This is a genomic window from Natranaerovirga pectinivora (assembly GCF_004342165.1).
Taxonomy (GTDB): domain Bacteria; phylum Bacillota; class Clostridia; order Lachnospirales; family DSM-24629; genus Natranaerovirga; species Natranaerovirga pectinivora.
Genome location: NZ_SMAL01000013.1, coordinates 1 through 57671, shown reverse-complemented (window position 1 = coordinate 57671; position 57671 = coordinate 1). Strand labels below are relative to the sequence as shown.

The 57671-nt window shown below is 32.0% G+C and carries 55 protein-coding genes, 6 tRNA genes and 1 rRNA gene (1 of these 62 running past the window's edge); 12 read left to right on the top strand and 50 right to left on the bottom strand.

Going from position 1 to position 57671, the window contains the following annotated elements; all coding sequences use genetic code 11:
• The 7 genes from EDC18_RS13430 to chrA all read right to left on the bottom strand — a co-directional run.
• On the bottom strand, positions 1-476 hold the 5' portion of the coding sequence (locus tag EDC18_RS13430; RefSeq protein WP_132253969.1) for a transposase. It extends 280 nt beyond the left edge of the window; only the first 476 of its 756 coding nucleotides appear in the window; its start codon is at positions 474-476; its stop codon lies beyond the left edge, outside the window.
• An 89-nt stretch (positions 477-565) separates the two neighbouring features.
• Positions 566-1120: a flavodoxin domain-containing protein gene (locus tag EDC18_RS13425; RefSeq protein ID WP_132253967.1), complete on the bottom strand. Its 555-nt coding sequence runs from the start codon at positions 1118-1120 to the stop codon at positions 566-568.
• A gap of 56 nt (positions 1121-1176) precedes the next feature.
• Positions 1177-1773, bottom strand: a complete 597-nt coding sequence (locus EDC18_RS13420) for a TetR/AcrR family transcriptional regulator (protein WP_165878594.1) — start codon at positions 1771-1773, stop codon at positions 1177-1179.
• Between the two features lie 152 nt (positions 1774-1925).
• Entirely contained in the window at positions 1926-2558 is a 633-nt protein-coding gene (locus EDC18_RS13415; RefSeq protein WP_132253965.1) for a Vat family streptogramin A O-acetyltransferase, read from the bottom strand.
• A gap of 72 nt (positions 2559-2630) precedes the next feature.
• Entirely contained in the window at positions 2631-3467 is an 837-nt protein-coding gene (locus EDC18_RS13410) for an ABC transporter permease (protein WP_132253964.1), read from the bottom strand.
• Between the two features lie 3 nt (positions 3468-3470).
• A complete protein-coding gene (locus EDC18_RS13405; RefSeq protein WP_132253962.1) occupies positions 3471-4391 on the bottom strand; it encodes an ABC transporter ATP-binding protein in 921 nt (306 codons plus the stop codon).
• A gap of 442 nt (positions 4392-4833) precedes the next feature.
• Positions 4834-6036: a chromate efflux transporter gene (gene chrA / locus EDC18_RS13400; RefSeq protein WP_132253960.1), complete on the bottom strand. Its 1203-nt coding sequence runs from the start codon at positions 6034-6036 to the stop codon at positions 4834-4836.
• A 155-nt stretch (positions 6037-6191) separates the two neighbouring features.
• Between chrA and EDC18_RS13395 the strand changes: the two genes are divergently transcribed.
• The 3 genes from EDC18_RS13395 to EDC18_RS13385 are packed head-to-tail and all read left to right on the top strand — an operon-like array spanning position 6192 to position 7961.
• Positions 6192-6500 (top strand): PadR family transcriptional regulator, encoded by a 309-nt coding sequence (locus EDC18_RS13395; protein WP_132253958.1) that lies wholly within the window; start codon positions 6192-6194, stop codon positions 6498-6500.
• Positions 6501-6520: 20 nt separating this feature from the next.
• Positions 6521-7159: an ABC transporter ATP-binding protein gene (locus EDC18_RS13390; RefSeq protein WP_132253956.1), complete on the top strand. Its 639-nt coding sequence runs from the start codon at positions 6521-6523 to the stop codon at positions 7157-7159.
• Between the two features lies 1 nt (position 7160).
• The gene (locus EDC18_RS13385; RefSeq protein WP_132253954.1) at positions 7161-7961 is read left to right on the top strand and encodes an ABC transporter permease; all 801 of its coding nucleotides are present in this window, start codon (positions 7161-7163) and stop codon (positions 7959-7961) included.
• Positions 7962-8099: 138 nt separating this feature from the next.
• Here the strand turns inward: EDC18_RS13385 and EDC18_RS13380 are convergent, their stop codons facing one another.
• The 15 genes from EDC18_RS13380 to EDC18_RS13320 all read right to left on the bottom strand — a co-directional run bounded on the left by EDC18_RS13380 (position 8100) and on the right by EDC18_RS13320 (position 23498).
• The gene (locus tag EDC18_RS13380) at positions 8100-9737 is read right to left on the bottom strand and encodes a sensor domain-containing diguanylate cyclase (RefSeq protein ID WP_132253952.1); all 1638 of its coding nucleotides are present in this window, start codon (positions 9735-9737) and stop codon (positions 8100-8102) included.
• Positions 9738-10178: 441 nt separating this feature from the next.
• The gene (locus EDC18_RS13375; RefSeq protein WP_132253950.1) at positions 10179-11390 is read right to left on the bottom strand and encodes an amidohydrolase; all 1212 of its coding nucleotides are present in this window, start codon (positions 11388-11390) and stop codon (positions 10179-10181) included.
• A 553-nt stretch (positions 11391-11943) separates the two neighbouring features.
• Positions 11944-13965 carry a methyl-accepting chemotaxis protein gene (locus tag EDC18_RS13370; RefSeq protein ID WP_132253948.1) on the bottom strand — a complete coding sequence of 674 codons (2022 nt, stop codon included), beginning with the start codon at positions 13963-13965 and terminating at the stop codon, positions 11944-11946.
• A 298-nt stretch (positions 13966-14263) separates the two neighbouring features.
• Complete coding sequence (locus EDC18_RS13365) at positions 14264-14971, bottom strand: FAD-dependent oxidoreductase (protein WP_132253947.1); 708 nt, start codon at positions 14969-14971, stop codon at positions 14264-14266.
• 41 nt (positions 14972-15012) lie between these two features.
• Positions 15013-15867: an SDR family oxidoreductase gene (locus EDC18_RS13360; protein WP_132253945.1), complete on the bottom strand. Its 855-nt coding sequence runs from the start codon at positions 15865-15867 to the stop codon at positions 15013-15015.
• Positions 15864-16292, bottom strand: coding sequence for a MarR family winged helix-turn-helix transcriptional regulator (locus tag EDC18_RS13355; protein WP_132253944.1), 429 nt, complete (start codon positions 16290-16292; stop codon positions 15864-15866). The genes EDC18_RS13360 and EDC18_RS13355 overlap by 4 nt, the downstream gene beginning before the upstream one ends.
• A gap of 180 nt (positions 16293-16472) precedes the next feature.
• Entirely contained in the window at positions 16473-17807 is a 1335-nt protein-coding gene (gene mgtE / locus EDC18_RS13350; protein WP_132253942.1) for a magnesium transporter, read from the bottom strand.
• Positions 17808-17937: 130 nt separating this feature from the next.
• Positions 17938-18081, bottom strand: a complete 144-nt coding sequence (locus EDC18_RS14625; protein WP_165878593.1) for a hypothetical protein — start codon at positions 18079-18081, stop codon at positions 17938-17940.
• Positions 18082-18389: 308 nt separating this feature from the next.
• Complete coding sequence (gene msrB / locus EDC18_RS13345) at positions 18390-18881, bottom strand: peptide-methionine (R)-S-oxide reductase MsrB (RefSeq protein ID WP_132253941.1); 492 nt, start codon at positions 18879-18881, stop codon at positions 18390-18392.
• A 354-nt stretch (positions 18882-19235) separates the two neighbouring features.
• Complete coding sequence (locus EDC18_RS14620; protein WP_165878592.1) at positions 19236-19379, bottom strand: hypothetical protein; 144 nt, start codon at positions 19377-19379, stop codon at positions 19236-19238.
• Positions 19380-19458: 79 nt separating this feature from the next.
• Positions 19459-20340 (bottom strand): hypothetical protein, encoded by an 882-nt coding sequence (locus tag EDC18_RS13340; protein ID WP_132253939.1) that lies wholly within the window; start codon positions 20338-20340, stop codon positions 19459-19461.
• 379 nt (positions 20341-20719) lie between these two features.
• Entirely contained in the window at positions 20720-21466 is a 747-nt protein-coding gene (locus EDC18_RS13335) for a GNAT family N-acetyltransferase (protein ID WP_132253937.1), read from the bottom strand.
• A 61-nt stretch (positions 21467-21527) separates the two neighbouring features.
• Positions 21528-21794, bottom strand: coding sequence for a zinc ribbon domain-containing protein (locus tag EDC18_RS13330; protein ID WP_132253935.1), 267 nt, complete (start codon positions 21792-21794; stop codon positions 21528-21530).
• A gap of 66 nt (positions 21795-21860) precedes the next feature.
• Positions 21861-22757, bottom strand: coding sequence for a helix-turn-helix transcriptional regulator (locus EDC18_RS13325; RefSeq protein ID WP_341472734.1), 897 nt, complete (start codon positions 22755-22757; stop codon positions 21861-21863).
• Between the two features lie 360 nt (positions 22758-23117).
• Positions 23118-23498, bottom strand: coding sequence for a winged helix-turn-helix transcriptional regulator (locus EDC18_RS13320; RefSeq protein WP_132253932.1), 381 nt, complete (start codon positions 23496-23498; stop codon positions 23118-23120).
• Positions 23499-23638: 140 nt separating this feature from the next.
• Here EDC18_RS13320 and EDC18_RS13315 point away from each other — a divergent pair, with 140 nt between their 5' ends.
• Complete coding sequence (locus tag EDC18_RS13315) at positions 23639-24292, top strand: flavodoxin family protein (RefSeq protein WP_132253930.1); 654 nt, start codon at positions 23639-23641, stop codon at positions 24290-24292.
• A 166-nt stretch (positions 24293-24458) separates the two neighbouring features.
• On the opposite strand, the gene EDC18_RS13310 is transcribed toward EDC18_RS13315, so the two are convergent.
• Together EDC18_RS13310 and EDC18_RS13305 are read right to left on the bottom strand one after the other, a co-directional pair.
• Complete coding sequence (locus tag EDC18_RS13310) at positions 24459-25463, bottom strand: alpha/beta hydrolase (RefSeq protein WP_132253928.1); 1005 nt, start codon at positions 25461-25463, stop codon at positions 24459-24461.
• A gap of 487 nt (positions 25464-25950) precedes the next feature.
• A complete protein-coding gene (locus tag EDC18_RS13305; protein WP_132253926.1) occupies positions 25951-26952 on the bottom strand; it encodes a virulence RhuM family protein in 1002 nt (333 codons plus the stop codon).
• A 583-nt stretch (positions 26953-27535) separates the two neighbouring features.
• Here EDC18_RS13305 and EDC18_RS13300 point away from each other — a divergent pair.
• Positions 27536-27718: a hypothetical protein gene (locus EDC18_RS13300; protein WP_132253924.1), complete on the top strand. Its 183-nt coding sequence runs from the start codon at positions 27536-27538 to the stop codon at positions 27716-27718.
• 278 nt (positions 27719-27996) lie between these two features.
• Here EDC18_RS13300 and rlmD read toward each other — a convergent pair whose 3' ends face one another.
• From rlmD to EDC18_RS13275, 5 genes are all read right to left on the bottom strand, one after another.
• Complete coding sequence (gene rlmD, locus EDC18_RS13295; RefSeq protein ID WP_132253990.1) at positions 27997-29358, bottom strand: 23S rRNA (uracil(1939)-C(5))-methyltransferase RlmD; 1362 nt, start codon at positions 29356-29358, stop codon at positions 27997-27999.
• Between the two features lie 88 nt (positions 29359-29446).
• On the bottom strand, positions 29447-30388 hold the full coding sequence (locus EDC18_RS13290; protein WP_132253922.1) for a 3'-5' exoribonuclease YhaM family protein: 942 nt from the start codon (positions 30386-30388) through the stop codon (positions 29447-29449).
• A 151-nt stretch (positions 30389-30539) separates the two neighbouring features.
• Complete coding sequence (locus tag EDC18_RS13285) at positions 30540-31973, bottom strand: S1C family serine protease (protein ID WP_132253920.1); 1434 nt, start codon at positions 31971-31973, stop codon at positions 30540-30542.
• Between the two features lie 192 nt (positions 31974-32165).
• Positions 32166-32564: a bactofilin family protein gene (locus EDC18_RS13280; protein ID WP_132253919.1), complete on the bottom strand. Its 399-nt coding sequence runs from the start codon at positions 32562-32564 to the stop codon at positions 32166-32168.
• 3 nt (positions 32565-32567) lie between these two features.
• Positions 32568-33605: a M23 family metallopeptidase gene (locus EDC18_RS13275; protein ID WP_132253917.1), complete on the bottom strand. Its 1038-nt coding sequence runs from the start codon at positions 33603-33605 to the stop codon at positions 32568-32570.
• A gap of 299 nt (positions 33606-33904) precedes the next feature.
• Between EDC18_RS13275 and EDC18_RS13270 the strand changes: the two genes are divergently transcribed.
• From EDC18_RS13270 to EDC18_RS13255, 4 genes are read left to right on the top strand one after another with little or no spacing between them, the layout of a single operon-like run.
• A complete protein-coding gene (locus EDC18_RS13270) occupies positions 33905-34387 on the top strand; it encodes a GNAT family N-acetyltransferase (RefSeq protein WP_132253915.1) in 483 nt (160 codons plus the stop codon).
• Complete coding sequence (locus tag EDC18_RS13265; RefSeq protein ID WP_132253913.1) at positions 34380-36764, top strand: endonuclease MutS2; 2385 nt, start codon at positions 34380-34382, stop codon at positions 36762-36764. The genes EDC18_RS13270 and EDC18_RS13265 overlap by 8 nt, the downstream gene beginning before the upstream one ends.
• A 14-nt stretch (positions 36765-36778) precedes the next feature.
• Entirely contained in the window at positions 36779-37468 is a 690-nt protein-coding gene (locus EDC18_RS13260; RefSeq protein ID WP_132253911.1) for a response regulator, read from the top strand.
• Positions 37468-38877: a sensor histidine kinase gene (locus EDC18_RS13255; protein WP_132253910.1), complete on the top strand. Its 1410-nt coding sequence runs from the start codon at positions 37468-37470 to the stop codon at positions 38875-38877. The genes EDC18_RS13260 and EDC18_RS13255 overlap by 1 nt, the downstream gene beginning before the upstream one ends.
• Positions 38878-38910: 33 nt before the next feature.
• Here EDC18_RS13255 and EDC18_RS13250 read toward each other — a convergent pair whose 3' ends face one another.
• Both EDC18_RS13250 and EDC18_RS13245 read right to left on the bottom strand, forming a co-directional pair.
• Positions 38911-39399 (bottom strand): tRNA (cytidine(34)-2'-O)-methyltransferase, encoded by a 489-nt coding sequence (locus tag EDC18_RS13250; RefSeq protein ID WP_132253908.1) that lies wholly within the window; start codon positions 39397-39399, stop codon positions 38911-38913.
• A complete protein-coding gene (locus EDC18_RS13245; RefSeq protein WP_132253907.1) occupies positions 39399-39863 on the bottom strand; it encodes a chemotaxis protein CheX in 465 nt (154 codons plus the stop codon). Before EDC18_RS13245 ends, EDC18_RS13250 begins: the two co-directional genes overlap by 1 nt.
• 152 nt (positions 39864-40015) lie before the next feature.
• Between EDC18_RS13245 and perR the strand changes: the two genes are divergently transcribed.
• Positions 40016-40429, top strand: a complete 414-nt coding sequence (perR, locus tag EDC18_RS13240; RefSeq protein ID WP_132253905.1) for a transcriptional regulator PerR — start codon at positions 40016-40018, stop codon at positions 40427-40429.
• A 178-nt stretch (positions 40430-40607) separates the two neighbouring features.
• Here the strand turns inward: perR and EDC18_RS13235 are convergent, their stop codons facing one another.
• The 5 genes from EDC18_RS13235 to aroF all read right to left on the bottom strand — a co-directional run bounded on the left by EDC18_RS13235 (position 40608) and on the right by aroF (position 46124).
• A complete protein-coding gene (locus tag EDC18_RS13235) occupies positions 40608-41768 on the bottom strand; it encodes an aminotransferase class I/II-fold pyridoxal phosphate-dependent enzyme (RefSeq protein ID WP_132253904.1) in 1161 nt (386 codons plus the stop codon).
• Positions 41765-42247: an Lrp/AsnC family transcriptional regulator gene (locus EDC18_RS13230; protein WP_132253902.1), complete on the bottom strand. Its 483-nt coding sequence runs from the start codon at positions 42245-42247 to the stop codon at positions 41765-41767. The genes EDC18_RS13235 and EDC18_RS13230 overlap by 4 nt, the downstream gene beginning before the upstream one ends.
• Positions 42248-42290: 43 nt before the next feature.
• Positions 42291-43277, bottom strand: coding sequence for an AIR synthase family protein (locus EDC18_RS13225; protein WP_207669220.1), 987 nt, complete (start codon positions 43275-43277; stop codon positions 42291-42293).
• 59 nt (positions 43278-43336) lie between these two features.
• Complete coding sequence (locus tag EDC18_RS13220) at positions 43337-44917, bottom strand: VanW family protein (RefSeq protein ID WP_132253900.1); 1581 nt, start codon at positions 44915-44917, stop codon at positions 43337-43339.
• Positions 44918-45128: 211 nt separating this feature from the next.
• Positions 45129-46124, bottom strand: coding sequence for a 3-deoxy-7-phosphoheptulonate synthase (gene aroF / locus EDC18_RS13215; protein WP_132253898.1), 996 nt, complete (start codon positions 46122-46124; stop codon positions 45129-45131).
• Between the two features lie 611 nt (positions 46125-46735).
• Between aroF and pheA the strand changes: the two genes are divergently transcribed.
• Both pheA and EDC18_RS13205 read left to right on the top strand, forming a co-directional pair.
• Positions 46736-47557 (top strand): prephenate dehydratase, encoded by an 822-nt coding sequence (gene pheA / locus EDC18_RS13210; RefSeq protein ID WP_165878591.1) that lies wholly within the window; start codon positions 46736-46738, stop codon positions 47555-47557.
• A gap of 150 nt (positions 47558-47707) precedes the next feature.
• Positions 47708-48310 (top strand): hypothetical protein, encoded by a 603-nt coding sequence (locus tag EDC18_RS13205; protein ID WP_132253894.1) that lies wholly within the window; start codon positions 47708-47710, stop codon positions 48308-48310.
• Positions 48311-48321: 11 nt separating this feature from the next.
• Here the strand turns inward: EDC18_RS13205 and truA are convergent, their stop codons facing one another.
• From truA to EDC18_RS13135, 14 genes are all read right to left on the bottom strand, one after another.
• Positions 48322-49065 (bottom strand): tRNA pseudouridine(38-40) synthase TruA, encoded by a 744-nt coding sequence (gene truA, locus EDC18_RS13200; RefSeq protein ID WP_132253893.1) that lies wholly within the window; start codon positions 49063-49065, stop codon positions 48322-48324.
• A 1-nt stretch (position 49066) separates the two neighbouring features.
• On the bottom strand, positions 49067-49780 hold the full coding sequence (locus EDC18_RS13195) for a 3'-5' exonuclease (RefSeq protein WP_132253891.1): 714 nt from the start codon (positions 49778-49780) through the stop codon (positions 49067-49069).
• Positions 49781-49791: 11 nt separating this feature from the next.
• A complete protein-coding gene (locus tag EDC18_RS13190; protein WP_132253889.1) occupies positions 49792-50457 on the bottom strand; it encodes an NUDIX hydrolase in 666 nt (221 codons plus the stop codon).
• A 19-nt stretch (positions 50458-50476) separates the two neighbouring features.
• On the bottom strand, positions 50477-51145 hold the full coding sequence (nth, locus tag EDC18_RS13185; protein WP_132253888.1) for an endonuclease III: 669 nt from the start codon (positions 51143-51145) through the stop codon (positions 50477-50479).
• An 11-nt stretch (positions 51146-51156) separates the two neighbouring features.
• Positions 51157-52902: a B12-binding domain-containing radical SAM protein gene (locus tag EDC18_RS13180; RefSeq protein WP_132253886.1), complete on the bottom strand. Its 1746-nt coding sequence runs from the start codon at positions 52900-52902 to the stop codon at positions 51157-51159.
• 250 nt (positions 52903-53152) lie between these two features.
• Positions 53153-55741: a DUF5050 domain-containing protein gene (locus EDC18_RS13175; protein WP_132253884.1), complete on the bottom strand. Its 2589-nt coding sequence runs from the start codon at positions 55739-55741 to the stop codon at positions 53153-53155.
• A gap of 104 nt (positions 55742-55845) precedes the next feature.
• On the bottom strand, positions 55846-56649 hold the full coding sequence (locus EDC18_RS13170; protein ID WP_132253883.1) for a L,D-transpeptidase: 804 nt from the start codon (positions 56647-56649) through the stop codon (positions 55846-55848).
• 181 nt (positions 56650-56830) lie between these two features.
• A tRNA-Gln gene (locus tag EDC18_RS13165) sits at positions 56831-56902 on the bottom strand.
• A 28-nt stretch (positions 56903-56930) separates the two neighbouring features.
• A tRNA-Gly gene (locus EDC18_RS13160) sits at positions 56931-57002 on the bottom strand.
• Between the two features lie 8 nt (positions 57003-57010).
• Positions 57011-57081 (bottom strand) — tRNA-Gly (locus EDC18_RS13155).
• A 14-nt stretch (positions 57082-57095) separates the two neighbouring features.
• Positions 57096-57171: transfer RNA gene (locus tag EDC18_RS13150), tRNA-Phe, on the bottom strand.
• A gap of 66 nt (positions 57172-57237) precedes the next feature.
• Positions 57238-57323, bottom strand: a tRNA-Leu gene (locus EDC18_RS13145).
• A gap of 4 nt (positions 57324-57327) precedes the next feature.
• A tRNA-Tyr gene (locus tag EDC18_RS13140) sits at positions 57328-57409 on the bottom strand.
• A gap of 174 nt (positions 57410-57583) precedes the next feature.
• Positions 57584-57671 (bottom strand): 16S ribosomal RNA (locus EDC18_RS13135); the annotation flags it as partial.

Genomic DNA, 57671 nt, shown 5'->3' with positions numbered 1-57671 from the left:
ACTACTCTATCATTTATGAATGTTTCTTTTTGTTGGTAAACCAATTCATATTCTTTATAGCTACTCCATATATACTGCTCCGCTTTATCTACCATTCTTGCCTTTACAGGATTTTGATGAATGTATCTTAAAACTGTAAGTAAATAGGACTCCGATTCAACTACTTCGCTGTTATATCTATTTTGAAATAAGTGCCCTGTTCTTCCATATTTATTATTATGCCATGTCACATACCCAACGGTTATTCTTTTAATACTAGTTCCAATATCTTCACTTTCCATTATCAGTAAATGAATATGATTGTCCATTAGGCAATAAGCATAAATTTCGAAGTTTGCTTTTTCTTTTGCCTTTTTTATTTTCTCTATGAATATATTTCTGTCCTCATCATCAAGAAATATATTTCTTTTATCGATACCTCTTAGCATGATATGATAAATTCCTGTCCCACTTCGTTTTCTTGCTTGCCTTGGCATATTTTATCACCTCTAGTGTAGTATACCATTGATTATTAGAGAAGACAACAGAAACGTCCCCTTGTCTTTTTTAACTACTCTAACCATATCTAAACCTTTTCAGTTATAATATTATTAATAAGTTCATTTAAGTATTCAACCATAGGCTTAATATATTCTTTGCTAGAATAATCATATGATTCTAAAATAGCTTTACTCGCTCCTTCTTCTATATCTGACTTGTTATTTTTAAATTTTAACACTGTGCTATAAATTTTCATTATGCTTTTATCACCAAATCCCATTTTTTCGTAGTTTAATCCACTTTGAAAATAGAAAATCTTTATTTTACCTAATTCATCTGCTGAAAAGTTGTTCTTTTTTACTTCTGAGACAATTTCTTCTTCACAAGGTGATGCCCCTGTTATAAAAACAACTATTTTTTTATTTTCTAAATCCATTACTTTATCTTTAAATTTCTTGATTCCTTGTATTCGGCTAGCATGCATACCTGCACCATAAATAATAATGTCATAATTATTAATATCTACACTTTCTATTTGTTCCAATGATATTGTCTCACAAGTAATGGATTCAGTAATCCAATCCACATATTTTTTTGTAAACCCTGTTTTTGATTTGTATATGAGTAGTATTGATGCCATAATAATCTCTCCTTTTCATATTAATAAACACTTTACCTTTACTTTTATATTCTTTTTTATCCTCTATCCATTAGCAAACTATATAATTCCTTAAGATTAGACAACCACTTTTCTTTAGTTTCTTGTGGGTTATTTGTAAAACTACGATTATTAATCCATTTACATAGTTCTCCGTGAATATAAGTGTATAATATGTCTTCAATTATTATGGCCCTCTCCTCGGTAAGTTTGTTACCACTTGCTTTCATTAGTGCACCCTTTAACCCCTCACCAGGCATAGATAGTATTTGTATTACTTCATTAGGTGGTTCTCCATCTATTTCTTCCAGCCACATTAATCTAAACCAACCGGGATGATCCATCGAAAAGTCTATTACCGAAGCAAAAAGCATAAATATCTTTTCATCGTCTTCTATTTCAGAACCTACATTAGTTTCCACATATGCAATCATTTTTAAAATAACACGACCCAATGCCTCCCAAATAATTTCATTAAAGCTTTGAAAATAATTATATAGATTGGTATGAGCACATCCAATTGCTTTAGCAATGCCCCTTAAATTAACATCCTTTAATCCTTCATTTTTTTCTATTAAAGCCAACGTAGTCTCTATTATTAAATCTTTATCTATTTGTTTTTTTCTTGTCTTCACATTTTCAACCTCACTTTAATTACCATTGGTAATATAATACTATAATATTATTTTATTGTCAATATAATTAGATTGTCACTACAATGGATAGAAAGGCCCTCAAACCTTAGTCTGAGGGCCTTTCTATCTTTATCTAATAGGATCGCAAATTTTTAACTCATTAATTGTTCCAGCCCATCCCCTGATACTAATAGTTCAAGGTTATCAAAAATTCTACTTTCATCCCAATCCCACCATTGTATCTTTAACAAAAATGCTATCTTTTCATCATCAAAACGCTTTTTGATAAATTTAGCTGGGTTTCCTCCATAAATACTATAGGGCTCAATATTTTTTACTACAGTTGAATTGGCTGCAATAATGGCACCATCCCCTACTTTAATCCCTGGCATGATAGTAACATTTTGGCCTATCCATACATCATTACCAATTACTGTATCACCCTTAAATGGTAAATCTTCTACTGTTGGAGTAACCTTTTCCCAACCACCACCAAAGATATTAAAAGGGTAGGTTGTAATACCATCCATTTTGTGGTTGGCTCCATTCATAACAAACTTTATTCCCTCAGCAATAGCGCAGAATTTTCCTATTATCAACTTATCTCCTAAGAATTCATAATGATGCTCTATGTTTTCGTAAAATCTCTCGGGAGATTTTTTATTATCACTATAATAGGTGTAATCTCCAATTTCAACATTAGGTCTTTTAGGTAAATTACTTATAAAGCAAACTGTCCTTATATTTTCATTTGGATATAATTTTTTCTTATCTGGCCCAGGCATAGAGTTATTCTCCTTTCTAATTCTTAAAAAGGAAGGTGGTTCATTTAACCATCTTCCTTTTAACTTTTAATGTTATCCCCATAAGCTATTGGCATCTGTATCACTTCTGCTAACTCTAGAAAAATCTGTTTTGGTAAAAGAGATCGTTGATAGGGTTAAAAAAATTAGTCCAATACAAACAATAATAACAAATGTCAAAAAGGGTGTTACAACAAAACCATTTATTTGTACAACCAATTCTTCTCTTACCAATTCTTCTATTGATAAATGGGTTTTTTCTAATACAATCATACGAAAAAATGCAGTGGCATAGGTCATTGGATTTAGATATGCAACATATCTAAGGGTACCTGGCAACATGGATAAAGGAATATAGGCCCCTGAAAGAAATGTAAGTGGCATTGTCACTGCAGCCTTAATAATTTGGAACGTTTGACCATTTCGAACTTTTGTGGCCATATATAGCCCAACACCAGAAAAAACGATTCCAATGCAAATCATTGATAAAAGAACATATAATGGGGTTATCCAAGAAGTAAACTCAATGCCAATAAATAAACCTACAATCAATATCATAATCCCTTGTACTGTTGATACAGTTGCCGCTGAAAGCAATTGTCCCATTGCAACAGCAATTCTTTTTGTAGGTGAAACCAACACTTCTTTCATAAATCCACTAACCATATCATCCACTGTTCCTGATGCTAAACTAAGAGCACTTTCAAATACCGTTACTATAATGACCCCTGATAGCATATAGGCTATAGGATTCTCAATAAAGTCTGTCTTAAAAATTGCTCCAAATACATACACAAAGAAAAATGGAAATACCAATGAAAAAATCAATCCTGTTTTATTTCTTACAAAGGCTTTTAAGCCTCTAATCCATAATGCAATTACTGTATTCAAGATTTAAGCCTCCTCTCGTATGGTCTTACCTGTTATCTCTAAAAAGACATCATTAAAAGTGCCTTTTTTTATTTCTATATTGGTAATATGTTCTTTATGTTGGCTGAGTACTTCTAACAAAGGTTCTAAATATTCTACTTCCACTCTGTAATACCCTTCTTTTTTAATATAACTTAAAGAATACTGGCTTAATACATTTTCAAGGGCCATTGGCTCTTTTGTTGTGATATAAGCTTTATCTTTAGTATGCTTTTTTTTCAAAGCATAAGGCGTATCATATGCTACAATAACACCACCATCAATGATTGCTACCTTATGGCATATTTCTGCTTCTTCCATATAGTGGGTTGTAAGAAAGATTGTAATGTTTCTTTCTTTCTGAAGTTTTAATATGTATTCCCATATGTGCGCTCTTGTTTGGGGATCAAGTCCTGTTGTTGGCTCATCTAAGAACAACACCTTGGGGTAATGAATTAATCCCCTGGCAATCTCCACACGTCTTTTCATGCCGCCAGACAAAGCACCAACGATTTTTTTCCTTTCATCTAATAGATCTACTAATTTTAGAACAAATTGTATACGCTCTTCCACTTCTTTTTTAGGTATATTATAAAAAACACAATGCATTTTCAAATTTTCTTCTATAGTCATTTTCACATCTAATGTAGACTCTTGAAAGACAACGCCTATTGCTGCTCTGGCTTCACTTTTTTGTTCTGTAATATCTTTTCCATCAATTAAAAGAGTCCCTGAGGTTTTTTCGAAAATAGTACATAATGTATTAATCGTTGTACTTTTTCCTGCGCCATTTGGTCCTAGAAAAGCAAAAATACTTCCTTCTTCCACTTCAAAGGATATATTATTAACCGCTATAAAGTCGCCGTATTTTTTTGTAAAATTTTTAACTTCTATAATTGGATTCATTTGCATTCACTCCTTTTTTGCCATTTTTGTAATAATATCATCTATTAATTTTACTATAATTTATACCATAAATTTCCTTTTATGTATAGCCTTTTGGATTACTATAACTAGGAAGACTTGGGGACGTTTCTATTGTCACCTCAATTTTTTCTTAGCAATTTTCTAACCAAGTCTTAAATTCTCCCCAACTGACGTACACTACCCCCTAGTCCTCTCGTATTTTAAATACCTCTTAGCACTCTATAATAAATTCCAGTCATACCTTCTTTTTCTTCGTTAATTTTCCATAATTTATCACCTTAATTGTAGTATATGGTTAAGATGTAAATCAGACAACCAAAACCTCCCTTGTCTTGTCTTTTAGCTGTTAAAAAGGGGCTTATCACAGAAATCATTCTGAGACAGCCCCCAAAGTTTTTTTTAAATTCTACTTGCTAATTCTTTAAATAATAAATCCTGCAGCTATAGCCAATACTACAATAATCGGTGCTGGAACTTTTTTTGTTAGTAATAGAGCTACCGTAAGTAGCATAACGATAATATTATCAATCACAAATCCACTGCTTTGCATCAGTATTACCGCAGCTATAGTAATTAAGCCACCTGCAACAGCAGTGATGCCTTTTAAAGAAACCTTTATTCCTTTAATTTTTTTTATGTTTTCCCATATTGGATATATGAAGTAGATTAAAAGTAGCCCCGGTAAAAATATTGCAATTCCCCCTGTAATAGCACCTACTACTTGAGTCAAGGCACTTCCTCCACGAGCTGACATTCCACCTGCATATGCGCTAAAGCTAAACATCGGCCCTGGCAGCCCCTGTACCAGTCCGAATCCAGTTAAAAATTCTTGATTTGTCATATACTGAGTCACTTCTACTAATTCACTATACATAAGAGGTACTACTACTTGTCCACCACCAATTACCAAATAACCATAGCGATAAAAACTTTCAAATAATTGCACAATTTTATTATCCCATATAAGAGTAAGCAGAAGGCTTCCTATTGCAAAAATTCCAAATGCACTCAAATATGCCCAAGGTGGATTTAATTTTACACGATTCCATAAATTCTTCTCTCCTGAAGTCATAACACTTACCACGCCGCCAATACTCAGGACCAATGGAAAAATCCAAGCTTCTCGTATAAAGTAAGTGGTTATAGCTCCAAAGAGTAATAGTCCAAAAGTAATCTTATCCTTTACTACTTTACGTCCTATACGGTATGCAGCAACAATGATGAAACCTACTGCCATTGGACCAATGTAACGTAATCCATCCTGAGATATGTTCATGTTCCCTAAAAATTGACTTAAAAATGAAAGTAATGTCATAACTGTAAGTACAGGTAATGCCCATACCAGCATCGTTAGAAATGCTAACACTGGCCCTCCAATTTTATGTCCAATAGCTACGATTGTTTGGGTACTACTCGGACCGGGCAAAATACCAGTTAAAGCGATAAGCTCAACCAACTCTTCTTCAGTTAAATAGTCTTTCTTTGTAACCATTTGATCTGTAAAAACGCCATAATGAGCTTCAGGACCTCCATAAGCTCCTAAAGAACAAATGAACACATCTTTTAAAAAAGTACGCCATCTTATCTGTTTTTGATTTTCCAAGTTTTCTTCTCCTTTCAGCATAAAATCTTCCTCCATGTCTTATATTTGAAATGACTAGAATTTTCTACCAAGAATTCTTGTAAAGAATTGACTTTTATGATATTATTGTATCAAACTTTGATATCGGAACTTGATATCGAAATCTATAGCCAAATTATATAGTAGAGGTGAAAAAAATGCAAGCTCAAATTTTAAGAAAATTTTTCTTAGGTTTTATACAAATCCATATACTTCATCATGCAAAAAAAGACCCCTTCTATGGTGCCTGGATGATCGAAGAACTTAAAGAACATGGCTACGATATGAGTCCCGGAACCTTATATCCCTTACTACATAGCATGGAATCTAAAGGGCTTTTAGAAAAAGAGGAAAAAACTATAGGCGGTAAGATAAGAAAATACTATCAGATAACTACACTAGGGAATGAAGTTTTAGAAGAAGCCCGAAGGAAAGCTTATGAATTATTTAAAGAAATTAGAGATTAAAATTAAAAAGGAGAATTTTTATGTTTTCATTTAAGGAAGTACGGTATAAAAACATTTTGGATATTAAAAACCTTACTATAAAAAAACATAAGGTAACTTGCTTGGTAGGTCAAAGTGGAAGTGGAAAAACCACACTATTACGTCTTTTAAATAAATTAATTAGCTATGATAGTGGAGAGATTTTTTATAATGATCAACCCTTAAGTGGCATAAACTCATTAGAGTTGAGAAGAGATATTGTCATGCTTCCACAATCCCCCGCTATTTTTAGTGGGAGTATCAAGGATAATCTACTAATAGGACTGAAGTTTTCTGAACAACCACTTCCCTCGGATAATGAGCTGTATGAAGTATTAAAATTGGTAAAGCTACATAAAGAATTAAACCAAGATGCTGAAAAGTTATCTGGTGGAGAAAAGCAAAGGGTCGCTCTTGGCAGAGTAATTCTTATGAAACCAGAAGTACTACTACTTGACGAACCTTCTTCTGCTCTTGATGAAGAGACTGAGCACATGATCATCGAAGCACTAGTGAATTATACGAAAGAAAATAATAAAACCCTTATTATGGTCACCCATTCTAAAAAAGTAGCAAGTGAATTCTCTGATGAAATAATTGAGATAAAAGAAGGTATGGTAATTAATGAGGAGGGGGTATAACATGGATGGCGTATTAGAGCTTCAATTATGGCAAATGGTAGCTGCTTATATTTTTGTTGTTATTCTGTTGCTTATTGTAAGGGCAAGGGGCATCTCAAGAGAAAAAGAAATACTTATTTCTTCTATAAGAATGACAGTTCAACTTGTTCTAACAGGTTATGTACTTGTTTATTTGTTTAATAATATCAATCCTTTGAATACAATTATAGTAATAGTCGTCATGGAGGTATTTGCTATCCATAATATTTACAAGCGGATAAAAGCAAATCTTTCTAAATCCCTAAAAAAGATTATTGCTATATCTATGTTATTTGGAACTTTATCAAGCCTTATTTATTTCTTACTTGTTGTTATCAATATTTCACCTTGGTATGATCCTAGATACTTCATCCCCATCGCAGGAATGCTTATTGGTAATTCCATGACGGGCATTTCACTTGGGGTAACAAGGCTTGTAGATGGAATGTATTCTGAAAGGCATCTTATTGAGTCTGCATTAATGCTTGGTGCAACCCCTAAAATGGCCGCAAAGCAAATTGTAGATAATGCTTTTGATTCTGCCATACTTCCGACCATTAACTCTATGGTGGGAATGGGTATCGTATTTTTGCCAGGAATGATGACAGGACAAATTCTGTCTGGTATATCGCCCGTTACTGCTATTGAATATCAGATAGCAATCATGCTTGGTATTCTTGGAAGTGTTTCCTTGACTGTTATAATATTTGTCCAATTAGGATATAAAACCTTCTTTAACCAAGAAAGTCAATTAATTATTGGTGATAATAGGGATAATATGTAAATGTATAACGTCCATAGGCTATATATCTACTCTAGCCTACGGACGTTATTTTTCAATAAGACTTGGGTAATAATAAGACTTGGGTAAGACTTGGGGACGTTTCTACTGTCACCTCAAATCTTTCTCAACCATTTTTAATTAAATGGATTTTTTCACATCACTAAAAGTAACTCTGTTTTTACCATTTCTCTTGGATACGTATAGCGCTTCGTCCGCTAATACAATAATTTCTGTAATTTCTGTATGATTTATTGGCCAAACTGCGCCTCCAATACTACATCCTATTTTCACGTTATTACCGTCCAAATTTAACGGCTCATTTAAGTCTTTAATAATACGATCTGATACAACTGTTGCATTTTCGATGGGATGCTTAAGTGAAGTATATAGTACCATTAAAAACTCGTCTCCCCCAAGTCTTATTACCATCTCATCATCTCGAATATTCATTTTAAGTCGTTTAGCCACCTCTTGAAGCACTAAGTCACCTACATAATGGCCTAAAGTATCATTTACTTGCTTAAATCCATCTAAATCAACATAAAGAAAAGTTAAGGTAAGTCCACTTTGTTTAGCTTTTTTTATAGCTGTCTCCAAATGATAATTAAGGGCGATCCTATTAGGTAATCCTGTCAAAGAGTCGTGCTGAGCTAAGCTTTCCATTTCTCCCAAAGCACTCTCTGTTTTAGTAAGACTTTCAATTAGCTGACTCAGTGAAGACTCTAGTATTTCTATCTCTTTAATACCTTTATGTTGAGGAATTGCTACTTTATCGCCAACTTTTAGCCTATTCGCAACATCTGCAATTTCTTGTAATGGTTCCACTACTCTACCAGCAATAAACCAACCTAATGCTGCGAATATAATTGATAATGCTCCTCCCAGTAAAAAGATAAAATTTTGCAAACTCTTTACAGATGCATAGGCAATACCTACAGGCTGTCTCACTAGAACAACCCAACCCAATCCAGGATAATTCATATATCCATCTGCTTGTACAAATCCAGTAAGATAGTCTTTATTATCATACCATGTTTCTATGTTCCAATGATTATCCCCTAAGCGAGCATTATTAATGCTGTCCAGTTTTAACGACTGTCCTATCATTTCTGATGGTCCTAATAGTATAGTATCATCAATATCGCTTATTACAAACAATTCAACTTGTCTACGATTAACAAGGGGTTTTAATATTGAGTTCTCAATCTCTTTTGCCCACTCCCAACTTAAATGAGCTGCTAACACCCCAGTATATTCTCCTGCCGTATTAAAAACAGGCAAACTGATGTCTACAAATTTCATCGGCTCACCAGTAGGATTCGGTAACAAATTGGATAACAGTACAGCATCGTGTACATCCCCAATAAAGTGACCCTTTATACCTTCTTGATATACAGGCCGATGCGAGATATCTTGGTCAACTAAAATGCCATTAGTAGCGGCTCGAACAATTCCTTGACTATCAGTAAATCCTATCCAAGAAAACGAAGGAAAACTTTTCTGAAGTTGATTCAATAGCGTTTGTACAGCCATCATATCCGTCCCCTCTTTCAAAGGTTCTAATTCAGCTAAGATTTCAATTTCTCCAGATCGAGACCACATATACTGATCTAACTTATCTGCCATTTGGAATGCCGTTTCAGACAATGCATTACCTATTTCATTTCTAAACTCATAGCTTGTTTTATGACCTATCAAAATCCCGAGAAGGATTGTCAATCCAATTATGAGTGCTCCGAATGTTATTGCAAAACGTGTCCGTAAACTTATAGACATAATTATTATCCTCTCTAACTAATATTGTTTCACAATATTTCACAGTATTTCACATTATTTATATTCCAATTATAACAAAGGACTATTTAAATATCCACTTGAAATTATCCATAGGTTTAGAAGACTTGGGTAGAAGACTGGGGAAGACTTGGGGACGTTTCAAGTGTCACCTCAAAGCTATCTTAACAATTATCTTACCAAGTCCAAAAGTCTTCCTAATTGACCTATACTAACCCCTACTTACTCTTAGATATTTTCGTCTATTTCTCTAAGTATTCTATGATAATTTCCTATTGTACTGTATTCTTCTTCCTTGCCTTTCCATTTATCTCAAATGTAGTATATTATTAGATTTAAGTCAGACAACAGAAACGTCCCCTCATCTTTAGTCAGACAACAGAAGCGTCCCGTCGTCTTCGGAAATAAAAAAATCCCCAAACTTTAGTTTGAGGGGCACTGATTTGAATTTATATTTTTTTCACTATACACAATTTCACCATCAATTATAGTGTATAAAGTTTTTGTAAATACTTCCATAGGGTTTCCATCAAAAATTGCTATGTCAGCATCTTTTCCTACCTCGATACTTCCAACTCTATGGGAAACGCTACATATTTCTGCTGCATTTATTGTGATTGCTTTGAGCCCTTCTTCTATACCTAATCCTTCTTTTGCTGCAAACCCTGCACATATAGGTAAATATTGTATTCTTGTAACGGGATGATCAGTGGTAATAGCAACTTTTACCCCTTCCTTATGCAGTATCCCTGCGGTTTTGAAATCAGAGAATTGAGTCTCTATTTTATTCCTTGATGCTAGTGTCGGTCCAATAATTGCAGGAAATCCCGATTCCTTTATTTCCTTTGCAATTAAATGTCCCTCAGTACAATGTTCAATGGTTAATCTCAAATCAAATTCTTTAGCTATTCGTATTGCTGTTAAAATATCATCTGCCCTATGGGCGTGTGCTTTCAAAGGAATTTTTTTATTGAACACCTCTAACCAGCATTCTTTTCTAAATTCTTTGTCATAGCTATTATTAGATTCCTCAGCACTTTTTTTATCTTTAATATACTGCTGAGCTTCAAATAGCTCTTCTCTTAAAAGCGCAGCAATAGACATGCGAGTTGTTGGCATCCTATTATATTGGCTATAATTTGATTTTACATTTTCTCCAAATGCAATTTTCATTGCAGCTGGTTCCCGAACAACCATTTGATCTATTGATCTTCCGTGTGTCTTCATAAACACCCACTGTCCACCTACTATATTTGAGCTTCCAGGTCCCACCATTACACTCGTTATACCTGAACTTAACGCATTATGAAAAGCAGAATCCATAGGATTAATTGCATCTAGAGCTTTGATATACGGCGTGATGGGTTCGGCTACTTCATTGCAGTCATTTCCCTCAATACCTTTTCTTTCCTCTTGAATCCCAATATGACAATGGGCTTCTATAATTCCTGGCATAACCCAGCAATTTCTTGCATCGATTATTTCTGAAATTTTGTTGCTACTTTCATCAATATATTCTGCAACTTTTACAATCTTATTGCCTTCTATTAATACACTTCCACTATCATAGGTAATGCCTGACATAGTTAATATTTTTCCGTTTTTTATTAATAACGTATTTTCTTTTTTTTGCATAAATAACTGTCCTCTCTAACTAAATATACACAAATATAGAATTATTTTTAGCTGTCCTTAATTAGTTATTTTTTCCATAATTTAAAGTAGTTATTCTTTTATAATAAGCAATTACTAATACTAGCAATAAAAAGAACTTTTCTATTCTTAAATCTCAAAAAATGCCCATATCAGGCGAGGTCAAATCTCACATTATATTGGCTTAACTTCTATTATATACATTGTGTCCCATTTCTAAGCTGAATCGCCGTCTTGTGTTGATAAAAAAGACAGTAGAAACGTCCCCTTGTCTTTGCATTGTGTCCCATTTCTAAGCTGAATCGTCGTCTTGTGTTGATAAACAAGACAGTAGAAACGTCCCCTTGTCTTGTATATTATATACATTGTGTCCCATTTCTAAGCTGAATCGCCGTGTTGTGTTGATAAACAAGACAGTAGAAGCGTCCCCTTGTCTTGAAAAAGACAGCAGAAACGTCCCCTTGTCTTGCCCTTGTCTTGTAAAAAGACCTCCAATAGCAAACTAACATTGTTTGCCTTGAAGGTCTAATATTATTTAATATTTAAATTTAGAAATTCCTATTTGCATCTCTTCAGCTAATTGGGATAAAAGCTCACTAGAATGGGCAATTTCTTCCATAGAGGCAGTTTGTTCTTCTACAGATGCTGATGCTTCTTGAGTTCCAGCTGCATTTTGTTCTGATATTGCTGAGAGATTTTCAATAACTCCTATAATTTGATCTCTTTTCTCTTCCATTGATTGTCCTGACTCATTAATGCCATGAATTACTTTTTTCATTTTCTCAATGGCTTCGTCAATTCCTTTAAATTTTGTATTAGTTAATTCTACGCTTTTTGTTTGTAATGCTGTAGTCTCACTAACTTGGCGCATTGTATGGACTGCTTGCCCTGTTTTATCCGTTAATTCACCAATTATAGTATCGATCTCCCCTGTAAAGGTATTGGATTGTTCTGCTAATTTTCTAATTTCATCTGCCACAACTGCAAAACCTCTGCCGCTCTCTCCTGCTCTAGCAGCCTCTATAGCTGCATTTAATGCTAATAAATTAGTCTGTTCTGCAATGTTTTTAATCATCATACTTGCCTTTTCGATTTTTTCCGCACTTTCATTGGTCTGTATAATAATCTCTTCTATTTGAGATGATGACTGATTATTCAATTCTGTTTTTTGTACTAAATCCAGTAATATCTCTAAACCTTCATCTTTTAATGTAATAACATCATCTACTGAAACATTTAAATCTTTAACGTACATTTGATCATTCTCTATTAATTGCCCCAATTCATTCATATGGTATACGCCTTTTTCTGTATCTTTTGCTTGGTCATTAGCTCCAGATGCAATCTCTTCAATTGCTCTTGCTACCTCATCCGCTGCAATTGCAGACTGTTGACTTGTAGAAGTTAATTGTTCAGAAGAAGCGGCTACCTGATGCGCCGTGTCGGCTATTTGTTTAATAAACTGTCTTAAACTATCTGTGATCGTCTGAAGTGCCATTCCTAAAGAGCCGATTTCGTCTTTTCTTTTAATAAATGAACTAGATACATTTTCAGTAATATTTAAACTGGAAATTTTTTGAGCATATTTTATAATTGAAATAACCGGATTAACAATGGAATTCCCTAACAAATAACAAATAATAATACTAATGATCAAAATAATTAATGTGGTTAAAGCAATATTATTTCTAATCTGTGGGATTGCTGCCATAACTTCTTCTTCATTGGCAGTAATAACCATGGTCCAATTAGTTCCTTTAATAGGTGCATATCCCCCATAAAGATTCTCTCCTGCATAGTGGTAATAAATAGTTCCTTGATTCTTCTCAACCATTGTTTCAACTGCATTTCCCAATGATACAACAGATGAATCTTCTTGTCGTTCTACTATAGGATTAAACTGATTAGCAACTTTGCTTCGGTCAGGATAAGCAATAATCGTTCCCTCTTGATTCAGTAGATAAGCAAATCCTTTTTCACCAAGTCCCATATCATCTGAAAGTGCATTTAAGAAATTTGCATCTTTAACCCCTACAAGAACTCCTATAATTTCATTATTATGATATATTGGAACTGATATGGCCACTACTACTGCTTCATTATCCAATGGATTTACACTTATGGTAGGCGGTAGTATCCCTCTTTCTCCCTTAATGGAATCATTAAAATACTGTCTACTATTAACATCTGTCCCTGTTGAGTTAGTTCGAAAAGAATCTGTAAAATGAAGCATTCCATTAGGTGTAACAATACCCATTCTAATATAATCGTCTCTTTCTTTAACAACTTGATTCAGAAAAGTTAATTTTTCTTGTAAAGATTTTTCTTTGCTGGTCATTAATTCTCTATTTGAAAGTCCTTCTATATAGACATAATGATTATCTATCCTAGCACTAATCAACTTGCTTCCCTCTTGTGCTAATGATTCTAAAGCCACTTCTACCTCTTTAATAACTGCATCACTAGCCGTATTTAAAGAAATAAAAGCAATACTGCCTGATGCAATCAAAATTAAAACAGAAAAATAAATAATCAATTTATTCTTTATACTCTTCATACAACCGTTCACCCTTTCCATATTAACCTTGTAACATGCCTTTCTCTATGCTACAGTCACAAGGTTGCAATAAAACAACAGTTACCACATCTTTTTACCTTTTATCATACTTCAAAATAATATATATCTATATTATAGCATTTCCTTGTGGATTAGCAACGCTTTTGTCATATTATGACGTCTCAAGTCGTATTTAATTCATTTTTACTATTTTTACCAATAAAGAAATGCTTTAAAATAGCCCAATTAGCAAGTAATTACATTGCAAATTGAGCTTATAATGATTATTTTATATATTTTAGTAGCCAAAAAATGTATCTTTTTTTATATTCTTTTTCTTAATCCCTTTGCTTTTCAATAAAGCTTTTATGGGATTAACCATAGATTTTGTCCCAACAATAAAGTATTCCCCTTCATTATTATGCTTAGCTATAAACTTTTCTATTTCTTCATTTAAAGCTTCACGTTTGTTTAAATACTTAGTGTTGATGGCGGATAATCTACCAGCTTCCTCTAGTTCCTCTCTATATATAAACTCTTCTCGACTGTCCATGTAAAGCAATTGAACATCATTAGACATTTGAACAGATTTCAATAATAGATTTTTTATTAAAGCTCTATAAGGGGTTATACCTATGCCTCCCGCAATAAACAATAGTGGTTTTTGATTTTCAGTATAAAAGGATCCAATTGGCCCTCTCATGGATATTTTCATTCCTGGCTGAAGATTTAATAACGCTTGTTTATATTCACTTGGATTTTCACTTATTCTCATGGAAATCTTTATATGTCCTTCAGATGGTATGGACGCTATACTAAAAGCCCGTGTAGGTTTATTAATCTTTACATGATTTATTGTGCATATCCCATGCTGACCAGCCTTCCAATTAATTTGTTCTTCTGATTCGAATATAAAGGTATAAATGTCACCAACTTCTCTATATTTTTCTTTAAAAGTAATTTGATATTTTTTAAATATAGGTAAAATGTCTTTTAATAGATTCATAATCTGATTCCCCCTTCATAATTAGGTATAACAAGGTTTTTCTAAACGAAACAATTAACATTTTCACTTGCAAACTCGAGAAAAGTTCGAGGTTTTCGCCCTGTAAGATGGTAGAACTCATTGGTTACCATTTTAGCAGTCCCCATTCTCGTCATAAAGTAAAGGGCTACGGTTACGTTTACATAATTTTTGTCTAGTCCCCTTTTCTTAATGTAGTAACTTCTATAATTTAAAAAGCCAGGTTTTTTATATATTATTTTCTTCCCAGTAACCTCGCTTAAAATTTTTGCTATGTTATAATAATCTAACGACTCTGCTCCAGTTATGGTGTGAGCTGTGTTTTTGTATTTTTCTGACTCATGTAACAATGTTGCTACTGATAGCCCAATGTCTGCTGCATCAATAAAGCTTGATTTACTCTTACCAGCTGGAATAAATATTTCATTATTCTCTTTTATCTCTACTGAGTGAATCCCAGATACATTTTGCATAAAAAATCCTGGCCTAATATGAGCATATGGAATACCTAATTTTTCAATATATTTCTCAATCTTATGATGAGGCGGTATGGTATTCTTTTCAACACCCATTAAAGATAAGAAAGAAACCAATTTTATATTATGCGATTTCAAAGCGTCAATAAAAGGGTAGAGATCCTCTGGTTTCCCAAGATGGGGCGGCCTCATTAAAAATACACGATCTACTTCTTCTAGTGCTTTTTCATATGTTTTTTCATCTGCAAAGTCAAAGTTAACGACATCAACAGTTTCTCCAAAAATTTTCTTTAATTTCTCAGTATTAGTTCCTGCTGCAACTACAGTTTCCCCCTTACTCAATAACTCTTTTACCACATATCTTCCTACATTCCCCGATGCTCCAGTTATCAATACTTTCATTGATTTTTAGCCCCCTTAAGTATTTCATTTGCATTCTGTATTAATCTAAGAAATGTATCAAAATCCTCGACTCCCATTTGCTCCTTAAGTAGTTCTATGGATTTAAAATATTCATAATGTGTTGATGCCACTAGCTCTTGCCCTTTGTCAGTAATAGATACAGTATAACTTCTCCCATCTGTGGCCGACGGCATTTTGGTTAAATAATTCTTTTTAATTAGCTCATTAACCATTGTCGTCACGGAAGGTTTAGCAATCTGAAAAAAATTGCTTATCATTAATGGCGTAACAGCTTCATTTTGCTTTTGTATGTAAATAAGCACACCCATCTCACTAGATCTAATAGGCAATCCTTTTTTTACGTTCATATGTAATCTACAGAACATAGCTATTTCTTCTGCTGCTAGGGTGATATTTTCCTGCATTGTATCAGCTCCGATTCTTGTATGTAGTTAGTTAGTTTTACTAACTATATTATATGTTTTAAATTCTTACATGTCAACCTCTTTATGTATATCAAATTCAGAAATACAGACAAAAAACCGCTATTTGTCTGATTACAACAAATAACGGTTTTATTAAGAAGGTACCGACATTTAGGCACATTAAATTAAAAAAGTAATCATAATGGTAGCGAGACCTAAGAAAAAGAAAAAGCCTAAAACATCTGTGACCGTTGTAACAAATACAGCTGATGCTAATGCTGGGTCAACACCAATTTTTTTTAGTATAACTGGAACATAATAACCCGACACAGTAGCAACAACTAGGTTTAAAAACATCGCTAGACCAATGACAAACCCAAAAGCAAAACTACCCACCCAGAAATACCCTAGACAAGCAACCACAAGACCAAGACATAATCCATTGATTAAGCCAATACAGATTTCTTTATGTAATATTTCCTTTTGGTTTTCATAGCTTAATTCTCCTAAAGCAATACCTCTGATAATCATGGTAAGTGTCTGCGTCCCAGCATTTCCTCCCATTCCAGCCACAATAGGCATAAATGTAGCAAGGGCAACTATTTGTGCAATGGTATTTTCAAATAGACTTACGGTTGCAGCTGCAAGTATTGCTGTGACTAAGTTAACCAGCAACCATGGTAAACGGGATTTAATAGCGCTTGAAACAGATCCAGAGATTTTTTCTTCTTCATCAAGTCCAGCAAGTCTGAACATATCTTCTGTGTATTCTTCTTTCATGATTTCCATCACGTCGTCAACGGTTACAATACCTAATATCACACCTTTATGATCCACTACAGGCACTGCCATAAAGCCGTATTTTTCAAAAATATGACCGACCTCTTCTTGATCCATATCAACGGGTGCACTTATTATATTTTCTATCATAATGTCTTTTACCAGTGTGTTTGGATCAGAAATTATAATCTCTCTTAATGGAACAACTCCTTTTAATACATCAAAATCATCAACCACATAGATATAATATGGTGTTTCTGAGCCAGGAGCCGTAGTTCGTAAATACTCTATGGTTTGATTAACTGTAAATGATTCCTTAATGGCTATAAACTCAGTAGCCATTATCCCTCCTGCTGATTCAGGGTCGTAGGAGAGCAGCTCTTTCACTTCTTCAACAACATCAACGTTCATATTGTTGATGATGCTAATTTTGTCTTCTTCATCAAGACTGCCTAGTAAATCTACAAGCTCATCAGATGACATCTCTGAAACGATTTGACCTTTTCTCTTTTCTGAAAAAAGTGAAAGCAATTTAAACTTTTCATCGTCTTCAGCATAGTCAAGTAAATGCCCTACGTACTCATCTGGTAATTTGGTAAGTATGAGTAAAGGGTCTTCTTCAAATTCAGCAAGGGCTTCTAAAAAGTCAACTGGATGAATTTCATCAATTTGATCGAGAATTGTTTCAAATGTACTGTTGAGTATAAAATTAAGTATCTTATTTTTATGGACCATTATCAAACTTTCCTTTCCTTTTTATGGAACTTGGGGGAGACACGGGGACGTTTCCACTGTCACTTAGTCGCTTTTTCTACAATTGACTTGCCTATTCCAAGAACTCTCCCTAATTGTTGAATACTAACCCCTACTTCCAAATTCTTATCTCTATATTTTCTTTGTTGATCTTCTCTATAATACCTTCTTGATCTAACTTTTCTTTTAATTGTTTATCTGTATATTTTATTTTATCACAATAATCCAAGCACTGGTCATTATTCTTTTCATTCATATAGGCCTTTAATTCACGTATTGTCTTAAAATATTCTTAATAACACTTGCATTAATGAATGTCTCTTTTTGCTTGTATTATAGTTCATATTCTTTATAACTACTCCAATCCTATTCATCAGCTTTATCTACTATTTTAGCTTTTACTGGATTTTGATGTATATATATAACTCTGCTTCTATTACTTCGCTATTAAATCTATTTCTTGCTTGCCTTGCCATATTCTATCACCTCATTTTAGTATAACACTTAACTTTTAATAAGACAACGGAAACGTCCCCTTGTCTTATACCCTTGTCTTACTCATAATTACCTCCTAGTAAATTCCTCAAAAATTCCTTCATACTCACCGTATCCTTCTTTTTTTAACTGGCTTTTGGGAATGAAACGTAATGCAGCTGAATTAATACAATATCTAAGGCCTCCCTCTTCCCTTGGTCCATCATTGAACACATGACCAAGATGAGAATCACCATACTTACTACGTACTTCCGTTCGAATCATACCATAATTCTTATCCATTTTATCAACAATATGATAACGGTTAATAGGTTGTGTAAAACTTGGCCAGCCGCATCCAGAATTATATTTATCTTTTGAGCTAAATAGTGGTTCACCTGAAACAATATCCACATAAATGCCCTCCTCATCCTTATCATAAAATTCGTTCTGAAATGGCTTCTCTGTGGCATTATTTTGTGTAACTTCATATTGTAGTGGTGTGAGTTTTTCCTTTAGTTGTTGGATGTCTTTTTCTATTTTCCACTTATTTTCATTTGTAAACTCTTCATTTTTATTCATCAAGCAACACCTCTTCATTTTTAGTTAGGTTTATCTTCTCAATAATACCTTCTTGATCTAACTTTACTTTCAGTTGTTTAGCTATTAATTTTATTTTATCATAATAACTAAAGTACTAGTCATTATTCTTTATCAAAAGGACATCGGTAAAAAGGTTCTAAGAGAATTTCACGAAATTGCAGAATCTTCCCAGCCATCCTACCCTATTGCACTTGATACAGAAAATGAGCAGAATGTGGTTTATTACGAAAGGTTTGGATATGAGCTTAAGGATACTAAAATCATTGATGGACTAAAGGTATATTGCATGACTCGGCCTGCATGTAGTAATGAAAAGAGTGGATTATGCCCGGCCTAATAGTTCCACTGACTTATTTCATTATTGTTGGATTCTTTGCCGTTATCTGATTCAACTTCTCTCTTCTTGCTAACTTGGGATTCAACTGTAAACGCAGTAATGATATTAATTTGCGTAAAAGCTAGACTTCTGGGGATCAAAAAAACCCCAAACCTAGTTTGGGGGATATATAACACGCTTCCAAGTTTTTAAAACTTATTAAGAAGATGGTCCAAATAGTCATCCATAGAATCTATCTTTACTAATGAACTCTTTAGCAATAATATATTTACCTATTATTATTGAAGCTATAAAAAATATCAAAACATCTAATCCACTTCGTAGAAGCATTTCAAACATAGTATCTTTAAAAATTAGACCTATAAAGCAGTTAAAGATTATCCAATTTAAACCAACAACTATTGCTAACCTTAATGGTATATAATTTAGATTATTTTTATATGCTAATAAAGGATATAAAATCACATAAATAAAACCAAGCATTAATCCAAATAAAACTGTCCACACATAGGTTGGAATTGGATATGTATCATAGTTACTTGTTATAATACCACTTTCGTAGGCAAATGTTCGCCCAACAACTATAGCAAAAGCAATAATGCTAACCGCCTTTATGATATCTGAAAAGTTCAGTTTATGAATTAAATTACTTTTTTCTTTATTTGCTATCGTAAAAAAGCTAATAACAAAACATAACGATATTGCAGGTATTGCATCACCTATTCCCATAATAAAGTTATGTTTAACAAATCCGAGCCCCCACTCTGAAAAAGCAGTAGCTTCAACTACCACCTCTTGCATTCCTAGCAAATAAATCATTGCAAATACAACTCCAAATCGGATACCTATTTGAAATTTGGTTGCCTCTGATCTAACTCCTATGTATCTTACTGCAATGGCACAATGGGTAAATAATACAATGAAATATAATGATGCCACAAAAGGAAATCCAAACAATTCAACAAGTATGCTATCAAATTGAATATCATCTAAGGAAGACGGTAAAAGCGCATGAACAATTATTGCAAAAATTGCTGAAAAGAGAATAGCAATGATGTTTATAATAATTATCCGTTTTATACTTATACATTTTGAGTTCATAATAACCTCCTGCTTTATAATGTGAATCATGTTAATTTAGTGACTCCCCCTATATTACCAATGGTAATTACCACCGGTAATATAATATCAAAGAAATATCCCTTTGTCAATATAATCCAAATGTAAACGTTATTAACTTGTGATAATGTCACCTTATGATTAATTTTAGAAAATGTCACTTTTGATAAAACTCTAAATTATGAACAAGTATCCTCATATCAACTTATATTCTACAGTTAATATTTTCTGAGAAAGACAAAACATACTGATATGTTACCGAGTACTACCAACCCTAAAAATCATGGTAATTCCACATTTTGATTTTAGATTTATTTTTTTTGAGAGAATTGTTTTGCATTCTTTTTAATTTATCATGAGCTTACATCAAAATCTTCTTTTTCAAATATCCTTCATTTAGTAAATGTATAGTTTTAAATTTTCCTTTATAAAAAACTGCATAATTATTAAATACACCTGGGACAGATTTAGCTTTTTCTAAATTATCTACTTCAATCAGGTTTAATGGGATATTATTATCTTGGCAAAATAGTTCAACCTGCTCTATACAATTAGGAATATATGGACATTGCTTTGAGTAATAAATTGTAAGGTCTTTATCATCAATTGCTTGCTTTCGAGCATTATCAGTAAAAATAGGTTTTGCGTCATCAAATGATAACGCCAATAGCTCATAATCTCCAATTGCATCTACTACTTCAAATCCATAGTTTTGCATATATTTTTTGTCTGTAAGGAAAGGTGTTTTTTTCTTTGAACTAATGACGCAAATGCCTGATTTCTTATGCCTCTTCGCATCTTCAATGCAATACTCTAACAATTTTTTCCCATGTCCCTTACTCTTGAAACTACCTGATACCCAAAAACAATATATATAAATATAGTTTTCACCATTAACAGGAACCCAAGCAGTTTCCAATGGCGCGTATTCTATAAAAACCTTTCCTTTAGCATCAAGTTTTCTAAAAACATGTCCTTCAGATATCCTTTCAGCTAACCAAGATCGCTTCACATCAACACCAATCTGATGTTTCTTGTCAGAAATTGCACAGCACAAATGTTTTTCAGCAATGTTATTCATTTCCAAGTTAATATAGTTATCACACATCTATAAACCCTCCTTTTCAAAAACAAGAAGGCATAGAAATAGATCTATGCCCGCTCTGTATTTATCCTATTTTCCAGCGTTTTAATGTGGGGAAGAATTCCTTCATAATATTTCTGGCTTTATCCTCACTCATGCCAGAATTTGCAGAAACCATGTGTGGAACACAAACTTCGATCATTTTTTCCGTAGAAATGTCTGATGTAAATGCCCCCTCCATGTAACAATACTTACAGTAATCTTCATTCTTGGTTCCATCTAAATTTGTTCCATACATTTCATCTGTATCTCTCATTGGCATAGCACAAGATTGACAATACTTTTCTTCCATCGGTAATACCTCCTTATCAGTTATATCTCAATTATAGACTATTTAATATGACAACAGAGTGTCATATTAAATATATTTTTTTAAAGCTTTATCCAATTTTTCTTGAATAATCTCTCTTATATGCAGAGGCTCAAGCACCTCAATATATTCTCCAAATGACATAATATAACCGTACACCCATCCATCCTCTGGAAAAACAACAGTTGCAATGAAATTGCCATCCATTAGCTTTTTTATATTCTGAGGTTCGAACTCGTCATAAACTCGATAAGCCATTTCTGATAAAATTTTAACTTCCAACTTTATATAGTTATTATTTTTTTCATCCTGTGAAGATTCAAATAGGATAGTCGAAAAATTTCTTTCAGTGAAACCCAGCTCAGTAAGTATTAAGTTTTCCATCCTTGTCAGCTTGAACAATCGTATATCAAGCCGAGAAAGACAAAAGCCTTTTAAATACCACGCCCGATGCTTGAAAAACAACTGTATGGGTTCAACATTTCGGTTTGTTTTTTCTCCCTTTGTACTATAATAATCGAATACTACAACAATTTTATCAAATATCGCTGTCTTAAGTTTACTAAATAATTTATTGTCTCCACGACTCCAATCGGAAAAATCCACATCAATCCAATTGACAGCCTTTCTACTAAAAACAGCTGATAGTTTTGTTAAAGCCTTAGTCGTTTCTTTGGGTTTAACTGCTTCTAACGCTTGTAGGGCAGAAATAATCTCTTCCTGTTCTTGTTCAGTTAAAAGAGATTGACTCAAAGTAAATTCAGGAAGCAGACTAATGCCACCGCCTTTGCCCTTCTCAGTATATACAGGAATGCCTGCGATGCTAAGCGCATCTATATCTCTGTAAATAGTTCGTTGAGATACTTCGAAGCGCTCTGACAGCTCTTTTGCTGTCACTCTACCTTTACTCAATAGCACGTATACAATTTCAAAAAGCCGGTTCATTTGCAATTATCTCACCACCTATGCTTTATCTAATCTGTCAACTCAACCTTCCCTAATTTTAAGGCTCAATTTTTACCCACAAATATACCCTTGATATGTTTCCATGAACGCATATCGAGGGTCAAAGTCGAGTAGATAGAATTACTTTTATTTTTGCAAGCCCTGAAACCTTGTATTTTCAATGCTTTCAGAGTCTTACCTTTTCGATATCAACCATTTGCTTGGAAAGCTAGTCGCAGACATACATTCTAATCTTAGTCCATCATTTTATCGATACAAAACATTATTCTCATAAAATCTTGTCTATGATTTTGAATACGTATAATTTTAACAGTCATTTCTTCATTTAAAAAGCGTTTGCTATTCACAACTTGATTTCAACCTATCAAGTTTAAGTTGTTCTCCTCCCCACTTTGACAATTCGTTCAATGCAGGAAGTAGTGCTTTACCTCTTTCTGTTAGAGCATATTCAACTTTAGGAGGAATCGCTTCATATTGGATTCTAACAATAAGATTATGTTCTTCTAATTCTTTTAAAGCTTTTGTAAGCATCATACTAGTAATACCTTTAACTTTTCGCTTCAATTCATTATATCTAGTAAATTCATTTTCAAATAAGTACCACATAATAGGTAGTTTCCACTTTTTTCCAATAATTTCTAATGCATATATAAGTGGACATTTTGTCTCATATATATTATCACTAGTGAATCCCACATCACAATTCGTATCATTATTCATATTTACAACTCCTTTAAATTTAATGGTATACTTTTTATACTAACGCAGAAAAAACTGCATACTTGTATTTTTATGACCTTGTGCTATCTTTATTATAACAGAAAAATTATAAAACACTATAAAGAAAAAGGAGCATTACTATGAAAGTTTATGCTATTAATGGAAGTCCAAGAAAAAGTAAAAATACAGCTACATTACTTCAAAAATCTTTAGATGGAGTAAAAGAATCAGCAAAAGGTAATGAAATTGAAACTGAAATCATTAACTTATATGATTTAAACTATACTGGGTGCAAAAGCTGCTTTGCCTGTAAAAAACTTGGCGGTGCAAGTTATGGAAAATGTGCTCTAAAAGATGATCTTCAGGAAGTTTTAGAAAAGGTATCTGAGGCTAACGGTATTATTTTTGGTTCTCCAATATATTTTGGTACTATAACAGGTCAATTACAATCATTTTTAGAAAGACTAATATTTCCTTATTTGGTATATGATAAAAACTATTCTTCCATTGCACCAAAGAAGATGCCAACAGCATTCATTTATACAATGAATGCCCCAGAAGAAGCAATGAGTCAAATTGGTTATTTAACTACCTTCAATAACATTGAGTCTTCTATTGAACATATATTTACAAAACCACTAGTTATGTATTCTAATAGCACTTATCAATTTGATGATTATTCAAAATATAAAGCTGACGCATTCTCTGAAGAAGAAAGGGCAGAGCATAGAAAAGTACAATTTCCTTTAGATTGTCAAAAAGCATTTGAACTAGGTGCAAATTTAATAAAGTAATATATTAAAATTCAATGAATTTTTTCTACTTAATCATAACGAGTTTTAGGAACTTCTAATGCAAATACATCCCTTGAAATTATTATATTTCAAGGGATGCTTTATTTTCAGACAAAGTCGGTATTCATACACTATCTATAAGCTGTATTATTGACTCATATATTAATCAGTCCTTAATCTCAGATCTATTTCCTGCTTCTTGATTGATATTTTGTTCTGCAAAATAATGTTCTAGTGCATACTCAAAAGAATTAACAAGAAATTCAAGTGCCTTTTGTGTTATCTCCGCTTTGGGACATATTTGATCAAAACCGTGATAACACCCATTAAATATTTGAAACTCAACTGGAATTCCAGCTTTTCTTAAGTTTTCTACATATTGAATGGTTTCATCTCTAAAAGGTTCTAAATCTCCGACAAAGGTAACTGTTGGTGGAAGATTGCTGTAGTCCTCTGATCTTGCAGCAGCAGCATAGCAAGGCACATTTGAGGTGCCAAATAGATTGCCAAGATATAGTTTCCAACCATTAAAGTTAGATTTAGAATTCCAAACAGGAGCGTTATTGCCTTTTGCTGATTCTGTTATCATCCTATCGTCAATCATTGGGTACAATGGCATCTGAAAAGCAATATTCACTTCACCCTTATCTCTTGCGTAGAGAGTAAGAGCAGCCGTTAATCCACCGCCTGCACTATCACCACCAACCATAAGCTGGTTGTCACTGATTCCTAATTCTTTTGCATGGCTTTTCATCCATAAAAGTGTTTCGTAGCTATCTTCCAGAGCAGCTGGATATGGTGATTCGATAGATAAACGATAATCAGGAGCTATAAACACGCAATTACTTGCTTCTATAAATTTTTTTGCATAAATCTTTGAAACCTCGGGAGATCCAATCGCATAGCCTCCTCCGTGTATCCACAGGACTCCTGGAACACCTTCTTTAGGAATTAAAGGCCTAAATATGCAAATACGCATCTTTGATCCATCTTTACGGAGAATCCACTCTTCAGTGAATTGTATCGTATTATCTTTTATTTTAATATTGTTTTTTCGACTTAATTTGTGCATTAGCCGAAATCTTGATTCAGTAAAAGTATTGTTAGCTATCTTAATTATCCTTCCAGTAGTTCTTAAGTCTTTATCAATCATACTAAACTTTACTCTCATACCCTCACCCTCTTCAACTTGACCTATAATAAATATAAAAAAACTTAGGTTTCGGGACCAGTGAAAAATCCTTCCCAAATCACTACAAAAATGCGAACCTCAGCGCGCTTTTTCGTATGTTTAGGGGCTTAATAAGAAAGATACCACTGGAAGTTAAGGCAGGCAGTAGATGGATATCTATGCATCGTATTCATCTGGCATAAAAAATCAGGACTCTTTCAGTGGTCTCGGACGCTTCAACTGTCACTTAGTCGCTTTTTCTACAATTGACTTTCCTACCCCCAGGACTCTCACCAATTGACGAATACTATACTTACCCCAAAATCTTAATGTCCTATGATTCTAACCTATTTCTTCTCTATCAACACAACTGTTTCAACGTGTGTTATGGCTGGTAAGTGATAATAATACGCAGAAAACAGGGGTTTTGCGTAAAGATGTACCCCCTCTAAAGTAGTTGTTTGTACTTAACATCACCTCTAATCCATTATTTTTTATATGTCCATTCATGCTCTTCTAAATATACATCAAAGTCATCTTTTTTAGGAGCATTTAAACGCTTTTGATTAAACTTCTCATATTCTTTTTCAGCAAGTTCCTTAGCTACTTCTTGAGAGATAGAACCTGCGCCAGTAAGTATATCCCTCTCATTAAATTTTAGAAAGGCATTAAGCTTTTCTTCCCAATCCTTCATATACATTGGGTTACGTCTTTCAGCCTGATCTTCTGCATAATCTAGATACATGGTTACAATACGGTTGAGGGATTTTATTTCTTTTTCCGTTAAATAATTCTTGGCAACAGTGATATCCCCTTTACGGACCTTCTCACCCTTCCAAGTGGTAAGACCCATATTATCTTTTAATGCATCAGCTCTTTGTTCAATTAATTCTGCTGCTGTATGACCATGAATGGCAAAATGAAGTTTGTTTTGAACCGTCGCAAAGAATTTCTTTGCAGCTTCTGATTTAGCATCATAATCCATAGATAAGGCATAGATATCCGTGATTTTCTTATAAAACCTTTTTTCTGATGCTCTAATATCACGAATACGTTCTAAAAGCTCATCAAAGTAATCATCACCGATATTACGCATACCCTTAAGGCGTTCATCATCTATGGTAAAGCCTTTGACTAAGTATTCATTTAATCTTTCCGTTGCCCAACGTCTGAATTGTGTACCTCGACTAGAGCGTACACGGTAACCTATAGCAATAATCATTTCAAGGTTATAGTGACGTGAATTTCTCTGCACCGTTCTATTTCCTTCAGTTTGAACTTGTAAGTAATTCTTACAAGTTGAATTTTCCTCTAATTCACCTTCTTCATAAATGTTTTTTATGTGAAGTGTTATATTTTGAGAAGTTGTTTGATAAAGCTCGGCAATGGCTTTTTGTGTCATCCATACCGTTTCATTTTCAATTCTTACATCAATTTTAGTTTTTCCGTCTTCCAATTGATAAATAAGAATATCTGTTTTATTCTCCACATTATCCCCCATTTCTGAAATTTATTAATCAATTTCGTCAGACACTGTCTGACTTTTTCAAAGTGAACTATCCGGTAAATTCCGGATAGTTCATCTATATTTTTAATTATCATTTTAATTTTATCACAGTGGTAACAACGTAGCCACATAAACCTCTTTTAATTTTGTATTGACTTTCAAGTGGGTTTTAAAAATACGCTCTAATGTATAATATAAATTAGAGCGTATCTTTTGAGTAGTTATAAATATGAATATTTTGTATTATATATGTTTCAAGTATTTAATTTTAATAAAGACAATCGTTATTACCAATTTACATTGTAGAAGTAATGAGCACCTATCTGCATTATATCATATGCTCCAGATGGTGTGCTTTTTCCAAAATCCAATCTATCCCCAATTGGATTGTACACCTCTATGTTTACATTTGCGTAGTTGAAAGCTCTTCTCTGCTATGCTAAAATATAAAAAAACCCCAAGTAGCAGTTTAGGGTATTCACAAATCCCCTCTTTATTTCGTTAGTAATATACCTAACTAGGTGGATGGTTCTAAAATTCGAGAATAAAATTCAGGAGGCTGAGTATGAAGAAAGTTGTTTTTGGAGGGATGCTTTTTGTTGGTGGAGCAATTATATATTCTGTTGGTGTATTAGGTTTTGCAGATGTAGCTGTACAAGCACAGTATATGCAAATTCCACAATACGCTGGAGTGTTATCTATGGCTGTTGGCATAATTTTGGGTATAGTTGGTCTAAAAAAAGAATGACGCAACTCCAAAACAAGAATACTTTCACCCATAACACAGTAAATTATCGGGGCGGTGTCACTTCAAAGATGACGACGCCCATATTTTATCTGCCCCCATCCTTGCCCATACTTCCCACCTTTCTTTTGAAACAATTGGTGCATGGAAAAGAAGAAAGGACAGTAAGCATTTAGCTCACCATCCCTTTTTCAGATCTTACTTCTATATCTACGTCTTTTAGTTTCCGTACTATTTCAAGCATCATAGCTGTATTTCTTGCAACCCTTGAAATGGATTTTCTATTTCTTCTCTATCAAGATGCACGTCTCCACGTGCAATGTATGTGGAAACATATCTACAGGTTGCACTTGTGATACTGTATACCCATTTTCACCAAAGTATTTTAGATCTCTTGCTAAGGTCGCTGGGTCACAAGATACATAGACAACTTTTTTAGGTGCCATCTTTACTATTGTATCTAGTAGCTCCTCATCACAACCTTTTCTTGGAGGGTCTACTACAATTACATCTGCTTTTATATTTTGCTCTTCGTATAAACTTGGCAGGACTTCTTCTGCTTTGCCTACATAGAATTCTACATTTTCTATTTCATTTAATTCTGCATTACTTAATGCGTCTCTTATTGCTTGTTCTGCTATCTCTACCCCATATACTTTCTTTGCTTTTTGAGCTAAGAATAATGTAATGGTTCCTATACCACAGTATATATCCCATACTGTTTCTTCACCGGTAAGACCTGCATATTCTAATGCTGTGTTGTATAGTTTTTCTGTTTGAGTTGGGTTGATCTGATAAAATGATACTGGTGATATTTTATATGAAACGTCACCTATTTTATCTGTGATATAATCTTGTCCCCATATGGTTTTTGTTTTTTTACCTAATATGACATTAGTCTTTTCTAGATTTGTATTAACACAAATGCTTTTAATATTTGGGATGGTTTCTAATTTTTTGATTAATGCATCTTGTTTTGGTAACTTTCTTTCATTAATGACTAAGCATACCATTAACTCTTTTGTATGATACCCTACTCTTGTTAGTATGTGTCTTATTAGGCCTTCATGTTTTTCTTCATTGTATACGGATATGTTATTCTCAACGATATATTCTTTTACTTTTTGTATTATTACTTCGTTAATAGGATCTCCTATATAACATTTTTCTGTTTCAATTATGTTATGAGAACGTGCTGCATAATAACCAATTTTAATATTGCCATCTTTGTCTTTTCCTACTGGGAATTGTGCCTTGTTTCTATAATAGTATGGATCTTCCATTCCCATGACCTCATTGACTTTTATGTCTTTAAGACCACCAATTCGCTCTAATACATTTTTTACTTTTTCTTCTTTGAATTGTAATTGCCTCTTATAATCAAAATGTTGTATTTGGCATCCACCACATTTTTCTGCTATAGGACAGGGCGCTTCTGTACGATATGGCGATGGTGTGATGATTTCTTCTAATTTTCCAAAGCCATAATTTTTCTTTGTTTTTATTACTTTTACTTTTATTTCATCTCCTATAAGGGCATCTTTTACAAACATGGTATAGCCATTTATTTTACCTATACCTTCGCCACCGTCACCTATATCATCGATTGTCATTGTGTAGTATTCATTTTTTATTATTTCCATTTTTTTCCCTCTATTCTTTTGCATATGAATGACTAGCTCAAGGTTAGTTTTTCCATCTCTTCCTCTTGCTAGTCATTATGTTTTATTTTTAGAACGTTGTTTTTCTTATGTTTGAATCAAATATCTTTTGCCATCCAATCCACGGACCATCTTCATCAGAGTTAGATAAAAGCTCTGTAAAAGTTCTTAGTTTTGCATCTGTATTGTCAGCAAAATGTAATGCCAATGCTTCTATGGTTTGTGGTTTTTTCGGAGAACCATATTCTAGTTGTCCGTGATGAGATATGATGCAGTGCTTGATATGGTTTGCTATTTTTACGGAGAAATTAGGTATTTCTTTTATTTTCTCGTCTATCCATTGTAATACAATAATGATATGGCCTAATAATTGACCTTCATCTGTATAATCATTTTCTGGGAATCCTGATAGCTCTGACATTTTTCCAATGTCATGGAATAATGCTGATGCGTATAAGATATCTGTATTGATTATTGGATATTGTTTTGCATAGAATTCACATAAGTTTAAAATACATAAAGTGTGCTCTAATAGACCACCCATATAGCTATGGTGCATAGTTTTAGCAGCTGAATGGGCTTTAAACCTGCTTATAAAATCTTTATCCTCAACAAAAAACTTTTCCGTTAATTTTTTTATACTAGGCTCTTTTATTTGATCTATATATGTTTTTAATTCTGAATACATTTCTTCTATGTTTCTTGAGGATGTTGGTATATATTCTTTTGGGTCATATTCCCCTTCTTGGCTTCTTCTTATTCTTCTTAGGCTAAGTTGAAGTGAACTTTGGAATGTAAGTACTTGACCTTCAACTTTAATATACTCATTTTCATTAAAGTCATCTATTCCAGTATTAAGATCCCATACCTTAGCATCTACACACCCTGTTTTATCTTGAAGTTTTAGAGAATAGTAGCTTTTACCTGCCCTTGTTTTTAGTACTTGTTTTTGTTTACACAGATAATGTTCAACTACCTGATCTCCTTCTCTTAATTCTGAGATATAATACATATAATACTCCTTTCGATTCTATCTAACTAATTGTTATTATACATTAATTTTTTTTAAAAAACAAAGGTATTATTTATTTAAATTATTAATGTCTTATAGCCTTAGCACCATTAGAAAAACTGGCATCTAATTAAGACGCCAGTTTTTTCTTTTATCTATGGAATTCATAATCGATTCTATTTCCCAATCTAACGGTTACATTATAGGATTGAACTCTATTATTTTCTATTCTTAGTAGTTTTAGATTCACCCTATCTCCTGGTACATGGTTTGCTAATTCTTCTTGCAAACTTGACATTGAATATGTTTTTACTTCATTAAATTCTATTAAAATATCTCCAGGTCTTATACCTGCATTGCTTGCTGGTGTATTAGGAACAACTTGTGCAATATATATTCCTAAAGGCAATGCATATATTTCAGATAACTCATCTGTAATATCTTGACCATTTATCCCTAGATATGGTTTTGGTTTTTGATTCACCAAATCTTCTATTATGGGTAGGGCAGTGTTAATGGGTATTGCAAATCCCATACCTTCAACATTATTTGAAGCGAATTTTAACACATTAATACCAATGACTTCACCATTAGCATTCACTAATGCACCACCACTATTTCCTGGGTTTATGGCTGCATCTGTTTGGATAAGTTCTAGACTCTTATCTGTAATTTTAACTTCTCTGTTCAGAGCACTAACTACACCTACAGTTACTGTTTGACTATATCCTAAGGGATTTCCTATTGCAATTGCTAATTCCCCTACTTTTAATTGGTCTGAATCTCCAAAAGTAGCTATTTTTATATTGTTTAGACTTCCCCTTTTTAAATCAGATCTTTTTATTGCTATTACAGCTAGATCTGCTTCCGGTTCAAACCCTTTTACTGAGGCTTCAACAGATGAATCATCAATGAATGTTACTGTTATTTTATTTGATCCTTGTATAACGTGATAATTGGTTACAATTAGTATCTCGTCTCCTTGTTCTCCAAAGACAATACCCGATCCTGTTCCTTGATTTTCATAAGGGTTTCTAAACCAATCATAACTTGTCACTGTACTTGTAATGGTTACAATTGATGGACTAACTTCTTCTGCTACTGCTGCCACAGGGGAATAATGTAAGTTTCCTACTTGACTAGAATCTAGACCATCATTCACCAATTGAGTACTTGCTACATTCTCTACAGAATTCTGGCTTGTATTAAAGCTAAAATAGGGGTTACTTTCTTCTCCATGTATAAGGGTGTTAATATAGGGTTCTGTGAAAGTTACTGTAATTTGAAATACTGTACCGAATACTACAGCTATAACACTAACCCATAAGAGGCTTGATATTGGGGATTTCTTCTTTTTTGATTCATTTTCTTTTATTTTTTCTTCACAATACTTATGGTATTTAGATTGAGGGTCTTCACATTGTATTACTTTTCCAGTTTTAATCTCTTCTATTGATTCTTGATAATGACTTTGTATTATTTCTTTATCTGTAACTATTTCTATATCCATTTCTAAATTATCATTACTATCATCTGGATTATTATGTCCATCTATTTTATTAAGATCGTTTTTATCATCAAACATACTATACCTCCTTATTCTTCTATATGTTTTTCTGTAACTATATCATATAAAAAAAATATGAACTTTTTATGAATAAACTGTAATGATTTCTTTATCTATTATGTTTAATTGTGTGATATTTATGTTCTTTACCCATAATTATAAAATATTTTTTTCAAAAGATAAAGCCCCCATACAATGAGAGCTTTATCTTTATTTAGAATTTGCTTTACTTATTTCTTTTTCTTCTTTTACTTTTGTTTGAGGATTGGTTTCCTTCATCTTACAGGTCCCATCTAATAAAGCACCATCATCAATAATAATACTTGCACAGTATATATCTCCATACACTTTTCCAGTAGATGTTATATGTACTTGATAATTACTTTCTAAATTGCCTTCTAAATGACCTGCTATTAGGATAAAGTCGGATTTTATATTACCTTGCACTTTCCCCTTCTCACCAATTACAACACTTGCCTCAACCTCAATATTACCTATGTATGTCCCATTGATTTGCAAAGAGGTTTTTGCTCTTAAAAGACTTCCTTCAACAATAGTATCCTCGCCAATTATTGTTGTGGGCTTTTCGTAGCTTGGTTTTTTTTTCATTCCTTATTCTCCTTTATAAATATAATTTATTGGATTTTGTGTTTTTCCGTTTAATAATACTTCATAATGGACATGAGGACCTGTACTTCTTCCTGTACTACCGGATTTTGCAATTATATCCCCTCGCTTAACTACTTCACCTTTTTTTACAGTTATACTTGTGTTATGGGCATACTTTGTAACAATACCATATCCATGGTCTATAATAGCCATCCGCCCATAAAGATGGTCATATCCTACGTAGATTACTTCACCTTTACCTGTTGCTTTTACAGGTGTATTATAATAAGCAGATAAATCAATGCCATTATGAAATTCATATCCAGGTCCTCCAAATGGATTTCTTCTCCATCCATAATTACTTGTTACTCTGCCATCAACAGGTAATATGGAGGGGTATGCTTCCCAAAATGGTATCATCTCTTCTACTTGTTCTTCTAATTGCTGATATACATCTATTTCTTTATTTAAGTACATTGATAATTCATCTAACGTTTTTTCTATATTCCCAATATGGTCATCAAAACTGGTACTATTAACATCTTTTGTAGTGGATAAGTAAGTTAAGTTTATGGGGTTAGATACTCTAGATAATTGAAGACTCATATTAGATGGTTGTATTTGAGTGGTCTTTTCAACATTATTAAATATCTCGTCAATTTGTTGTTGGTGTTCAGATAACTTCTCTAACTCTTGTCTCAAATCTTCCGTTGAGCTAATTATGGATTCAAGTTTTTGATAATTTTCTTCATTAATTTTATGTAAAGCATTTATTTCTGCAATGTGATTTTCATTTTCTAGATATGTTTGTTTTACTAAGTTGTTTTGTTCCTCTAAATCATTTTCTAACTTAGTAATATATGAGGTCATATTAATGACAGATATGGTTATTACTATTATTGAGATGAGTATAGGGTAGCTAATCCATTTAGGTATTTTTATAGCCCTTGCTTTTTTAGTTGGGTCTGGAATAAGCATCATAGTGATATACTTATTTCTCTTCTTATGCTTTTTTTGTAATGAACGTTTCATAGTAAACATAATTATTTTCCTACCTTATCATTATAATTAGTATTAGATACCTATTAAAATTATAGATTTAGAAAACCTATTAAGTAGATATTTATGTTAGTATTAACCAATAAAAAGTGTAAATATTTTACAAAACAATAACATTATACCATAATCCTGATTATTTAGTAATGTTTTTCCCTTAGTGCTTTATGGGTATTAAGTCCTATTCACTGTAAAGTTTATACCTAAAAAAATGTTTGTTTATCTTTTTACCTTTTTATTGTAAAATAGAATTAAGTTTATAATACATATAAGTAAGGTGATTTATGATTGTCCTTGAAAAAAAATCTTTAAGACTAGATATTATATCTGTTGATGAAGATGATTATAATATAATTACTAATGATTTAAATGGTTATAATAATGTAGATCTTCAACATACCCAAAATTCCATTTATTTTTATTATATTGCTAAATGTAATATTACAAATGATCTGCTAGGGAGTATAAAGGGTTGTATTAATACTCATCATCACTGTTTATGGATACAAAATATAAGTATCTCTAATAATGTGGCAAGACAGTATTATGGGACAGAGTTATTTTTTAATACAGTTGATTTAATACGTAATGACTATAATATAGAAAAAATACTATTAACCATTCTAGATAAAAATAGCTCAGCAATCAAATTTTGGAAGTCTTTAGATTTTACAAAGATTCATTCTTTTGTAAAGAACGTTAAAAATAATAAAGTATATGCTTCCGTATATGAAAAAACAATTAGTAAGGTGATTAACTATGAATAATAAAGTTCTTAAAACTCTTGAATATAATAAAATTATCGAACAATTATCTAATTATGCTTATTCTTCAATTGGTCAGGCTCTCTGTATTAATCTTGAGCCGTATAATGACTATGATACAGTTATTGCTGCACAAAAAGAAACTGGAGAAGCTCTAATGATGGTTTACCGAAAAGGTTCTCTTCCTATGAGAAACTTTAAAGATATTAGGTCCAGTTTAAACCGTTTAAAAATTGGTGGCGATTTAAACATGGAAGAATTATTAGATATTAGTTATGTTTTAGACGCTTGTTCAAGAGGAAAACAATATAACTCAAGTGATAAAAAAGAGAGTCAAGATACTGGTATTCTTGACAGTTTGTTTGATGCTTTACAGCCTTTGAATCCACTTAATCAAGAGATTAAAAATTGTATTGTTTCTAAAGATGAAATGAGTGATGATGCTAGTTCTGAACTTCGATCTATTAGACGCTCTATTAAAAATCTTAATGATAAAGTTAGACAAAGTCTTAACCAATTAATTAATTCTTCAAGTGTACGTAATATGCTTCAAGAGAGTGTTATTACTATGCGAAATAATAGGTACTGTTTACCTGTTAAACAAGAGTATCGCCAACAGTTTTCTGGTATGATACATGATCAGTCGTCTACTGGTTCTACATTATTTATAGAACCTATGTCTGTTGTGAAATTGAATAATGATATTAGAGAACTTATGAGCAAAGAACAAGATGAAATAGATCGCATTCTTTCAGAGCTTAGTTCTGTTGCCAATGAATATTTTGACGAATTGCATGTGAATATAGAAACCTTAGGGAGACTTGATTTTATTTTTGCAAAGGCATCTTATGCAAAAAAACTCAATTGTGTTGCCCCTGTATTCAATAATGTAGGTAAAGTTCATATTAAGAAGGGTCGACATCCTCTTTTAGACCAAAAGGAAGTTGTTCCCATTGATGTTTGGTTAGGCAATGAGTTCTCTATGCTTATGATCACAGGACCCAATACTGGTGGTAAAACTGTTACTTTAAAAACAGTTGGTCTCTTAACTCTAATGGGACAATCTGGTCTTCATATTCCTGCTTTTGATGGGTCAGAGCTTGCCTTTTTTAATGAGGTATATGCTGATATTGGTGATGAGCAAAGTATTGAACAAAATTTATCCACATTTTCATCTCATATGACCAATATAATTAACATTCTTAGTAATGCTGATGTGAATTCTTTGGTTTTATTTGATGAGTTAGGTGCTGGAACGGACCCTACTGAAGGTGCTGCTTTGGCCATGTCCATCTTACAGTATTTACACAATCAAAACATTAGAACCATTGCAACCACCCATTATAGCGAACTAAAAGTTTTTGCTCTTTCAACACCTGGTGTAGAAAATGCCAGTTGCGAGTTTGATGTTCAAACTTTAAAACCAACTTATAAGCTTCTTATTGGCATTCCAGGAAAAAGTAATGCTTTTGCTATTTCTAAAAGGTTAGGTTTGCAAGATTATATTATTGATTCTGCTAAAGATTTAATAACCATTCAAGACAAGCAGTTTGAAGACTTAATTACAGATTTGGAAATCAATAAAAAAGACATTGAAAAAGAAAAAGAGATTGCAGAGAAGTACAGAAAAGAAATAGAGACTCTAAAACTAGAGATGGAAGATAAAAAAGATAAAATTTCTAGCCAAAGAGATGATATAATAAAAGAAGCTAAGCTACAGGCTCATAAAATTTTACAAGATGCTAAAATGGTCGCTGATGATTCAATACGTAAATTCAATAAATGGGTTAAAGAGTCAGGAACAGCAAATCAGCCTGAACTTGAAAATGAAAGACAGAAAATTAGAGAACGTCTTACTAATATCGAGAAAGGTTTTTCTTCTGGTCTGACTTCTAAGAAACCTATAAAAACTGAAATTAAAAATATTAAAGCTGGTGACAAAGTTTTTGTCTCCACATTTAATCAAAATGGTATTGTTCTTACTCCGCCAAATAATAAAGGGGAAGCCCTCATACAAATGGGTATTATAAAAACAAAAGTTCATGCATCAAATTTATCTATTATTAATGAACCCACTGAAAACAAGACTATCTCTACTACAGGTAGCTCTAAAGTTAAAATGAATAAATCTTCCTCTATTAAACCAGAGATTGATGTACGAGGTTATATTGTAGATGATGCTTTAGCTACAATTGAAAAATACATTGACGATGCTTATTTGTCCCATATTCCTCAAGTAACTCTCATTCATGGAAAAGGGACTGGCGCCTTAAGAGATGCAATTCATTCATATTTAAGAAAATGTAAATATGTTAAATCTTTTAGATTGGGTAATTTTGGAGAGGGCGAATCTGGCGTAACCATTGTTGAATTTAAATAGAAAGGATGTTGTCAATGGATCAAAATCTTAAGCAAAAAGTTCTTATTGTTGATGATGATAGTCTAATTTCGGACTTAATTTCATTGTATCTAAACAAAGAAGGCTATGACACAAAAGCTTCTAGTACTGGAGAAGCAGCATTATCTGTTTTTAATACTTATAAACCTAATATTATTATATTAGATTTAATGTTGCCTGGTATTAGCGGCTATGATGTTTGCAGGGAGATAAGAAAAACTTCTAATACCCCTATCATAATGTTGACTGCAAAAGGTGAAACCTTTGATAAAGTTCTAGGACTAGAATTAGGGGCTGATGACTATATGGTCAAGCCTTTTGACAGTAAGGAATTAATTGCCCGTGTTAAAGCAGTCCTAAGAAGATTTCAACCTAAAGAAGATTCTTCTAAACAAATTAGTTTTGATGAACTAAATATTAATATTTCTAATTATACCGTTATTAATAATGGACAAAAAATTGAAATGCCGCCTAAGGAATTAGAGCTATTGCACTTTTTAGCTTCTAATCCTAATCAAGTTTTTACTAGAGAAAAACTTTTAGATCGTATCTGGGGATATGAGTATATTGGAGACACAAGAACCGTTGACGTTCATATAAAACGTATACGTGAAAAAATAAAATCACCTGGTTCTTGGAGTATTGAAACTGTATGGGGTATAGGATATAAATTTGAGGTGAAATAATGCGCAAAACATTACTTAGAAAAGTAATAGTATCTTACTTTATTATTCTTTCCATTAGTTTTTTTATCCTAATGACAGTTACATATAAAATAGTTGAAAATCATCTTATTACTGAGAAAAAAGAGTTGCTTAAAAAAGAAGCTACCATTTTAGCAAATCAATATATTTCTGCTTATAATTCTGGTTCAATGAATTCATTTGATATTAGTTACTTAATTACTATCCTTGATCAGTCTTTGGATACTAGAATTTGGTTTGCGAACCGACATGGCGAACTTGTTTTAGACTCTAGAAACGAAATTGCTCCTTATAGAAATATAAATCTTCATTCTTTAAACGATGAAATAATTTATAAACATTCTTCTAGTACAGGTGATTTTTATGGTTTCTTTAATGGTGAGTTCATTTCTGTAGGAATTCCTATAATGACAAAGAGTGCTTATCAAGGGTCCATTTTTTTACATTATGATATTTTAACCATAAAGGAAAAATCTTCTATCATTTATACACTTGGTCTAATAACCCTTATAATTACTATGATCATTTCTGTTTCTTTTATAATTTATTTTGGAAATAAGATTGTTAAACCTATAAATGATATGAATGATGCAGCTTTAAAATATGCTAATGGAGACTTTGACACCACTCTAACTGTTAACACCAATGACGAAATAGGTCAATTAGCTACATCACTTAATACCATGGCTTTTGAACTAAGTAAGATGGAAGAATTAAGACGAAGTTTTATTGCTAATATATCCCATGATTTTAGATCCCCTCTTACATCTATTAAAGGGTATGTAGGGGCTATATTAGACGGAACCATTTCTGCTCAACATCAAGACAAATACTTAAATATTGTTTACGATGAAACCGAACGCTTAAACAAATTAACTTCTGATATTTTGTTTTTAACTAAAATGGAAACCAGTGGATTAAATTTAAATTATAGAACTTTTGACATTCATTCCGTAATTAGAAAAGTAACTGCTTTGTTTGAACAAAAATGTCTTAATAAAAATATTAAAGTAACTCTTATGTTAGACAAAGAAGAACTTCTTGTATTCGCAGATATTGATAAGATACAACAAGTGCTACATAATCTCTTTGATAATGCGGTAAAATTTTCTTATGAAAATAGTTATATTACAATAGAAACAACTCAATTACGTGAAAAAGTATATGTATCTATTAATGATACTGGGGAAGGTATTCCATGTGAGAACTTAAAATATATATGGGATAGATTCTATAAGAGCGATCCTTCAAGAGGAAAAGACAAAAACGGAACAGGTCTTGGTCTTTCAATTGTAAGAGAAATTATAAAGGCACATAATGAAAATATTAGAGTTTTTAGTACAAAAGGAAAAGGCACCGAGTTTGTCTTTACTTTATTAAAGTCTTCATAAGAAATGGTAAAAACCTTTCAATTAGAAAGGTTTTTACCATTTATAATTTCTTAACTCACCTGATTTTTGCATCTGTACAAAATTATTTTGTCTTAAGGCTTCATATAAAATAATAGCAGCTGAATTTGATAGATTTAGTGATCTTATTTCTGATAACATTGGTATTCTAATGCTTGTCTCTGGATAATTAATAAGAATTTCTTCTGGAATCCCAGCACTTTCTTTCCCAAACATAATAAATGCGTTGACGGGATATTCTACTTCTGTATATGTTTTTTTTGCCTTAGTTGTAGCCATAAAAATTACTGCCTCTGGGTTTTTATTAGTAAAATCCTCAAAGTTTTCATATACTGTAACATCTAAATGTTCCCAATAATCTAATCCTGCTCTTTTGACAGATTGTTCATCTACGTCAAATCCTAAGGGTTTAATCAAATGTAATTTGGTTCCTGTTGCTACACAAGTTCTACCTATATTACCAGTGTTTGCAGGAATTTCTGGTTCGTGTAAAATGATATTCATTACTTTACATCCTTTACTGAAATATTAAAATTTATTTCTTTGTCTTCATAAGTAAGAGGTACACATATATTTTTAACCTCACTTGATGAAATGGACATACTACCAAAACATATTGATGGAGGGGTAATGTCAATGTTAATACCTTCTGTAGAAAAGACAGTAGCTGCATTCCCTAAAATCATGTTAGATAGTTCACTTATTGCACTTCTTGCCATATCGTTTAACTCATTTACAGGCATCCCCATCATCATTTTTGATGCGATATCGCAACATACCTCTTCATCTACACTAATAAGCACAGATCCTTTAATAGCGCCTGTAACGCCTATTATAATTACTAATGTATCTTTTGCATATATTGGATCTTTTAAATAGGGTTTGCCTACCTTTGTCTCTATTTGACATACATCTCTCAACACACTAGTTGCAGCACTAAGAAACGAATTAATATAATTAACATTCATTTTTTTGCCCTCCTTTGATAGCCTTAAGCATATTTTACCACAGTATATGCATATTTATCAACAAATACAGCAATATTATATTGACATTTGCCCCAAAATATACTAATATAGTTATCAGTAAAGAATTATTATTATCTAAAAGGTGGTATTTTATGGAAAAGCTGACGGAGATGCTAAAAGCCAAAGAACTAAAAGTAACACCTCAACGTTTGGCAATTTTTAACATTCTATATAACACTAATGAACACCCTAGTGCTGAAACCATCTACAAACAATTACAGTCTACACATCCTACAATGAGTCTTGCTACAGTATATAAAACTTTAGATACTTTAAAAAAAGCACAATTAGTTCAGGAAATAAATGTTGGAGAAGATAGTTTTAGATATGATGCAACTGTTGCTCCACATCCTCATGCTATTTGTTTAAAATGTAATAGTGTAATAGATTTGGAAACAGATGTACTAGCAGAGTCTGCTAAAAAAGTTCAAGAAGATACAGGGTTTGAAGTTATTAGTGAAAAACTTTATTTTTATGGTTATTGTACGGGATGTAGAACAAAGTGACTTCTTCACTCTAAAAAAGATTTGTTAACTTTTTATCTGAAGTCACCTTTGTTCTTACGCATCAAGCTTTTTCTAACTTCGTTAGAAAAATGCAGCGTTTTTAATAAGCTACTTACTGTATAGGAAATTCCTATACAGTAAGCAAAACCTCCTAGTATTAGGAGGTTTTGCTTTTGCTTTATAATCTTTTTTGAACAAATCTAGCTATTCTTTCCATAGCTATTTTTAGATTATCAAGAGAATAGGCATATGAACATCTAATAAACCCTTCTCCACACTCTCCAAATGCCGTACCTGGCACAACTGCAACCTTTTCTTCTTTTAACAATTCTGTTGCAAATTCATCTGAAGTCATATTTAATTTTTGAATACTCGGAAATACGTAGAATGCACCTTGAGGCTCAAAACAATCTAATCCCATTTCTTTAAAGGAGTGTAATAAAAATTTTCTCCTTTGGTCATAGGCTTTTTTCATTTCTTCTATATCATCTTCGCCTCTTTTTAAAGCTTCAATAGCTGCATATTGACTGATTGTTGGGCTACTCATAATTGCATACTGATGAATCTTTGTCATAGGTCCAATAATTTCTTTTGGCCCTACAGCATATCCTAATCTCCAGCCTGTCATAGCATATGATTTAGAAAACCCATTAATTATAATTGTTCGATCCCTCATACCTTCCATACTTGCAATAGAAACATGTTGACCTTCATATGTTAGTTCTGCATATATTTCATCGGACAAAACAATTAAATCATTTTTAATAACAACTTCTGCAATTTCTTTGATTTCATCTCTAGTCATTATAGCCCCTGTTGGATTACTAGGATAAGCCAATATTAATATCTTACTATTAGGGGTAATGGCCTTTTCTAATTCTTCTTTCGTTAATTTAAATTGATTTTTAGCTTGTAATGGAATGGTTACTGGTGTTCCCCCTGCAAGTATTGTACAGGGCTGGTAGGAAACAAAACAAGGTTGTGGAATAATGACTTCATCTCCCGGGTTAATTAGGGCTCTTAAAGCCAAATCAATACCTTCACTTCCACCAACTGTTACCAGTACCTCTTCTTTATGGTTATATTCAACATTTATTTTGCGTAATAAGTACTTTTTAATTTCTTCTCTAAGTTCTATTAGTCCAGCATTAGATGTATAAAAGGTTCTCCCTTTTTCTAAGGAGTATATGCCTTCTTCTCTAATATGCCAAGGTGTATCAAAGTCAGGTTCACCAACTCCTAAAGAAATTGCATCTTCCATTTCAGTTACGATGTCAAAAAATTTTCTTATACCAGATGGCGGAATCTGGCTTACTTTATCTGATAGTAATTTTCTCATGGAGAAATCAACATCCTTTCATCCCTGTCATCTTTTTCAAGTATAATACCGTGTTCTTTATATTTTTTCATAACAAAATGTGTCCCAGTGCTTAATACCGCCTCTAATGGTGCAAGTTTATTAGAAACGAAAGATGCCACTTCTTGCATGGTTCTACCTTCTATTATTACTGTTAAATCAAAGCCCCCAGACATTAGATAAACTGCTCTAACTTCTTTGAAGCGATATATTCTTTCTGCTATTTTGTCAAACCCTTGGCCTCTCTGGGGCGTTACTTTCACTTCTATTAATGCTACTACTGAATCTTTGTTTGTTTTATCCCAATTTATTAAAGTGTTGTAACCACAAATAATGTTTTCATCTTCCATTGCTTTAATTTCATTTGCAATAATATCTTCTTCAGCACTTAGCAGGATTCCTAATTCTTGTACGCTGATTTTACTGTTTTTTTCTAAAGCTTCTAAAATCTGTTGTCTCATTAACTTACCTCCTATTTTTTTATAATGAAATCTCTTTATTTACCTATATGTATATTTTATAGAGTTCATCACTTTTTGGTGGTTCCAGAGTTCTTCTTTTCCCCTCTTGTATAATTTCTTTATTGTTTGAGGTATTCAATGTCCCTATTACGGTTGCCTCTATCTTGGCCCTTCTTAGTTCTTTAACAAGGGCTTCCCCATTATCAATTGTTAGTAACAGACAGCCACTTGAAATAAGCTTATAAGGATTTAAGTTGAAAAACTCGCAAATTTCAATAGTTTCTTGTTTTATAGGTATTTTATTTAACTCTACTTCAAATCCTAAATTGGCTGAACTTGCTAATTCCCATAAAGCGCCAAAGATGCCACCTTCAGTTACATCGTGCATAGAGGTAACCCCTAAGCTAACTCCTATTTTACTTTCTTTTATTACAGACAGCTCATCACTGTATCTTTTTGCACTTTCAATAAATTCTTTATTGTATTTTTTAAGAAGTTCTTCTTCTTTTTCTTTTGCTATTATGGCAGTACCCTCTAGACCTGCCCATTTTGTTAATACAATATCTTGTCCTGCTTTTGCATTGCTGGTTGTAATCATATTATCTTTTTTACACTTGCCTATACCCATAACTGATACAATAGGTTGGTTAACAGCTTTCGTTACCTCTGTATGCCCTCCTATTACTTCCATGTCCAATTCTACACAAGTTTTTTCAATATCTTGCATGATTGTTTTAAGTGTTTTTTCACTTGCCCCTTCTGGCAATAAGATGGTTACAAGTACTGCTATTGGTTCAGCACCACTAGAAGCTAAATCATTGGCCGTTACATGAATAGCCAAAGACCCAATGTCCTCTGTTGCTCCAGTAATTGGGTCTGTTGTTACAACAAATAATTCATCTTCATTAAGTTTTAGTATAGAACAATCTTCTCCTACATTAGGCTTTACTAGTATTTCATTTCTTCTATGCTTTATCTGTTTTAAAACGGATCTTTTTAACACGGTTTCAGATATTTTTCCAACTTCCATCTTTTGTATAATCAACCAACAAGATTACTGTGTGTTTGTTGGTTGCCTCCCTTCTAACTTTAATCCTCAGTATTTTCCTCTGAAGCCTCTTCTGTATTTACTATAGAGTCTCCGTTTTGTTGTGTTTCATTTGTTACAGTTTCAATCTCATCTGTATTAATCACTTCTACATCTTCCATAAACTCTATTTCTTTTTCTTCATTAATTTCTGTAGTATTTGTTGGTACACTTGGTGTTGCTACAACACTACTATTGTTATTTGGACTTTTTGTTCCTACTCTTATTGTTGCAGGTGTAGCTCTATAATTACTATTGTTCACTAGTACTTTTTCTTTCCAAACATTATCAATGTAAATATGCTTATATAGTTTAACTGTATAACCTACAACTTCCTTTTGTTCTACTTTTCTTACGCCTTCTAACATTGTATCATCGTAAATTATGTTGGCCGGAGGCGGACTAACTTCACCTATAGTCACCGATTCAAATTCCAAATATCTATTGGCAGGTCGTTCTTCTAATCCATATATTTTAACATATAATGAACTTCCTTCTATATAGCTTTCAATGTATATAGGATACTCTGTAGAGTTTTTGAATTTTAAATCTAATACACTACTAAGGAGTACAGCATCTTTTCCAAGATCTACATAGGCTACTGGCATAGAATGGTTACGTCGTTCTAGAATATCTATCTCTGAAAACAATACTGCATTGTACAATGTTGTTGCTACCTGACAAATACCTCCACCAACGCCATCTTCTAATCTTCCATTCACAATAATTGGTGCTGGTTGATAACCATTTTGGATATTAACTGGCGAAAGTTTTTCATTTGTAGAAAAGACTTCATTAGGATGCAGTAAAGTTCCATCTATCTTTTTGGCACCTACTATTAAATTAGTTGTTCTTTGTGTATTATTGGCATTAAAATTAGTAACATATGATCCTATTACATTTTTTATATTCCCATAATAGGCTTTTGTGTATTCAGGCATAATTTGCTCTACTACTAATTCTACTTTTATATCTTCATCAAATTTCATTAATAAATTAAAAATATTTTCTTGAGTTGCAGTATCATTAACTTCATATCCTATTGTTTCTTCGTCTATTACAAATTCTTTATTTATTCTTTGTATTATAGCATTTTTTGGTTTTATAGAAAAGTTATTTTTAATAGAATCTATAATACTTATTATTGTGTTAGTGTCATAATCAAATATTAATTCGTAATATTTGTGTTCCTCTTCTAATATTTTTATTTCTCTAAATCGTTTTAGGATATTGCCTTCTTTTCCTATTGAAAAAGCTTCATCTACTATGTTTTTATTAATAGCATCAAACCCCAGCTCTTCAAAAGTAACTGTTTCATTAATGCGATCCTCATAATAAATGGTTAATGTATTGCTTTTTATATTATTAACTATCTCATCAATCACTTCATAGGCTTCTTCCTTTGTTAAGCCACCTACGTGTACGTCATTTATAAAAATTCCCTCATAGATTATATCATTGTTAATTGCTTTTTTAATATATGTATAACCTACTACGAAACTTAGTAGTATTGCAGATAGTATAATAGCTAAGGTAATTAGAATTATTTTTTTGATTTTTTTATTACTTATTGATTTATCCACTCTTTTTCCTCCCCATAAGTATAGAATTCCACTCTTTTATTATCCTGTTTTTTCCTAAAATTATACCTTATTTTTCTATTTTATTTTTTTGTTTTGGCCTTATAAAAATGTATGTTTTTATAATTTGTAATATCACTAAAAAAAAAGAGATAAATTTTTCTTATCTCCTTTTCATCTGCCTCATTATTATCAATCTTACCAGATAAAGTTACTATAAACCCATCTTCGCTAAGTTTTCCATTAGTTTTTTAAATTTTTCCGGTTTTAGTGATTGAGCACCATCACTTAAAGCATTCTCTGGTTGGTGATGAACTTCAACCATTATACCATCTGCTCCTACTGCCATTGCCGCTTTTGATAATGGTTCTACCATTGACCATTTTCCTGCTGCATGGCTAGGGTCTACTATTATTGGCAAGTGACTTATTTCTTTTATCATTGGTACAGCACTAATATCTAACGTATTCCTAGTATAGGTTTCAAAGGTTCTTATGCCTCTTTCGCATAATATGACTTGTGAATTGCCTTCGGACATAATATACTCTGCTGCCATTAACCATTCTTCCATTGTTGCACTTAATCCTCTTTTTAACACTACTGGTTTGTTAAGTTTCCCTGCCTTTTTCAATAATGCAAAGTTTTGCATATTTCTTGCACCAATTTGAATCAGATCTGTATATTCTGCCACATGTTCTATAGAATCTAGGCAAATGGCTTCCGTGATTGTAAGCAATCCAGTAAGCTCTTTGGCTTTTTTCAGTAGTTTTAACCCTTCTATCTCCATTCCTTGAAAACTATATGGTGAACTTCTAGGCTTGTATGCACCGCCTCTTAATATGTTGGCTCCTGATTCTTTTACTGATTTAGCAATTGTTAATAATTGCTCTTCTGATTCAATTGAGCAAGGTCCTGCTATTATAGCAGCGTTGCCTCCTCCGATTTTTACACCTTCTATGTTTATAACTGTATCCTCAGGGTGAAATAATTTGCTTGCAAGCTTAAAAGGATGTTGCACCCGCATACTTCTTTCTACACAATCGTAACCCTCAAATTGTTCAGGTGTTAATCGACTTGTATCTCCAACCAAACCTAGAACATAATAATTTTCTCCCTTAGACTCATGGACTTGAACACCTGTATCTTTAATTTTTACTATTAACTCATCAATTACTTTTCTCTCCGTTTTTGGTTTTAAAATGATTATCATACTTATTACCTCCAATTATAATTTTTTTACCATTTCTTTTTTGGTATTGGGTAATAACATCTTTGCGCTAAGATGATATTTTTTGATTTCTTTGTGTTTCATTCGAATGAATTTATATAAAAAAAAAGAACCCCATAAGAGTTCTTTTTATAGATGTCTATATTACTATAATTATATAGTAACCAACTTACTCTTAATTTGATTGTTAATAGGATTCAATTTTTTACATGTAAAGTAGCTAGCGCTATAATAAAAGCCCCAGCTAAGAAAGTAAAAATAGAATGTATTAGCAATTAAATTTATTTTTGTTGGTTGGTTATTCATACAATCACATCATTTTCTTAAATTTTTAAACAATTTTACAGATTATTACTATCTATCATATGCAAATTCTTTTTCTTTGTCAAGTAGTTTTCATTGTTAATTTTTTCTAACATATAAAAGTATTTGCAAACTTGTTTCTGTATCTATTTAATAACTGATAAAATTAACTATAACTTGATTTACTAATCTTTTTCTTGTATAGTTTAGTATACAGGTGATTTTATTGAATACTGTCATTTAACACTTCGTTTTATAAATATATATTAAAGAAAAGATAGGTGATTTTTTTGAGTTTGAATATTGCATATTATGGTGTTCCCGGATCTTTTAGCGAACAAGCACTTTTAGATTATTTTCCAAACAATGTTAATCCCATTAATAATGAAAAGTTTGAAGGTGTTTTTAAAGAATTAGAGAAGGATGATGTTCACTATGGGGTTGTACCTATTGAAAATTCATCAACAGGTCCTGTATCTGAAATCTATGATTTGCTTAATACTTATCCCTACCATATTGTTGGTGAGGTTTTTGTTAAAGTAGAACATCACTTATTAGCTACAAAAGACGCAACCTTAGAGAGCATTCAAGAAGTCTACTCCCACCCTCAAGCATTTGAACAATGTAGACCCTTTCTTGATCAATACAATTGGAGCATTGTCCCACACTTTAGCACTGCAAGTAGTGCAGAACATGTTAAAAACTCTAATAACCCAAAAATTGCTTCTATTAGTAGCAAAAAAGCAGCTGAATTATATGGACTTCAAGTCCTTGCCCCTAATATAAATTATAATACAACCAATACAACTCGATTTATCATTTTAGGAAAGAGCCATAAAATTAATAGCTCTTGCAATAAAATTAGCGTAGTTTTTACAACAGAACATAAGGCTGGTGCATTATATAGTGCATTAAAATCTTTTTCTGAGTATAATATTAACATGTTAAAAATCGAATCAAGACCAGTGGTTCATACCCCTTGGCAATATTATTTTTATATTGATTTTGAAGGCAACTTGGATAATCCTTCCATAAAAAAAGCAATCAATTCTATGGAGAATGATTGCGTATATTTTAAACTACTTGGTAATTATAAGAGTGCAACGCTTTAGGAACTCTTTATAGATAAGCTACTACTATTCCTAATAAAGTAGAAAACACCATTATAGCAGCTATTCCTATTGCTATATGCTTACGAAATTTAGTGAAAAATTTCATTCTATTACCTCCTTATTATTTTATTCGAATAAAGGAATGATTATATGCCTATTCCAATTTTTTTGGTTATTTTAATACTTATTATTATTTATATAAAATATAGAACTTCACTATTAGAAAAAAAGCATTCTAATGCACGAAAGGCTTTTTGGGAAAAAGAAACCAAAGCAAATTTTACTAGAAAAAAAGATATTAATACTCTTGATTATATTATTATTAATCTAGATGCTTTGCCTTTTCATTTTAACACAAATGATGAAACACTTAAAGCATTACAAGACAAAGTGGTAGAACTTTCTAGATTAAAAATGCTAGATTTACGAAGGTATAGTAATACTGACCTTAAATTAAATTATGGCATTGCCAATCTTGAAGTATTGTCCGCTTATGAGAACACATACTTCGAACTTTTAAGAACTCTATACAAATGGAGTAAGCATCTAAACGATATAGAGTTTGTTCAAGATAGCATTACAGTCTTAGAGTATGGTATTAACATAAACACGGATATTAGTGATCATTATATCTTACTTGGTAAGTTATACAAAGAAACCCATCAGTTTGAAGCCCTAAAGCATTTAATAGAGAAAGCCAACCAATTAGATAATTTACTTAAAAATAAAATTCTTTCTTATCTACATGAATGATTAGATGAATCTTAATCATAATACACTTTATATAGTGACAACCCTTTTGCAGGTGCTCTTTCGCCTGCATTTGCTCTTTCTTTAGCTTCTAACATATCTTTTATAGACTGAATCTTAGTTTTTCCCTCACCTACTTCAATAAGGGTTCCAACAATAATTCTAACCATATTATATAAAAACCCATCTGCCGTTATATATATCTTTAGCTCATCATCGGTTATCTCTATGGTAATATCTTTTATATCTCTAACTGTACTCTTTTTCGTTTTTTTGTTAGAAAAACTTTGGTAGTCTTTTTTACCTACTAATAACAGACTAGCTTCTTTCATTTTTTCAATATCTAGTGGTTTATTATACCAATAGGTATAGGGATCTTCAAAAACAGGCGGGAAATCTTTTGTCCATATCCTATACAAGTAGGTTTTCTTTGTAACATTGTATCTACTATGAAACCTTTCACCTACTTCTGTTACTTCTGTTATGGCAATGTCCTTAGGAAGATATTGATTCAAATATTCTTTAATGTTTTCAACACTCTTTTGGCTAAAGGTATAAAAATTGGCTACCTGTCCCCTTCCATGAACCCCTGCATCTGTTCTTCCTGACCCAATGATCTCTATTTCTTCATTTGTCATTCTAGATAATACTTGTTCTATCTTTCCTTGTATTGTTTTATCAGAATTTTGTAATCTTTGCCATCCTAAATATTTTGTTCCATCATAGATTATATCTAATCTAATATTTCTTTTGTTCATTTTATGCCCTTCTTCCATATTGGAAATTTATTTCATCTATTTTTTTTGATGCTTCACTTTTTGTTAGGTCTTCAATGCTTTTATTGATACTTAATTGGTATCTGTTAAGTAATGCTTCTAGGTAATTTCTCTGTTTATCCGTTATAGGATTCTCTTTTTTAGGCTTCCAATGCAATGGCTTTGGCATAAATAATTCTTTATTGGTTAGGTAGTATGCCTTTTTTAAATAATTTAATATTTCATAAGTTGCTTTTGTATCAGATAAAGCACGATGTGCTGAATTATTCTCTATGTTATAATGCTTACAAAGGTAACTTAAACTTCTACTTTCTAGTCCCCTTAAAGTTTTCCTAGCAATATGTAGGGTATCAATTCCTTTTCTTTCAAAGCTCTTCCCTATCATTAAAGCGTTGTATTTTATAAAACTGTAATCGAATATAATATTATGACCTACAATTGGCATATTTTGACCACCTGTGAAATTAAGAAATTCAGGTAATACTTCCTCTATAGTGGGAGCATCTTTTACCATCTTGTCATTAATTCCTGTTAGACTTACAATCTGTTCTGGTATTTCTGTTAATGGATTCACCAACATTGAAAACTCTTCTTTTATTTCTCCATTAATTACTTTTATGGCCCCGATTTCTGTAATCTTAGAATAGAATGGGTTCATCCCTGTTGTCTCTAAATCTAATACGATGTAATTTTCCATTATTCACCTCTCTATTTTTCTATATCTATTAGTTGAATTGCTTCTTTAATCATATCTGCAGTCATGCCCCAAATCCATTCATTATTAACTCTGTAAAAATCAAATTCTACAGATTTCCCTCCCCAAGGCTCATGGTATTTTTGTGGTAATCCTAATTCTTTAGATGGCAATAAATTAATTACATTGCCTTTTTCATCTGTATAATAAGGTTGTTGTTCTAATCTTACAGAATACTTTTTAGGTTCCTGGGTTTTAAAATAATCAATTGGGACTGTAAAGACATAATCTACTTCAGTTACCTCTGGATTTAATTCATTTATATCATTAATTTTAAGCTCTCCTATATATACCTCAACAATTATGCCTTGTCTTCCAATATAAGATCCTATTTTCCCTATTACATCTATCTTATCTTCTTCAATCCCTAATTCTTCCTTGGTCTCTCTAATGGCAGTTCCTAAAAAACTTTTATCCCCTTTTTCAAACCCTCCGCCAGGGAATGAAATTTCACTTCCTTGGCGAATGTTTTTGGCTCTTTTTTCAAAAAGAAAATGGTATTCGTCCTTTATAAAAACCAAGGGGATTAATACTGCTGCATTAAAGTATTTTTCTCTACTTATTATATTTGTTGTATTTTTAAGTTTTTCTTTTAATTTATTTATATGCTCTTTGTTCATTGATTCACCTTTTAGGGATTTATTCTTTAACTTGTTCTTTTATAGTGTTATATTGATTCTGCAATCCATATGGACAATACGGAAGGAAAAAGCAGCTTTCACATTTTGGACTTCTTGATCTGCAAATAGCTCTCCCATGGGCAATAATTTGAGTATTATAAGGTATCCAGTGTTCTCTTGGGAGGATTGCCATTAAGTCATATTCTATTTTTACTGGGTCCTCATTAGGTGTAAACCCTAATCTATTAGATACTCTTTTAACATGTGTGTCCACCACAATACTAGGCTTTTTATAAATTGTTCCTAATACAACATTTGCTGTTTTTCTACCAACGCCATCTAATTTTGTTAATAACTCAATATCATCTGGTATCTTGGAATGATGTTCTAGGACTAATTTTTGACAACAAGCCTTTATATTCTTTGCTTTGTTTCTATAAAATCCTGTGGACTTTATATCTTGTTCTAGTTCAGTAATCTCTACATTAGCAAAAGCTTCAACACTTTTGTACTTTTGAAACAATGTTTTTGTTACAATATTCACCCTGTCATCTGTACATTGTGCACTTAAAATCGTTGCAATAAGAAGTTGCCAAGGTGTTTCATGGTCTAGATAACAAGGTATGTCTTTTGGATAATGATCATCTAGTATCTCAAGGACTTTTTTTACCCGTTGTTTTAATCCCATTACAACACCTCCTATAATGGTATTTGTTTTATTTTAGCATGATGATTTAATGGGTTTCTATCTAAATAATCAAAGAGAATAAAAGTAGGCTTTTCTCCACTTACAATCTCTTTTGTTTTTATAAATTTCATTATATCCACTGTAAATGTTTCAATATGAGTCATTCTTGTGATTTGCTTAGCTGTATATCCTTTGTATTGGGGTAAGTATTGGGTTATGTTTTCTGATTCTTTGTAGAAGTCTTTTATGCTTTCTTTATATTCTTCTTTTTCTTGAGCCCATTCTGGTCTTTTCTTTAAATTTTCTTGGAGATATAAATCCAATATTAGTATTTCCTCTATTACTTTATTATTCTTTTCTATATGGGTATTAAAGTATTCTAGTAATATATCATACCTTGCTATTCTTGAATGTTGTAATGTGTTTAGATTATTTTTTTCATAATAATTGGCCATGGATTCAAACATTTCAAAAGGGTTTACAAAGTATTTTTCTATAAATTTTATGGTATGTGTAAACTGACCGCTATTGTAATATATTTCAACCATTTCTTCAATCATTTTTAATGTTTGAATTTCTCCATAAGTCAATTCTTTTGTGGTGATGACTTCATAAGGTGGTTTGTCTCTGTGTACTATACCTAATTCTTCTTTTCTATTAAATATACCAGACCCTTTTAAAACTTTCAAAAACCCTAATTGTAATTGTTCTGGCGCTAAGGCATAGACATCATTAAATGATTTTTTAAAAGTATTATAATCTTCTTTTGGCAACCCAGCAATTAGATCTAAATGTTGATGGATATTCTGAAATGTATTCAATGCCTTTACTGCTTGGCTCAATTTACTAAAATTTGTTTTTCTTTGAATAATGTCTAATGTTGCCTCATTGGTTGATTGAACCCCTATTTCAAACTGAAACAAACCTTGTCTTACTGTTGATAAAAATTCTAACATGTCTTCATCTATTAAATCTGCTGCAATTTCAAAATGAAAATTTGTAAATCCATTGTCATTTTCTTTTAGAAAATTCCAGATCCCTAATGCATGTTCTTTTTTGCAATTAAATGTTCTATCTACGAATTTTACTTGCTTTACTGAAGCTTGAATAAATTGTTTTAATTCTATTTTTACTAAATCTAAATCTCTAAATCTCACTGCTCTTTCAATGGATGATAAGCAATACTGACAACTAAAAGGACATCCTCTTGAGCTTTCATAATATATGATTTTATTTTCAAAGGTTTCAATAATCTCTTCATAAGCAAATGGAATGGTATTAATATCTAGTATAGGTCTTATGCCTGTATTTATTATTCTAGCTTGGTCTCTAAAGACAATCCCTTGAATTTTATTAAGAGAAGGTTGTCCATCTACATAATAAGAAGTAATATCTTTAAAGATGCCTTCCCCTTCACCAGTTATAATTCCCTTTATCATATTGTATCTTTCTAACTGTTTTTCACTATCAAATGATACTTCAGGTCCACCCAACCAGATTTCTATGTTAGGAAGTATTTTTTTAATCTCAATTATAATATCTTTTACCATTTCTATGTTCCAAATATAGGTGGATATGGCTAATACATTAGGATTTTCTTTATAGATTTCCCTTAGTATATCATCTACACTATTGTTTATTGTAAACTCTCTTATTTGTATATTTTTTTCATATTCTTTAGAATAGGCTCTAATACTATGAATTGCTAAATTCGAATGTATAAATTTTGCATTTATTGATGTTAGTAGTATTTTCATGTAATTACCTTCTTTTTCTTTCTCTCATGAATTAAACTAGGTTATATAAGTATATATTAATTTTAATTATAACATAAGTTGCTTTAACTAAAAACCATACTTCTCTTGTATTTATAAATAGCGGAGAATAATATTCTCCGCTATTTTATATTAACCTTGTAACATGATTTACGTTACACTACAAGCACAAGGTTTCAGTGAAAGTAGTATTCTCAAATCCTTGCAAGCAAGTTTGCAAATTACATTTTCATTAACCTATTAATTCTTCTAAGGAATATCTATGAATAACTGATTGATTGTCTTCTTCAATATATACAATTAGTTCTCTATTATTAATATAAAAGTGTTGTATGTCCTTTTGATATACTGCTTTTGTTTCACCAGTATTTATGTTTAAAATCATAATATCTTCTAAGAGATAATAAACATAATTGTTAAAAACATAATAATCCCAAGTTTTAATAGGTTCTTTAGATACATTAGAGATGGTGCCTTCCTTTAAGTCTAATTCTTTAATATAGCCGTCAAAACTAATATCTGCATAACTGAAATAGTATAGTTTTGAATTGCTTATGCCTAGATATTCTGACTTTTCATTTACTAATATTTTTTTATCTTGACCTTTTTTATCGATGCTAAATATATAGTTTTCAGAATTCATATATATTATTTGATCATTAACAATGTCTACTATTTGGTTGCAATCATTTACTAATATACTTACATTTTTACTTTTTATATCTTTTACATAGAGATTGCCTCTATGTTCTTGATAAGGAAAATAATAGTATATTTTATCATTATCCACTACAAAATTATATGAAGGTGTATGAAATTCATTGCTTTCTATTAAATACTCTTCACTATTTGATGCTATACTTATTCTTTTAATATATGATTTTAATTTATTATCATATATGTCTCCTGTTATATAAATCCATCCATCTTTTACTTGAAACCTATTTACAGGATAGGGATGTAACAATACTAGTGTGTTATCCCCATTATGGTATTTGTATATATAGTTTTCATACATACAAATATATGTGTTGGGTCCTACTTTTTCATATGTCAAACTATTGTCTTCATATAATGCTAAATCCTTATTGTATCGAGCTTTTCTAATAGCAATAGTTCCACTTTCTGATGCTACCGCTTCAATATATTCATTATCCTTTATTATAAAATCTAAATAATTCATTCCAATAAATTTGGCAATGTTACTTTTTTCTTTATGCACCTCTAATTGGTACAATATATTTATTCCCTCAGATACAATGTAATATAGGTTAGTATTATAATAAATGCCATCTACTGCTACTTCAGTGAGCTTTGTTTTTACATTATTCCTTTTTCTATACAGCTCACCTTTTTGACTTTCATTTCGATAGTAAATCGTGTTATCCACAATCTCATACTGAGTTGTAAAATCATCTAATATTTTTTCTGGCATCTTATGGGCATCTAATTTATACAAACTGTTGTTGTCATCTCTATCTATATAATATATATGGCCATTACTATATTTAATATTGTATACCCCATTATCTATGATCTTTTTTATTCCTCCATCTTTCATAACATATAATTTATAATTATCATTTCTACTAAAATAAATAAGATTATCTATAATGACAAATTCCAAAACTGGATCATTGATTATTAATTCTGTTTCATGGGTTATTAAATTGTATTTATATAATTTCTTATTATAGTGATTAACATAATAAATAGTGTTCTCTATTAATACTGCATTATCAATTGGTTCCTCTATTAATTTTTTAGTAGGATCTACAGCGTCATATAGGAATGTTAAATGGTCTTTATAGTTGATAAAATCATAACTTCTAACAAAGGTATAATCATCATTTACTAACAACATATTTGTTTTAAATACATTACCTTTTCCGAATACAACTTTCTTGTTTTGTAAATCTTTATCAACTCTCCAAATAAAATTATCCCCAAAACAATATACATATTCACCATACCCAAAAAAATTATAAGAAAAGGTGCTTAGAAAAATTTTATCTTTGTTATTGGTGTATATATTTTCTCGAACTAGAAATTGGTCTTGGGAATAATAAATATAATCATCTATTACAAATAACTCATAATTATTTTTATTTGAAACTTCAACCTTTTCTTGTTTTTTCAGATTATATATAACAACTACATCATTGTTATTGTATATTAATAAATCTTGGGATATATTAAATTTGTAAAAGCCTCCTGATACAACTATAGACAAATCTTTACCATCTTCTTTAATCATATAAATGCCTTGACTGGTATTAAAATACAACTTGCCATCACTATACTTCATATCGTAAATCACTCTATTTACTACAGCCAAAGTGATTATATTATTACCTTCTTTATCACTTCTATATAATTTATTATCGCTTTCAAAAAATATATACTCATCTGTAACTATATATTGTTCAACTAAGTATGCAATTACCTCTTCATCCTTTTCACCATTCCAACTTACTCTTCTTAGGGGGCCAGGTTCATATATAAATTCGCTGTCCTTATAATAAACATACTCCCTAAGTACATCTATGCCTTCCATTTTCCCATTTGATATTTTTCTTAAGTTATCTCCATTAATATCCATTTTGTATATGCTATAGTTGTCATCTGAATTACCAAATACAATAAAGTCTGTCCATTCATCTTTCTCTACTGTATTCTTTTGAGGTGAATTAACTACTGTTGCTGCTTTACTATTTATGGAATCAATACCACTTTCTACAAAATCATTCTTTGTGCACCCTATAATCATTATTTGAATTAAAAATATTAATATTATTAATATCTTTTGTTGTTGTTTCATACTTCAGTGTCTCCCCTCACACTCTAAGAAAGTTAGTACACCCAACCATTTCTTTCTTATACCTTAATAGAATTCATTATAACAAAAATGGAAATATTTGTAAATTAAAAGTCATGTATAATGACCATTGTACCATCGGGTATGTTCTCATAAAACCATTTTGCATCTTTATCTTCCAATCTTATACATCCGTGGCTTGCTGGCCCACCTAATTTCTTTAACTCTTCCTCTATAATATTCCAATCTTTATCCCTTGGTATACTATGAAATAAATATTGATCCTGAATTCTTACCCAGTATAATGCACCTTCCTTAAATCTTTCAGAATAAAATTCATCTCCTCTATTTTCTAAATAATATGTTCCTAATATAGTAGGCTCATCTGCTGTTCCACCAGAACAAGTCATTTCTCTAATCAATTCATTTTTATTCCGAACATATACCTTATGGCCCCTCTCATTTAAAGACACTTCTACCCAAACTTCTTCTGGATCAAGGGATTTTGTTTTAAAGGACCAAAGCTCTTTATGATATTCTTGGTCATTCAATCCTTTAAATTCTATAGTGGCTTTATATGTAGTCCTTGGCTGTAAAATCTCTCCTGGGATATAAATTAGTTTGTTATCCGCGATTTCTGTTCTTCCCTTTATTCCATCAATAATAATTTTTCCATCCTTAAGTGTATCTGAACAGATTATCTCTATTAAAGGGTATAACTCAGCAGGTCCTTTATTGTTTGTTATTTCAATATCTTTTATGTGTATTTGAATGTTTTCTACTGATGTGCTCATTGTAGGATGTAGTCTAGATTTGAAAAATATAATATTTAATATGATTCCAATAATTACAATTATCCCTATAATTCCAATATAGAAATAAGCTTTTCTTTTATCTATTAATATAACCATTATCCTTATCCCTTAACACTCTTTTACTTATTATAAGGATATGATTTTATAAAAATTTTATGAATTCTATTTTTATTTCCTTTTAAAGTAATACAGCCCTTTTAAATAACTTTTTATGTTATAGGAAATAATAGGTTCCTATAACGCAAAAAAAACAAGAGAATAATCTCTTGCTTTTAAACTGGGTAGGAAGGATTCGAACCTTCGCATGCAGCAGTCAAAGTGCTGTGCCTTACCGCTTGGCGACTACCCAATGGTTATTTATTTTTTTGGAACACAAAAGCGCGAGACGGGATTCGAACCCGCGACCCTCGCCTTGGCAAGGCGATGCTCTACCACTGAGCCACTCACGCATAATCAAAGCGGGTGATGGGAATCGAACCCACGTATCCAGCTTGGAAGGCTGGTGTTCTACCATTGAACTACACCCGCATATATTCATTTAATGGTGCCCAGAGGCGGAATCGAACCACCGACACGAGGATTTTCAGTCCTCTGCTCTACCGACTGAGCTATCTGGGCAAATTGTATACAGATTATATCAATTTGCATTATTCTTGTCAAGTATGTCTGTATAAATAATAAAAATGCCGGAGACCGGAATCGAACCGGTACGGTCGGTAAGGACCGCAGGATTTTAAGTCCTGTGCGTCTGCCAGTTCCGCCACTCCGGCATAATGGTGGGAGAAGGATTCGAACCTTCGAAGTCAGAGACAACAGATTTACAGTCTGCCCCCTTTGGCCACTCGGGAACCCCACCATCTAGCCACTAGGAAGTATTTTTCCCAGCTAAAATATAATATCACAATTTTAGGTTTTGAGCAATAGTGTATTGAACATTTTTTTTAGAAATTTTTTCTATAACTCTGAATTAATTCAAAGCTACTGTTTAAGTTGGTTATTGCCTTAGCAATAGCAAACTTATACTCCATAGAAAGGAGGTGATCCAGCCGCACCTTCCGATACGGCTACCTTGTTACGACTTCACCCCAGTCATCGACTTCACCTTCGACGGCTCTCTC

Bases quoted from the DNA above. Each gene is read 5' to 3' on its own strand.
- EDC18_RS13405 (WP_132253962.1), bottom strand. From the start codon at position 4,391: ATGAATCCAATTATAGAAGTTAAAAATTTTACAAAAAAATACGGCGAC.
- EDC18_RS13265 (WP_132253913.1), top strand. From the start codon at position 34,380: ATGAATAATAAAGTTCTTAAAACTCTTGAATATAATAAAATTATCGAA.
- EDC18_RS13260 (WP_132253911.1), top strand. From the start codon at position 36,779: ATGGATCAAAATCTTAAGCAAAAAGTTCTTATTGTTGATGATGATAGT.
- EDC18_RS13335 (WP_132253937.1), bottom strand. From the start codon at position 21,466: ATGTGTGATAACTATATTAACTTGGAAATGAATAACATTGCTGAAAAA.
- EDC18_RS13395 (WP_132253958.1), top strand. From the start codon at position 6,192: ATGCAAGCTCAAATTTTAAGAAAATTTTTCTTAGGTTTTATACAAATC.
- EDC18_RS13190 (WP_132253889.1), bottom strand. From the start codon at position 50,457: ATGAACAAAGAGCATATAAATAAATTAAAAGAAAAACTTAAAAATACA.
- EDC18_RS13270 (WP_132253915.1), top strand. From the start codon at position 33,905: ATGATTGTCCTTGAAAAAAAATCTTTAAGACTAGATATTATATCTGTT.
- EDC18_RS13375 (WP_132253950.1), bottom strand. From the start codon at position 11,390: ATGCAAAAAAAAGAAAATACGTTATTAATAAAAAACGGAAAAATATTA.
- EDC18_RS13170 (WP_132253883.1), bottom strand. From the start codon at position 56,649: ATGGTTATATTAATAGATAAAAGAAAAGCTTATTTCTATATTGGAATT.
- EDC18_RS13225 (WP_207669220.1), bottom strand. From the start codon at position 43,277: ATGGAAGTTGGAAAAATATCTGAAACCGTGTTAAAAAGATCCGTTTTA.
- EDC18_RS13390 (WP_132253956.1), top strand. From the start codon at position 6,521: ATGTTTTCATTTAAGGAAGTACGGTATAAAAACATTTTGGATATTAAA.
- EDC18_RS13300 (WP_132253924.1), top strand. From the start codon at position 27,536: ATGAAGAAAGTTGTTTTTGGAGGGATGCTTTTTGTTGGTGGAGCAATT.
- nth (WP_132253888.1), bottom strand. From the start codon at position 51,145: ATGGGATTAAAACAACGGGTAAAAAAAGTCCTTGAGATACTAGATGAT.
- EDC18_RS13285 (WP_132253920.1), bottom strand. From the start codon at position 31,973: ATGTTTGATGATAAAAACGATCTTAATAAAATAGATGGACATAATAAT.
- aroF (WP_132253898.1), bottom strand. From the start codon at position 46,124: ATGATAATCATTTTAAAACCAAAAACGGAGAGAAAAGTAATTGATGAG.
- EDC18_RS13380 (WP_132253952.1), bottom strand. From the start codon at position 9,737: ATGTCTATAAGTTTACGGACACGTTTTGCAATAACATTCGGAGCACTC.
- EDC18_RS13235 (WP_132253904.1), bottom strand. From the start codon at position 41,768: ATGAGAAAATTACTATCAGATAAAGTAAGCCAGATTCCGCCATCTGGT.
- EDC18_RS13280 (WP_132253919.1), bottom strand. From the start codon at position 32,564: ATGAAAAAAAAACCAAGCTACGAAAAGCCCACAACAATAATTGGCGAG.
- mgtE (WP_132253942.1), bottom strand. From the start codon at position 17,807: ATGGTCCATAAAAATAAGATACTTAATTTTATACTCAACAGTACATTT.
- EDC18_RS13425 (WP_132253967.1), bottom strand. From the start codon at position 1,120: ATGGCATCAATACTACTCATATACAAATCAAAAACAGGGTTTACAAAA.
- EDC18_RS13370 (WP_132253948.1), bottom strand. From the start codon at position 13,965: ATGAAGAGTATAAAGAATAAATTGATTATTTATTTTTCTGTTTTAATT.
- rlmD (WP_132253990.1), bottom strand. From the start codon at position 29,358: ATGGAAATAATAAAAAATGAATACTACACAATGACAATCGATGATATA.
- EDC18_RS13290 (WP_132253922.1), bottom strand. From the start codon at position 30,388: ATGTATTATATCTCAGAATTAAGAGAAGGAGATCAGGTAGTTGAACAT.
- EDC18_RS13365 (WP_132253947.1), bottom strand. From the start codon at position 14,971: ATGAATCTATTAAAAGACATTTTACCTATATTTAAAAAATATCAAATT.
- EDC18_RS13355 (WP_132253944.1), bottom strand. From the start codon at position 16,292: ATGCAGGAAAATATCACCCTAGCAGCAGAAGAAATAGCTATGTTCTGT.
- EDC18_RS13250 (WP_132253908.1), bottom strand. From the start codon at position 39,399: ATGAATATCATTTTACACGAACCAGAAATTCCTGCAAACACTGGTAAT.
- EDC18_RS13180 (WP_132253886.1), bottom strand. From the start codon at position 52,902: ATGAAAATACTACTAACATCAATAAATGCAAAATTTATACATTCGAAT.
- EDC18_RS13340 (WP_132253939.1), bottom strand. From the start codon at position 20,340: ATGAACTCAAAATGTATAAGTATAAAACGGATAATTATTATAAACATC.
- EDC18_RS13315 (WP_132253930.1), top strand. From the start codon at position 23,639: ATGAAAGTTTATGCTATTAATGGAAGTCCAAGAAAAAGTAAAAATACA.
- EDC18_RS13205 (WP_132253894.1), top strand. From the start codon at position 47,708: ATGCCTATTCCAATTTTTTTGGTTATTTTAATACTTATTATTATTTAT.
- EDC18_RS13245 (WP_132253907.1), bottom strand. From the start codon at position 39,863: ATGAATGTTAATTATATTAATTCGTTTCTTAGTGCTGCAACTAGTGTG.
- chrA (WP_132253960.1), bottom strand. From the start codon at position 6,036: ATGCTGAAAGGAGAAGAAAACTTGGAAAATCAAAAACAGATAAGATGG.
- EDC18_RS13320 (WP_132253932.1), bottom strand. From the start codon at position 23,498: ATGAATAATGATACGAATTGTGATGTGGGATTCACTAGTGATAATATA.
- EDC18_RS13230 (WP_132253902.1), bottom strand. From the start codon at position 42,247: ATGAGACAACAGATTTTAGAAGCTTTAGAAAAAAACAGTAAAATCAGC.
- truA (WP_132253893.1), bottom strand. From the start codon at position 49,065: ATGAACAAAAGAAATATTAGATTAGATATAATCTATGATGGAACAAAA.
- EDC18_RS13360 (WP_132253945.1), bottom strand. From the start codon at position 15,867: ATGAAAGTATTGATAACTGGAGCATCGGGGAATGTAGGAAGATATGTG.
- EDC18_RS13275 (WP_132253917.1), bottom strand. From the start codon at position 33,605: ATGTTTACTATGAAACGTTCATTACAAAAAAAGCATAAGAAGAGAAAT.
- EDC18_RS14625 (WP_165878593.1), bottom strand. From the start codon at position 18,081: ATGAATGAAAAGAATAATGACCAGTGCTTGGATTATTGTGATAAAATA.
- EDC18_RS13330 (WP_132253935.1), bottom strand. From the start codon at position 21,794: ATGGAAGAAAAGTATTGTCAATCTTGTGCTATGCCAATGAGAGATACA.
- EDC18_RS13255 (WP_132253910.1), top strand. From the start codon at position 37,468: ATGCGCAAAACATTACTTAGAAAAGTAATAGTATCTTACTTTATTATT.
- EDC18_RS13385 (WP_132253954.1), top strand. From the start codon at position 7,161: ATGGATGGCGTATTAGAGCTTCAATTATGGCAAATGGTAGCTGCTTAT.
- EDC18_RS13195 (WP_132253891.1), bottom strand. From the start codon at position 49,780: ATGGAAAATTACATCGTATTAGATTTAGAGACAACAGGGATGAACCCA.
- EDC18_RS13310 (WP_132253928.1), bottom strand. From the start codon at position 25,463: ATGAGAGTAAAGTTTAGTATGATTGATAAAGACTTAAGAACTACTGGA.
- perR (WP_132253905.1), top strand. From the start codon at position 40,016: ATGGAAAAGCTGACGGAGATGCTAAAAGCCAAAGAACTAAAAGTAACA.
- msrB (WP_132253941.1), bottom strand. From the start codon at position 18,881: ATGAATAAAAATGAAGAGTTTACAAATGAAAATAAGTGGAAAATAGAA.
- EDC18_RS13415 (WP_132253965.1), bottom strand. From the start codon at position 2,558: ATGCCTGGGCCAGATAAGAAAAAATTATATCCAAATGAAAATATAAGG.
- EDC18_RS13175 (WP_132253884.1), bottom strand. From the start codon at position 55,741: ATGAAACAACAACAAAAGATATTAATAATATTAATATTTTTAATTCAA.
- EDC18_RS13325 (WP_341472734.1), bottom strand. From the start codon at position 22,757: ATGAACCGGCTTTTTGAAATTGTATACGTGCTATTGAGTAAAGGTAGA.